Source organism: Rhizobium sp. SL42 (assembly GCF_021729845.1).
Classification (GTDB): domain Bacteria; phylum Pseudomonadota; class Alphaproteobacteria; order Rhizobiales; family Rhizobiaceae; genus Allorhizobium.
Genome location: NZ_CP063397.1, coordinates 997572 through 1053282, shown reverse-complemented (window position 1 = coordinate 1053282; position 55711 = coordinate 997572). Strand labels below are relative to the sequence as shown.

Sequence of the window (55711 nt, the reverse complement as noted above, 5' to 3'; positions counted from 1 at the left end):
TTGACGATGTTTTCGACATCCCGGTGATAGAGATGCGGATTGCGGGCCGCGACAATCTGCACAAGTTCCGATTTAATCACGCGCGCTCCCCCTGAATTTCTCAAATGTTCCGATCGCCGCTAACGTTGCCAAACCAAAAAAGCCCAGTCAAGGAACAACTTAACCGCAAGATCCAGCAATTGCGAAGGCTATGACAGAAATCACAAATGCAGGCGGACCGCTACCGCCAATTTTGGCTTATGCCTCCATCGGTCGCAAATTGGCCCCATCGCCATGCAAACTTGTAATTGGCGTGTGAAAATCCATATTGGCATTCACGGATTTAAATGCGAAACGTCGGCTCCGGGCGACGTCATCGATACGATGCGCGCTCAATCAGACGGATTTTCCTCATGTTGCAACGGACAGACGATAGTGCGCAGGCCGCCGGGCAGTCGCCTGGGGCGATTGCCTATCGCAAGGCTGCAAGCCATTCGACCCGCGTACGGCGCCTCAAGGTGCTTTTGCCGGTCGGCGCGGCACTGATATCCTTCATGTTCATCGGCGTATCGATCGTCCGCGCCTATCTGCCGGAAAACCTCGAGATCGCTTCGGCCAAGATTGAAAACGGCAAGGTCGTGATGGAAAAGCCCGCCATTTCCGGCCGCAATGCCGATGGCGTCAGCTATTCGATGCGCGCCGAGCGGGCGTTGCAGGACATCAAGAACCCGAACATCATTGCGCTCGAGACGATCGCTGCTGCTGTGCCGGTGAATGAGAAGATCATTGCCCGTGTCGAGGCAATCGGCGGCATCTTCGACCGCGGTTCCGAATTCTTGAACCTCGACAAGCCATTTACGCTAAACCTCAACAGCGGCCTCGATGCCCAGTTCCAGTCGGCACGCCTGAATATCAAGGGCGGCACGATGGAAACCTCGGATCCCGTCGCAATCCAGACCAAGGGCGCTTCGATTGTTGCGAAGTCGCTCAATATAACGGATAAGGGGCGAACAATCACATTCGCAGGCGATGTACGGGTCAATATTGAGCCGTCGGCGCTGCGTAAAAACGGGTCAATGGAAGCCGCCAAACCATGATTTCTAGCCGCTCCCCGAAGCTTTTCATCGCCGGCCACGTGTTGCTGCTCGGCCTTATGTCCTGCGTATCGACTTCGGCCTTCGCTCAGGCAAAGAGCAGCCAGATGGACGGCATGAAGCTTTCCAATGACCAGCCAATCCAGATCGAAAGCGACGCGCTGGAAATTCGCGAGCAGGAAAAGAAGGCTTTCTTCACCGGCAATGTCAAAGTCGTGCAGGGCGCGACCACATTGCAGGCAGGCGCGATGACGGTCTTTTATCGCGGCGAAGGCGCAAGCGTTACCCAGGGCAATGCCGACATCGAAAAGATCGATGTGATGGAGAAGGTCTTCCTGTCGTCCGGCACCCAGCAGGCAACGGCGGACAAGGGCTTCTTCGACATGACGAAGCAGGTGTTCGTGCTGGAAGGCGACCGTGTTGTACTCTCGGAAGGCCAGAACGTATTCGTGGGCTGCAAGCTGACCGTCCAGATGACATCCGGCCAAGCCAAGCTCGACAGCTGTGGTGGACGGGTACAGATCCAGCTCGACCCTAAATCGCAGAAAAAGCAGTGACGGGATCGGTCTGAACGTGCAAATCCCATTTCTTTCCAAGAAGGCCGGCAGCCCGGCGGACACGGCTGCGGCTGCGGCCAGCCCCGCCCTGAAGGGCGACAAGTCGCGCTACGAGGGCACGTTGATTGCCCATGGCCTGACCAAGACCTACAATACGCGCCGCGTCGTCAATGGTGCATCGCTTGTGGTTCGCCGGGGTGAGGCCGTCGGCCTGCTCGGTCCGAACGGGGCCGGCAAGACCACGTGCTTCTACATGATCACCGGCCTGGTCCCGGTCGATGCCGGTACGATCACGATCAATGGCAATGATGTCACCTCCATGCCGATGTATCGGCGCGCGCGCCTTGGCGTCGGCTATCTGCCACAGGAAGCGTCGATCTTTCGCGGATTGTCGGTCGAGGACAATATCCGCGCCGTGCTCGAAGTCCACGAAAGCGATCGGCGCAAGCGCGAAGCCAAGCTCGACGAACTGCTGCACGAATTCCATATCGAAAAACTGCGCAAATCGGCAGCGGTCGCCCTTTCCGGCGGCGAACGCCGTCGCCTTGAAATCGCACGCGCCCTGGCCACCGATCCGACCTTCATGCTGCTCGACGAGCCGTTTGCCGGCGTCGATCCCATTTCCGTCTCCGACATTCAAAATCTGGTCCGGCACTTGACGGCACGCGGCATTGGCGTTCTGATCACAGACCACAATGTCCGCGAAACGCTGGGGCTGATCGATCGTGCCTATATCATTCACGCCGGCGAGGTGCTGACCCACGGACGGGCGAATGATATTGTCAACAATGCGGATGTCCGTCGCCTCTATCTCGGCGACAAGTTCAGCCTTTAAAAGCCTTCGAAGCAAGAAAACGCCTCCGCCTCTCCTCCTGCGACTTGACCAAACTAAAATAAAAAGCAATTTTTGGGCCAAGTGGATTTTGCTCGTCATGATGGCGGGAATTATCGGGAGATGTAGGGGAGTCTAGCGTCGATCATGGCCTTATCCGCCAATCTTTTCCTGCGACAAAGCCAGTCTTTGGTGATGACACCGCAGCTGATGCAATCCATCCAGCTGCTGCAGATGACGCATATCGAACTGATGCAGTTCATCTCCCAGGAAATCGAACGCAACCCGCTGCTTGAAATGGTGGCAGATGATGGCGATTTGGGCGGTGACAGTGCCGATCCGACGGACAGGCCACCGCCGATCTCCGCAGATACGCATCAGACCAATGACGACGCAGGCGCTGCGCCCTCGCTCGACAGTGACTGGTATGAAGAGAATGACAATGCCAGCCTGAATGACCGGCTGGACGCCAATTTCGACACTGCGTTTGCCGACGAAGGCTCCGCGATGCGACCGGACGCGCCGGAACTCCTCAGCCAATGGAAATCGATGCCGGGCAATTCCGGCGAAACCGGCGAGGGTTTCGACCTTGATGATTTCGTCGCCGGGCAAATCAGCCTGCGCGATCATCTCAACCAGCAAATTCCCTTTGCGCTCAACAACGATACCGACCGATTGATCGCAGCCATCCTGGTCGATCACCTCGATGAGGCCGGCTATCTACGCGCCGATCTCGGCGAAGTATCCTCGCGACTGGGACGCGACCGGCATGCGATCGAGCAGGTACTGGAAACGCTTCAGACGCTGGAGCCAGCCGGTGTCTTTGCTCGGACGCTCAGCGAATGCCTGGCCATACAGCTTCGCCAACGCGATCGATACGATCCGGCGATGGCAGGCCTGGTCGAGAACCTGGAGCTTCTGGCGAAACGCGACTTCAATACGCTAAAGAAGATCTGCGGCGTGGATGAGGAGGATCTCATCGACATGCTGGCCGAGATCCGCAAGCTCAATCCCAAGCCCGGCAGCAATTTCGAGCACAGCGCAACGGAATCGGTGACGCCGGACATCGTGGTTAGACCCGATCCGCTTGGCGGCTGGAAGGTCGAGCTCAATCCGGATGCCCTACCGCGGGTTCTGGTCAACCAGAACTACATGGCAGCCGTCGGGCGGCAGGGCGGCAGCAAGGATAGCGGCGACCAAGCCTTCATGTCGGAATGCCTGCAAAGCGCCAACTGGCTGACGCGCAGCCTCGACCAGCGCGCCAAGACCATCATGAAGGTTGCCGTGGAGATCGTTCGGCAGCAGTCGGCCTTTCTCGAGGAAGGCGTCGACCATCTCAGGCCGCTCAACCTGAAGATCGTTGCCGATGCAATCAAGATGCATGAATCGACGGTAAGCCGCGTCACGACCAACAAATACATGATGACGCCACGCGGCCTGTTCGAGCTGAAATATTTCTTCAGCGTGTCGATCGCATCCGCCGAGGGTGGCGATACGCACTCCGCCGAAGCCGTACGCCATCGCATCCGCATGATGATCGCGCAGGAAAGCACCGACGCCGTCCTGTCCGATGACGATATTGTGCACACCCTGAAATCCAGCGGTGTCGACCTCGCGCGAAGAACCGTGGCCAAATACCGGGAGTCGATGAATATTCCCTCCTCCGTGCAGCGGCGCAGAGAGAAGCGCGCCATGGCAAAAGTGCCTGCAATCTAGGGTTTTCAACGCGCGAAACTTACCTGAATCTTAACGGTGCATTGACTTTCGGCGGGATGAAAGCTAGAAGCCCGCCGCAATCGAACGCGCATACTCTTGCTTGAAACTTATCCCCAGCACACGCCCATCGAACGAGGCAACAGATTCATTGGTTCGCTCGAAAAGCTTGGACGCGGACGTGGCTTGGCGTAAAATGGTCTTTGCAAACCGACGATTGGTTTGCACACCAACGATAAGAAGGGAAACTCCATGAGTGTGCGTGTATCCGGCAAGCAAATGGAAATCGGCGAGTCGTTCCGTCAGCGGATCGAACAGCGGATCGAAGATGCGGTGACCAAATACTTCGACGGAGGGTATTCGAGCCAGATCGTCGTGACGAAGTCGCAATCGCGGTATGCCGCAGATTGCCTCGTTCATCTCGACGCAGGCGCCAACCTTCATGCTGCTGGCGAGGCGAATGATCCTCAACTGGCTTTCGATACGGCGTTCGAGCGCATTGAAAAGCGCCTTAGACGCTATAAGCGCAGACTGAAGGATCACCATGCGGTCGGCGTTGCTGGCACATCGATTGAAGTTGCCTATACCGTCATGGATTCATTTCCGGACGAACACGAAGACGAGGTGCCGGACGATTATGCACCCACGATCGTGGCAGAAAGCACCAAAAAGCTGAGGACGATGTCTGTCGCCTCGGCCGTTATGGCGCTGGACATGACTGACGAGCCTGTTCTCTTGTTCAGAAGTCCGGGAACAGAAGAAGTAAACATCGTATACCGTCGCAATGATGGTAATATCGGGTGGATCGATTCCGCCAACATCAAAGGCTGAAGAAGCACAACGGCGGGCGAATTCCATTCTGGCAGTCGCCCGCCGCTCGTCTCTCCAGCATGAAGGAAGTTGATATGGCCTTGGCAGATTTGCTGCAACAGGATGCTGTCGTACCCGCCCTCAGGGTGAACTCGAAGAAGCAACTGCTTCAGGAACTTGCGGCAAAAGCCTCGAAGTTGACCAATATTCCCGAACGGGAAATATTCGATGTCATCTTGCAGCGCGAACGCCTCGGATCCACCGGGGTCGGCAATGGAATTGCAATTCCCCACGGCAAGCTCAACCGCATCACACAAATCACCGGCGTCTTCGCAAGGCTCGAAACGCCGGTCGATTTCGAGGCGCTGGACGACCAGCCCGTGGATTTGGTGTTCCTGCTGCTCGCCCCTGAAGGTGCAGGCGCGGATCATCTCAAGGCTTTGTCACGCATTGCCCGCGTTCTACGCGATCAGGATCTCGTGGCCAAGCTGCGTGCGACCGATTCCGCCTCGGCAATCTTCACCTTTCTCAATCAGGAACATGCTTCCAACGCTGCCTGAAGCCATCCGTCAAAGACATAAAAAAAGCGCCCCGAAGGGCGCTTTTTTTGTTTCATGCATGATGTGAGGTTTAGGCCTTGCCGGCGGTATCGGCCGTCGCGTCGATCTTCGGACCGCCCTTGGCAACACCAACCATGGCCGGACGCAGCACCCGCTCGCCGATGGCGTAACCCGCCTGCACGACCTGGACGACGGTGCTGTTGGGCACATCCGGGTTCGGCACCTCAAACATTGCCTGATGGAAATTGGGGTCGAACTTCTGACCCACCGGCTCGATCTTGCGGATGCCATGACGTTCCATGGTCGCCAGCATGCCTCGCTCGGTCATCTCGACACCCTCGATCAGAGCGGCAAGACCAGCATCTGCGTTTGTGCGCGCTTCCTCCGGCAGGGCTTCAATCGCCCGGCGCAGATTATCCGAAACCGACAGCATGTCGCGTGCAAAGCCGGTAACCGCATAGGACTTGGCATCCTTGATCTCGCGATCCGTGCGGCGGCGAAGATTGTCCATTTCAGCGGCCAGCCGCAGGAAACGGTCCCGCAGATCCGCATTCTCTGCTTTCAGAGCTTCCAGCGGATCCACGTCCGTTTCGCTTTCGACCATGATCTGCTCTTCCGCTGCTTCGGGCATGGTAGCCTCGGCAGCCGCCGTGTCAGGTCCGTTCTTGTTGGTCTCATCGGTCATGACGATCTCCGAATTATTGTCATTGTTCGAATTCTGAGTTTCGAATTTGAGCCCGATATCAGGGTTTGTCGTGAAAAAATCAAGGCGTGGAGGGGAAAGAAGCGCTCAACGGCCTGAACGCGCCAGGCGAGCCATGAGCTGGGCGGTGTAGTCGACCATCGGCACGATGCGGGAATAGTTGAGCCGTGTCGGACCAATCACACCCACGGCACCAACGATGCGGTCTTCGCCATCGCGGTAGGGCGCTACAATCAGCGATGAGCCGGACAATGAGAAGAGCTTGTTTTCCGAGCCGATGAAGATACGCACACCTGGCCCGGTTTCGGCAAGGTCGAGGATCTCGATCAGGCTTTCCTTGCGCTCCAGATCATCAAAAAGCAGGCGAAGCCGGTCCACGTCTTCGGAACCCGCAAGCCCCTCGAGCAGGTTGGCCCGGCCGCGCACGATCAATCGGGTCGGCTTCTGATCTCCAAGACCGCCGGACCAGACGGCCAGTCCGCGCTCGACCAGATCCTGCGACAAGGCGTCGAGTTCGCCGGCAACCTGGGTCTTTAGCTTTTCCAGCTGACCACGCAGTTCTGACAGGGTCTGGCCGGCGAGATTGGCATTGAGGAAATTCGCCGCTTCGGTCAACTGGGAGGCGGTAATGCCGGCTGGAAGCTCGATGATACGGTTCTCGACCTGGTTCTGCTCACCGACCAGAACGGCAAGCGCCTTGGTCGGCTCCAGCCGAATGAACTCGACATGTTTCAGGACGGGATCATTCTTCGACGAGATTACCAGACCCGCGCCACGCGACAGGCCCGACAGCATGCGGCTCGCCTCGGTCAACATCGCTTCCATCGGCTGATCGGCGCTGGGTGGCCGGATCTGGCGCTCGATCGTGCCACGCTCTTCCTCGGAAAGATCGCCCACCTGCATGAATGCATCGACGAAGAAGCGCAGGCCAAGCTGAGTCGGCAGGCGACCGGCGCTGATATGCGGCGCATAGATCAGACCGAGACCTTCAAGATCGCTCATCACATTGCGCACCGAGGCCGGCGACAGCGACATCGGCAGCAAGCGCGACAGGTTGCGCGAGCCGAGTGGATCGCCGGAGTCGAGATAGGTTTCTACGATACGCCGAAAGACCTCTCTGGAGCGATCATCCAGCGAGGCGGAAACGTCGGCGACTGTATTCGTCGGTGCAACCATTATCGGAGCAAGCACTGTGTGCAGTGTTTCATGGAAAGAAATATAGTCATTCTGACCTCGATCACAAAGGCCAAATTCCACGGGCCAACGCGGCTTTTACGCACGCCCCAGGTTTTTCACTGCGAAAGCCCGGGGCAAAAACCCGAGCCACCCGGAACCAGGCGACAGAACTGTTTCCATTTGGCCCGGAAAGGCTCTAGAAGGCGTCAGACAATCTAGGAGATCGCAATGCGGCCATCAGGCAGAAAAACCGACCAAATGCGCAAGGTTTCGTTCGAGCGCAACTTTTCCAAGCATGCGGAGGGTTCCTGCCTCGTCAAGTTCGGCGACACCCATGTGCTGTGCACGGCAAGCCTCGAGGAAAAGACCCCGCCGTGGCTGCGCAACTCCGGCAAGGGCTGGGTCACCGCAGAATACGGCATGCTGCCGCGCGCCACCGGCGACCGGATGAAGCGCGAGGCAGCATCGGGCAAGCAGAGTGGCCGCACCCAGGAAATCCAACGGCTGATCGGGCGGTCGCTGCGCGCCATCGTCGATCTCGAAGCGCTGGGCGAACGCCAGATCTCGATCGACTGCGATGTCATCCAAGCCGATGGCGGCACACGCACCGCGTCGATCACCGGTGCTTTCATCGCTTTGCATGACTGCCTGAAGTGGATGGAAACGCGCAACATGATCAAACTCGAGAAGGTCCTGAAGGACCATATCGCAGCGATTTCATGCGGAATCTTCGCCAACCAGCCGGTGATCGATCTCGACTATCTGGAAGATTCGGCTGCGGAAACCGATGCCAATTTCGTCATGACGGGTTCCGGCGGTATCGTCGAGATACAGGGCACCGCCGAAGGCAAGCCGTTCAGCCAGGATGAATTCCTCACCCTGCTCGGCCTTGCCCGCAATGGCATCGATGAACTGGTCGCTCTACAAAAGCAGGCTCTCGCTTAAGCGGTAGGACAGGAAAGGTTCGACAGGTGTCTCAACTCTTGCAAGGTGTGCTGGAAACGGCGCTGTATGCCGACGACCTCGACGCCGCCGAGCATTTCTACGAAACCGTCCTGGGGCTCGAAAAAATCGCGCGCCAGGGCGATCGCCACATCTTCTTTCGCTGTGGCCAGACGATACTGCTGATCTTCAATCCGACGGAAACGCTGCAGCCGGCGCCTGCCGGTTCGCTTCCGGTTCCGAGCCATGGAGCCCAGGGCGCGGGGCACCTGTGCTTCAAGGTGTCCGGCGAAGAGATTGCCAGCGTCCTGGCGCGTTTGCAGCAGGCTGGCGTTAAGATCGAATCCGACTTCCGCTGGCCAAATGGCGCCCGTTCGATCTATTTCCGCGACCCAGCGGGCAATAGCCTGGAATGTGCCGAACCGAAACTCTGGACTCTGGACTGACCTTTCATGCGCAAGCTCGACACCCGTACCATCGTCGTGGCCAGCCACAATGCCGGCAAGATCGCGGAAATCGCCGATCTGATCGGCCCGCTCGGATTTTCCGCCAAGTCTGCAGCCGAACTGAAATTTGCGGAACCCGACGAGACGGGCACGACGTTCGAGGAAAATGCAGCGATCAAGGCACTGGCTTCGGCCAAGGCTTCCGGCCTGCCGTCGCTGTCGGATGATAGCGGCTTGGTCATCGACGCGCTCGATGGCGCACCCGGCGTCTACACGGCCAACTGGGCCGAGCGCGATGACGGCAGCCGCGATTTCGCAATGGCCATGCAGAAGGTCGAGACAGCTTTGTCCGAACGCGGCGCCACTGATCCGTCGCAACGCGGTGGCCGCTTTGTCTCCGTGCTCTGCCTTGCCTGGCCGGACGGCCATACCGAGTTCTTCCGCGGCGAGATCGAGGGTATCGTTGCCTGGCCTCCGCGTGGGACGGCCGGGTTCGGTTACGACCCGATTTTCCAGCCGGAAGGCCACGAGCGCACCTTCGGCGAAATGTCGTCGGACGAAAAACACGGCTGGAAGCCGGGCGATCCGCAGGCGCTGTCGCACCGCGCGCGCGCCTTCAAGCTTTTCGTTGAAACCTGCCTGGAGGCCTGATCCGCTCATGACCGAAGCCTTCACGCTTCTGCCCGACACCGGCGAACCGGGCTTCGGCATCTATGTGCATTGGCCATTCTGCGCGGCCAAATGCCCGTATTGTGACTTCAACAGCCATGTCCGGCATCAACCCGTGGATCAAGCCCGTTTCGTCTCGGCATTCCTCCAGGAGATGAAGGCGATGCGCGAACTCTCCGGTCCGAAAACGGTCACCAGTATCTTCATGGGCGGCGGCACGCCATCGCTGATGGATCCTTCAACCGTGGCCGCGATCCTGGACGGTATTGCCGGGGCCTGGCATGTGCCCAACGGCATCGAAGTGACGATGGAGGCCAATCCCTCCAGCGTCGAGGCAACACGTTTCCGCGGTTACCGCGCAGCCGGCGTCAACCGCGTGTCTCTCGGCGTCCAGGCGCTGAATGATGCAGACCTGAAATTTCTCGGCCGGTTACATGATGTCGAGGATGCGCTACGGGCCATCCGGCTCGCCCGCGAGATCTTCCCACGCATGTCCTTCGACCTGATCTATGCTCGGCCAAAGCAGACGGTCGAGGCTTGGGAACGCGAACTGAAGGAAGCGATGTCCTATGCCGTCGATCATCTTTCGCTCTACCAGCTGACCATTGAGGAAGGCACGGCCTTTTTCGGCCTGCACAGGGCCGGCAAGCTGATCGTTCCGGACGAAGAACACGCGGCCATCCTCTATGAGGCGACGCAGGAAATCACCGAGCGCGAAGGCATGCCGGCCTATGAAGTGTCGAACCATGCCCGTCCGGGCGCCGAAAGCCGCCACAACCTGACCTACTGGCGCTACGGCGACTATGCCGGCATTGGCCCCGGCGCACACGGTCGCCTGACCCGCGGGCGCTCGAAAATCGCAACGGCGACCGAAAAACACCCGGAAACCTGGCTCATCGCGGTCGAACAGCGTGGTCATGGCATGATCGACCAGGAACTGCTCGACAACGAGGCGCAGGCTGACGAATTGCTGCTGATGGGCCTGCGGCTGCGCGAAGGGGTCGATCTCGCCCGGTGGCAGCAACTCTCCGGACGCGATCCCGATCCGGCGCGCGAGCAGTTTTTACTGGAACAGGGCTTTATCGAACGGCTTGGCAATTCGCGGCTGCGCTGTACGCCGCCGGGCATGCTGATCCTTGATGCCGTAGTGGCAGATCTGGCCTGTTGATTGCAAATCGATCAGCAGACTAGAATTCGGTCTTTCTAGCCCGGATCGCGGATGGCACCTGACCTTGCATTTGCAGACTACGACTTTGCTCGCTTCTATGACGACTTCAATCGTCATGGGCCCGACCGCGACTTTTATCTCGGACTGGCGGCCGCACCCTCTTCCATTCTTGATCTCGGCTGCGGCACTGGGTCAGTGGCCTTGCAGCTCGCGCAGCTCGGCCACGGGGTCACGGGGCTCGACCCCGCGCCCGGCATGCTGCGGGTGGCGCGAGAAAAGGATCACGAGCGGTTGGTGGAGTGGATAGACGGCGATGCACGCGACTTCGATCTTGGTCGCCACTTCGACCTGATCATCATGACCGGCCACGTGTTCCAGGTATTTCTCGATGACGCGGAGACGTATGCCGTTTTGTCTTCCGCCCGGCGGCACCTCACCGCCAACGGTCGGCTGGTGTTCGAAAGCCGGAACCCGTTGGCCGAGGCATGGAGGGATTGGACGGAGGGCGCAACCCGCGAGGTCGCCTGCATCCGCGACGTTGGGCTTGTCGCAGTCCACTACCAGCTGACGGGTCAGCGGGATGATCTTGTGCATTTTGATACCGTGTTCACCCTGATCGACACGGGGGAGCGCAGAATCAGCCCAAGCATCCTGCGCTTCACATCACGGGAGAAGATTGCAGCGCTGCTGACTGACAGCGGTTTTGACACTGTGCGCTGGCATGGAGACTGGGAGAAATCCGCTTTCAGCCAAGACAGTTGCGAAATCATCGTGATCGCCAGCCGCTGACGATCGTCCAAAAAAGAGGCCGGCATTTGCGCCGGCCTTGGTTCCTCATGCATTATTCTCATTGATGAGCCGCTTCAGCAGCTCGATCTCGTGGCTCAGCTTGGTGTCTTCGCTGACCAGATCCTCGATCTTGCGCACGGCATGCAATACGGTCGTATGATCGCGTCCACCGAAGCGGCGGCCGATTTCCGGGAAGGACCGCGGCGTCAGGGTCTTGGACAGATACATGGCAATCTGACGCGGCTTGACGATGACGCGGGTCCGGCGGTTCGACACCAGTTCCTGGCGCGAGACATTGTAATGACGCGCGACAATGCGCTGGATGTCTTCGATACGGACGCGCTTCTGTTCGCCAGCGCCAACGAGGTGGGCCAGTAGTTCATCGACACGCTCGATCGACAGGTTTGGCTCGAAGGAGCGACGGAACACCAGCTGGTTGAAGGCGCCTTCCAGATCGCGGCCGCTGCTGGTGATGTTGCGTGCAACATGCTCAAGGAGGTCTGCGGGAATTTCCAGCGCGCCATCATCCTTGCGGGCTGCATCCAGGCGGCTTTTCAGCATATCCAGGCGCATGTCGTAGTCGGGCGCTTCCATCTCGATGGCGACGCCGCCCTGAAGACGCGAACGCACCCGCGGGTCCAGCGATTCCAGTTCCCACGGAGCACGGTCAGCTGCCACGACGACCTGCTTGGCGCTGTCGAGCAGCATGTTGAGCAGATGGCAGAATTCGTGCTGGATCATCTTTCCCTGCAGGAACTGCATGTCGTCGATGATCAGGAGATCGATGTTGCGCAGCGAGTCCTTCAGCGTCAGCGCGTCGTTGTCACGGATCGCGGTGGCGAAGCGCCACATGAAGTATTCGGCCGTCAGGTAGACAACGCGCGGCGCACGCGGGCTATGCACGGCGGCATTGGCAATCGCCTGCAGCAGATGGGTCTTGCCGAGGCCAACGGAGGAATGGATGAAGAGCGGATTGAAACGCACGGCGCCCGCACCCGCTTCGGCAATCGTCTTGGCCGCGGCAAGGGCCACGCGGTTCGATGCACCTTCGACAAAGCCGTCAAAGGTATAGCGCGAGTCGAGCGGCGAGCCGAACAGCGGCGTTGCGGTGCTGGAGCGCGCGGAATTGGAAGCCGGAGCCTGAGACGCGGCGATCTGGCCGACCGACTGCGGGCCGGACTTGCGGCCGGTGGCCGGCTGGGCGGTATCGGCGGGGACCTCGCGCTCATCGACGATCGGGCCACGGGTGGCGCGGCTTGCGCTGCGCACCATGATTTCCACCTTGAGAATGTTCGGATCTTCAGCCTGGAAAATCGAGCTGATCAGATCGAGATAGCGGTTGTTGATCCAGGACTTCAGGAAAGTAGTCGGCACGGTCAACCGCACGACGCTTTTCGATGCCGAATGGAGTTTGAGGCGCCCAAACCAGCTCGCATAGACATCAGGTCCAACCTGAGCCTTGAGACGGAGGCTGAAACGCTCGAAAAGAGCATTGTGCTTCATTTCGGCATTGTCTCCCGCACCATCGGAGCACGCGGCGCTGAGTGCCGAATGTGCATGGTCCCCATTTACCAACGCACCGGCCGTCATTGAATTAATATGCATTTTGCCGCCTTCCAAAATCATTTCAGGTACCGGGCGTCTTATCATCGTCCGGCAGCCGCTTTATCTCGCGCCGAGACGCAACCGTCCCGACAATCCCCGTGTAGCGCCGGAACCCAGGCCAGAAGCCATGCTCCGACAAAACGCCGCCCCCTCAAACAGCGTTCCCAATTTCCCGGCGTGCCTTTCATCCTCGACATGAAAAGCCAGCCAGCATTCGCTCGTCCTGAAGCCACTCAAGACGCAAAACGGTAGGGCGCGGAAACGATGCCGTTTCCGATGCAATACCGATCAGTTTATGGGATAACGGAATAGGTCCATCCCGCTCCAGCAAGGGCTGGTAAATCGTCGCAGCTTTTGCTGTTCCGATTGCCCTTCCGGGCTCGTCCCAAGCCCCTTGCTTGACCTCATTAAGGCAGGATCAAATGGCAATATCAACCGTGAATTTTCCGCAAAAATGAACGCCGGCCATTGACTCTGCGTCCATCGTTTTTGCGTCACATTCATCCGCAAAAGAATCGCTTTTGAATCAAGGGGATTCGAAAACGGCCCTGTGTTTGAGCGTTTGATGAGCCCAAAAATAAAAATTCGCTTGACTCAGATTGGGCCCAACCTACCCCTGGGTAAAGTGCCGGGCCGGCCGAGCACCTCCAGCAAGTGGCTGAAATTATTGATCTATTTCTGTCACTCGACTGATACACTTCCGTCAAGTAGCAACCTCTAAATCAATAGGCGTCATTTAGAAAAAGCGCAAACACAAAAAGCCCGGCGCAATGCCAGGCTCTTCGAAATTCGTCTAAAATATGTCTGAACTTAGGCCGACAGGGCCTTAACACGCGAGGCAAGACGCGAGATCTTGCGCGATGCGGTGTTGGCGTGAACAACGCCCTTGGTGGCTGCGCGCTGCAGTTCCGGCTGAGCCGCCTGAAGGGCATCCTTGGCCAGAGTTGCGTCGCCCGATGCGATCGCTTCTTCGACCTTGCGGATGAAACCACGGACCCGCGAACGGCGAGCCTTGTTGACTGCAGTTTGGCGAGCGATCTTGCGGGTCGCCTTCTTCGCCGAAGTTGTATTGGCCATGATGCCTCTCTTCGAATTCAAACCAAACCCCACCCTCGCCGCGTCGGGTCATTGCGACCTGCCAATTCAGCAAATGGGGAGCTATTTCGGAAAAGCCCAGCGGCTTTCCCAACCGTGGGCGGGCATATAGCGGGAAAGCGCGATTGCGTCAACGCGGATTCTGAATGAATCGCGCCTGCCCTTCATCTTGTTAGCGATTCCGGAAGCCCGGTTTGCGCTTCTCGACAAATGCTGCCATGCCTTCCTTCTGGTCTTCGGTGGCGAAGAGCGAATGAAACAGGCGTCGCTCAAAGCGCAAACCCTCGCCAAGCGGCTGCTCGAAAGCCCGATTGACCGCCTCCTTGGCCATCATGACCGCCGGCAGCGAAAAGGACGCGATCCTGGCCGCAGCCTCGATCGCCTCGTCCAGGAGCCGCTCAGGCTCGACGATCCGGGCAACGAGGCCGGCGCTCTCCGCTTCCGTGGCATCCATCATGCGACCGGTCAGGCAAAGGTCCATCGCCTTGGCCTTGCCGACGGCACGGGTCAGGCGCTGGGAGCCTCCCATGCCCGGTATGATGCCGAGCGTGATCTCGGGCTGGCCGAACTTCGCCGTCTTCGAGGCGATGATGAAATCGCACATCATGGCAAGCTCGCAACCGCCGCCCAGAGCAAAGCCCGACACGGCCGCGATCAACGGCTTGCGGAAACCGGCAATATCGTCCCAGGTACCGATGAAATCACCCGTATAGGCGTCGACGAAAGAGAGAGACTGCATCTCCTTGATATCGGCGCCGGCGGCAAACGCCTTTTCCGAGCCGGTCAGGACAACGGCGCCAATCTCTGCATCGGCCTGCAATTGCTCGAAAACCTGACACAATTCCCGCGCGACAGTGGAGTTGAGTGCATTCAGCGCCTGCGGCCGGTTCAATGTGACGATCGCCACGCGATCACGCCGCTCGATCAATATGGTCTCGAAGGACATCGCTCACTCCCTTGATGTTGTTTGGTGGCCTTACTTCTGGCAGCGCTGACAATAGAATGTCGAGCGGCCGGATTGAACTATCCTTTCGACGGTACCGCCGCAGCCTTCCGTCAGGCAGGCGTGGCCTTCGCGATCATAGGCACGGAAGCTGTGCTGGAAATAACCGAGCGTGCCATCCGTCTGGATATGGTCGCGCAATGACGAACCACCGGCCAGGATGGCATCGGCGATCACCTCGCGAATGCTGTCGGCCAGCAGCTGCAATTCGGGTTTCGGCTTGCCAGCCGTGGTGACCAGTGTCGATACCTTTCGCGTGGGCGAGAGATGCGACCGCCACAGGGCTTCGCAGACATAGATATTGCCGAGACCTGCTATTACCTTCTGATCGAGCAGGGCACTCTTCAGTGGCTGGCTGCGACCATTGAATCGGCCGGCAAGATAGTCGGCCGACAGGAGATTGCCGACCGGCTCAGGCCCCAGGTCACGAAAGGCGGGGTAAACATCGAGTTGTGCGCGTGTTGCCATGTCCATGAAGCCGAAACGGCGCGGATCATTGTAGATGACGCGCACCGGGCCTTCCTGTCGTTGCAGGTGAAAGATGACATGGTCATGCTTTTCATCCTTGCTTCTCTCATGGTGAAAGACGCCCGGCGCGCCTTCGACTGCGCCCGCCTCGATGCGGAACGAGCCGGACATCCCGAGATGGGCGATCACGGTTGCGCCATCCTCCATGTCGATCAGCAGATATTTTGCCCGGCGCGACAAGGCGGTAATGCGCCGGCCCTCGACCCTTGCGGCGAAATCACGCGGCAAGGGAAAGCGCAGATCGGGCCTTCTGAGCTCCAGGCGCTGCAAAAGCGCGCCTTCCATGGTGGGACTGAGGCCCCGCCTAACGGTTTCTACCTCTGGCAATTCCGGCATTAGCGCCCATCTTTCTGTTTGAACCGCATTCTTTAAGGTCTATAGACCAGCCTATGGGGCTGACATAGCGCAGATAGCGCTCGGCAGCCGTTTTCGCTATGGTCCAGCGACCTGTCGCCAAGTGGAGTGAACCGATGACTGCAAGCCGCATTTCCGCCGATGGCGGCATGGAAACCTCCTATGGTTTCCGCCAGGTCGACGAGCAGGAAAAGCAGGGCCTGGTCAACGAGGTCTTCCACAAGGTCGCCAAGCGCTACGACATCATGAACGACGTCATGTCGGCCGGGCTGCACCGGGTCTGGAAAGACGCGATGATCGCGGCGTTGAACCCGCGCAAGAGCGCCGACTACAAAGTGCTCGATGTTGCCGGCGGCACGGGCGATATCGCATTCCGGATCGTCGAGGCTTCCAACCGGATGGCGCATGCCACCGTGCTCGACATCAACGGCTCGATGCTGGGCGTCGGTGCGGAACGGGCGCAGAAAAAAGGCCTGTCCGACAATCTAACCTTCGTCGAGGCCAATGCCGAAAGCCTGCCTTTCGACGACAACACGTTCGATGCCTATACGATCGCGTTTGGCATCCGCAACGTGCCGCGCATCGATGTGGCGCTGTCGGAAGCCTTTCGCGTCTTGAAACGCGGCGGGCGGCTCTTGGTGCTGGAGTTCTCCGAGGTCGACCTGCCACTGCTCGACCGCGTCTATGATGCCTGGTCGTTCAACGCGATCCCGAAATTCGGCAAGATGATCACCGGCGACGCCGAACCCTATCAATATCTCGTCGAATCCATCCGGAAGTTCCCCAACCAGGGCGATTTCGCCAAGATGGTCAGCGCGGCCGGCTTCTCGAACGTCAAGTTCACCAACTATACCGGCGGCATTGCCGCGCTGCATTCCGGCTGGAAAATCTGACATTCATGAGCACGATCGGCGCATATTTCCGCCTTGCGCGGGTTGGCTGGGTGCTTGTGCGCGAAGGCGTCGTTGCTGCCCTTCCGTCTGATGGCCTCCCTCCCCTCGTTGGTTTCGGCAAGGCACTTGTCGGGCCGCTTGCACGACGTCGCGCCAAGCAGGCGGAGCGTTCCGACCGGCTCGCCCAGGCGGTCGCACGACTTGGCCCATCCTATGTGAAGATCGGACAGTTCCTGGCGACTCGACCGGACGTGGTGGGCGCCGACTTTGCTGACGATCTTGCCGGCCTTCAGGACAGGATGGATTTCTTCCCGACCGAGGACGCGAAATCAACCATCAGGGATTCCCTCGGTCGTACGATCGACGATCTCTATCTTCGCTTCGACGCGCCGATCGCTGCCGCCTCGATCGCACAGGTGCATCCGGCTGAAGTCATGACCCCGGACGGCCCGCGCAAGGTTGCCGTCAAGGTGATCCGGCCAGGCGTGCGCAAGCGGTTCGCGGCCGACCTCGAGGCGATGTATCTCGTGTCGAGCCTGCAGGAACGGTTCCTGCCGCATACGCGGCGGCTTCGCCCCGTCGAGGTGACGCGGACGCTCGAGCAGACGACCAAAGTCGAGATGGACCTCCGGCTTGAAGCGGCGGCATTGTCGGAGATCGCCGACAATACGCGCAAGGACCCCGGCTTTCGGGTACCCAAGGTCGACTGGGAGCGCACCGGTCGCGACGTGGTCACGATGGAGTGGATCGACGGCATCAAGATGTCGGACGTGGCGGCATTGCAGGCATCGGGGCTCGATCTCAACCTGCTGGCCGATACCCTGATCCAGTCCTTCCTCCGCCACACGCTGCGCGACGGCTTTTTCCACGCCGACATGCATCCCGGCAATCTGTTCGTCGATGAGAACGGCATGATCGTCGCCGTTGACATGGGCATTGCCGGACGTCTCGGAAAGAAGGAGCGCCGGTTCCTTGCGGAAATTCTCTACGGCTTCATAACAAGGGACTATTTGCGCGTCGCGGAAGTCCATTTCGAGGCGGGATATGTGCCCTCCCACCACAATGTCGCAAGCTTCGCCCAGGCGATCCGGGCCATCGGCGAGCCGATCCACGGGCAGCCGGCCGAAACCATTTCGATGGGCAAGCTATTGACCCTGCTGTTCGAGATCACCGAGATCTTCGACATGGAAACTCGCCCCGAATTGGTCATGCTGCAGAAGACCATGGTGGTGGTGGAAGGCGTTGCGCGTATCCTCAATCCGCAGTTCAACATGTGGAAGGCGGCCGACCCGGTGGTCTCGCAGTGGATCCGCGACAATCTCGGACCCAAGCGCATCGCCACGGACCTCAAGGATGGGGCCAAGGCTGCCATGCGGCTTGCCGAAGCATTACCCGAAATCGCTGCAAAGACCGAGAAATTCCATGCCGACATCATGCGCATGAGCGAGCAGGGCCTGCGCTTTGATCCCGAGACCGCCGAGGCAATCGGCAAATCGGAGGCAAGGCATACGCGCCATGGACGCCTTGCCTTGTGGGTGATTGCTGCGTCGCTCGTTGCGATCGCAGTTCAGCTTTCCTGAACATTTATAAATCCATCGCGTTTTTTTGTTTAGTCGATGGAACATGCGGCGTGCCGGCGCGTTACAACCATACTTAAGCATAGTTGTTCCCTCAGGAGTTTCATGTCCGCCACCCAATCCAGCTTCGTCCGGTCAACCATTCTCTTCATGTTGATCGGAACCGGCATCCTGCTTGGCATCGTCGTTGCCACGTTTGGCCTGGTTGAGAAAACCAGCGCGACTTTCGACTACATCATCGTCGAACGCGATATCCGTCGAACTGCAGCGGATTTGATCCAGAACCTGACAGATGCGGAAACCGGGCAGCGCGGCTATCTGCTGACACAGGACGAGAGCTTCTTGGCGCCGTATCACAAGGCTCTGAGCTCGATAAGCAGCAATCTCGAATTGTTGTCACAACGGGTGAGTGGACGCGCGATCAAGCAGGTACGCATGCCGGAACTGCGGCAACTGGTTCAGGCCAAGCTTTCGGAAATGGCGCGGACCATCGACCTCGTCAAAGACGGTCGGCGCGATGAGGCCGTCAGTCTGGTGCAGACCGAGGTCGGGCGCGAGGTGATGGACCAGATCCGGGCGATCATCGACGATTTCAAGCAGAAGTCGGACAGCAATGTCGACCGTGGCGCGAGCGAACAGGTTGAGGCGACCGAACAGCTGCAGTGGATTACCGTGGGTGGCGGCATCGCCATCCTCGCGGTCATGAGCGGCGCGATGCTGATCGTCTACCAGCATGTGCGCGAGCTTCTGAAGGCCCGCCAGGAAGTCGAGCACCTGAATGCCGGACTGGAGGCCCGCGTTGCCGAGCGCACCGAGGATCTGATGCAGGCGAACCAGGAAATCCAGCGTTTTGCCTATATCGTTACCCACGACCTCCGGGCGCCGCTGGTCAATATCATGGGCTTTACAGCCGAGCTCGATACATCACTCAAATCGCTGCAGGCCTATGTGCTGGCCGACGGGGGCGCCGTGTCTGAAGAGATGATCCGGGAGGCGCGGCTTGCGGCATCGGAAGACCTGCCGGAAGCCATCGGCTTCATTCGCTCCTCGACGAAGAAGATGGACGGCCTGATCAATGCGATCCTGAAGATCTCACGCGATGGCCGCAGGCAGCTGAAGCCGGAACCGGTCGAACTCAAGCCTCTGCTGGAAACGATCGCGGCCAGCCTTCACCATCAGATCAGCGAAAGCGACGGCCAGACATCGCTCGACACCAAAGCGACAGCATTGGTGACCGACCGCCTTTCGCTCGAACAGATTCTTGGTAACCTTTTCGACAATGCCATCAAGTATAAGCATCCGGATAGGCCGCTTGAACTTGCGGTCCGCACTGCGCCGGAAGGCCGGCACATGGTGCGGATCGAAGTGCAGGATAACGGCCGTGGCATCGCAGAGCAGGATCAGGAACGCGTCTTCGAACTTTTTCGTCGCGCAGGCCAACAGGACAAGACCGGTGAAGGCATCGGTCTTGCCCATGTCCGATCTCTGGCCCGGAACCTCGGCGGGGAAATCAGTGTTTCCTCCCGCTTGGGTGAAGGGTCGACTTTTGTTCTGCGGCTGCCATCCGATCTGTCACGCTTAGTACGGAGTTGACGATGAAAGCTGTGGGCAAAGAAGTCACGATTGTGATGGTTGAAGACGACGAGGGGCACGCCCGTCTGATCGAAAAGAATGTGCGCCGTGCCGGCGTCAACAACGAGATCGTGCCGTTTACCAATGGCACCGATGCACTCGACTTCATCCTCGGACAAGACCGCAGCGGAAAAGTCTCGCAAGACCGCTATCTGCTGATCCTGCTCGATCTGAACCTGCCTGACATGTCGGGCACCGACATCCTGGAAAAAGTAAAATCCAACCCGCATACGCGACGGTTGCCGGTCGTCATCCTGACCACGACGGATGACGAACGCGAAATACAGCGGTGCTACGACCTTGGGGCCAATGTCTATATCACCAAACCTGTCGACTACGACAACTTCGCCAATGCTATCCGCCAACTCGGACTTTTCTTCTCCGTTATGCAGATCCCCTGAACCCGGCTTGGTGACGATGAGCTTCCGCGTCCTCTATATCGACGACGACGCCGCCATCGTCCGGCTGGTGCAAAGATCCCTTGGCCGCATGGGACACGAGGTCGCGCATGCGGAAACCACGCATGACGCCCTTTCATTGCTGCAGGGCGGCAATTTCGACGTGGTTGTCCTCGATCACTACCTGCGCCAGACCACCGGTCATGAAGTGATGGCGGACCTTCGCGCGCAGGGTTTCCACATGCCGGTCGTCTATGTCACCGGCTCCAACGAGGCCCAGATCGCGATCGAGGCCATCAAGGCGGGCGCTGCCGACTATGTGATCAAATCGGTCAGCGACGATTTCCTGCCGCTGCTTGCCAGCGCCATAGAACAATCCGTGTCGAACGCCCAGTTGCGTGCCGCCAAGGAGCGGGCAGACGAGGAAATCCGTCTGGGCAAGGAGCGCGCGGAAGCCCTGCTCGCCGAGGTCAACCATCGGGTGGCAAACTCGCTGGCCCTCGTCGCGAGCCTGCTCAGGCTGCAGATCTCCAGCGCAAAGAGCGACGAGGTCAAGGCCGAACTGGCCGAAACCCAGGCGCGCATCTCGGCGATCGCCGGCATGCATCGCAGTCTCTACACTTCCGAGGATGTCAGCCGGGTGGAACTGGATCGATATCTCGGCCGGCTGACGGCCGAGCTGTTCAACTCCTTGCACAGTGCCGAAAGACCGGTCCGGCTTCTGCTTGATGCCGACCCTATTTCAATGACCGCCGACAAGGCCGTTTCGGTCGGGATGATCGTTACGGAGCTCGTGACCAACGCCTTCAAATACGCTTATCCCAATCTCGGCGGTGGAGGTGATATTCGCGTGAAACTGAAGCGCCTGTCCGACACGGAGGCGCTGCTGCGGGTCGAGGATGACGGCATCGGCATTGATCCCGGCAAAGGCCCGACGGGCACAGGCCTCGGCAGCCGGATCGTCAAATCCATGGCATCTACGCTCGGGGCGGGGCTGCATTATCTCGAAGATGTCGGCGGCACGGTGGCCGAGGTTCCGCTTCAGCTTGGCCCGGCCAGCTGATACTCGTCGCACATTTACCACAACTGTCTCCCGACATTGCCTCTCGCCTGAATTGCGATAGGGTCGCGCTGACAGAAAGGGCCTTATCCATGACCTTGGGCGGCAAGCGCATTCTCCTGATCATTGCTGGCGGCATTGCCGCCTACAAGAGCCTCGACCTGATCCGTCGGCTGCGCGAACGCGGCGCCGTGGTCCGGCCGATCATGACGAAGGCAGCCCAGGAGTTCGTCACACCGCTCGCTGTCGGCGCGCTTTCTGCCAGCCATGTGTATACCGACCTGTTTTCCCGCGAGGACGAGCAGGATGTCGGCCACATCCGGCTGGCGCGGGAATGCGATCTTGTCGTCGTTGCTCCGGCCACCGCAGACCTGATGGCGAAAATGGCGCATGGCCTGGCCGATGATCTGGCCTCCGCCGTGCTGCTCGCCAGCGACCGCCCGATCCTGATCGCGCCGGCAATGAACCCGAAGATGTGGACTGCGTCCGCGACGCAGCGAAATCTGGCGACCTTGCAGAAGGACGGCATCCAGTTTGTCGGACCGATGGAAGGCGAAATGGCGGAAAGTGGCGAACGCGGCCTTGGCCGCATGGCCGAACCGCTCGACATCGTCGCCGCCGTGGAACAGCAGCTGTCGGGACCAAAACCGCTTGCCGGCATGAAGGCCGTGGTGACATCCGGCCCAACCCATGAACCCATTGATCCGGTGCGCTATATCGCCAACCGCTCCTCCGGCAAACAGGGCCATGCGATTGCCACTGCCCTTGCAAAGCTCGGTGCGGAGGTGACACTGGTTTCGGGGCCCGTGACAATTTCCGATCCCACCGGCGTCAGGACAGTTCATGTCGAACGGGCGGAAGAGATGCGGGACGCTGTGCTGGCAAACCTTCCGGTCGACATCGCGGTCATGGTCGCGGCTGTCGCCGATTGGCGCGTGGCGAGTTCGGCCGATCAGAAAATCAAGAAGCTCCCGGGGGAAGCTCCCGCGCCGCTACAGCTGACGGAGAACCCGGATATCCTCAAGACCGTGGGCCATCATGCCCAGAGGCCGCGGCTGGTGGTCGGATTTGCGGCTGAAACGCAGAATATCGATGAAAACGGCCGCAGCAAGCTGGAGCGCAAAGGCGCTGACCTGATCGTCGCCAATGATGTTTCTGCGGGAACCGGCGCGATGGGCGGCGACCGCAACAGCGTGCGGCTGATTACCAAGACCGGCGTCGAGGCATGGCCGGACCTTTCGAAGACCGAGGTTGCGGAACGGCTGGCGCTGTGGATCGCAACTCATGTCAGCGGAACATCGAGATGAGCCTGTTCAGCCGCACGGGGTTCCAACAATTTGTCGAGGCGCTCCCCGGCACGTCTCTTGCCGATCAATGGGAATCCTCCGTCGCCAAGGTCGGAGACAAGGTATTCGGCCTTATCACCGATGCTGAGAACCGGCTGACGTTCAAGGTGAGCGAAGAGAGCTTCGAGATTCTGACCGCGATCGAAGGGATTGACCAGGCACCCTATTTCGCCAAACGCAAATGGGTCTCCGTTTCACCGACATCAGCCTTGAACGCGGATGAGGCCGAGGAATATCTGCGTCGGTCCTATGGTCTTGTCAGCGCCGGCCTGACACGCAAGCTGCGAATCGACCTCGGCATTCCGCTCTAATTCAGGAACCCGATCAGAGTGCCATTGCCGGCTTACGTGCCGGCTCCGGCATACGGGCATCATCGGCGGCCGGGCGGAATTCGACCGCGTCCAGTCCCTTTTCGCTCAGGATGACAGCGCTGCTGGCCGGGATCTCGACCCATTTGTCGGTCTCGTCGGTGAGCGGTTCGGAAACCAGACAGTAACCGCCCTTGTCGCCCATCGGGGCAGCATAGAGCGTCGGCGCGAATGCATCGGTCGAATAGCGCACGGCATACAGCGCCCGACCGTCGGAGAAGGCCGCCGTGAAGCGTACACGCGCTTCACCGGTCATGTGCATACTCATGCGCTCGACGAAGCCCACGGCCTCGCTCATGGCGGCAATAGGCCTTTCCTTGAGGCCGAATTGCAGGGCCAGCAGGAACAGCAGCTCGGAATCCGTGGTGCCGACACGTGCATGGAAATGCTCGTCGTCGAGCATCGTTTCCATCGGCCGGCGGATGCGGTCGAAATGATCGATCTGGCCGTTATGCATGAAGGACCAGTTGCCGTTGACGAAAGGATGGCAGTTGTCGCGGCGGGTCGAGCCATGGGTGGCTGCGCGGACATGTGCAAGAAACAGCGAGGAGCGGATCTGGCTGGCAAGGCTTTTCAGGTTGCAGTCAGACCATGCGGGCAGCACATCGCGGAAACGGCCAGGTTCCGGGCGATCGCCGTACCAGGCAATGCCAAAGCCATCCGCGTTGGTCGCTGTCTTGGCGCGGGTGGCGCAGTGGGATTGCTCTATCAGCGAATGGGCCGGCGAGGTCACCAGTTCTTCCAGATAGATCGCTTCGCCGCGATAGGCTGCCCAACGACACATGCGTTTTCACAACTCCGACAAGCTACCGGTCCGTCGCCGGCGCACTTTGAGACAGTTTTCAACCGAATGGCTAACGATACGTAAACGTCGTGACATTGATGACAGAATTTTGACGAATGCTGCAATCACTTTCTGCACCGCACAATCGCGTTTTTTGACTGAGGGCCTGTTTTCCAAACACGGGCGGGCTTTGTGAACACTGCGTTCCCGGCGTCTCTCTTCGGCTGCGGCGAAATTCGGCTATATTGGCGGCAATCACGCAAAAGGAGCATTCCATGTCGATCCGCCCCGTCAAGCATGAAAGCCGCGCCACGCCAACCATGGAAGGCGCCGGCGTCAAGCTGCACCGAGTGTTCGGCTTCGGCGATCCGTCGATGACCGACCCCTTCCTGATGATGGATGATTTCCGCAACGATACCCCGTCCGACTATATTCGCGGCTTCCCCTGGCACCCGCATCGCGGCATCGAGACCATTACCTATGTGCTGGCCGGCACGGTCGAGCACGGCGACAGCCTCGGCAATCGCGGGCTGCTCGGCGCCGGTGATCTCCAGTGGATGACCGCCGGGAGCGGCATCATGCATCAGGAAATGCCCAAGGGCGATTTCGCGGGCCGCATGCACGGCTTCCAGCTTTGGGCCAACCTGCCCTCGTCGCTGAAGATGACCGCGCCGCGTTATCAGGACATCAAGTCCGCCGATATTCCCGTCGTGGTCGATGACGACGGCACCGCGGTCAGGGTGATCTCCGGCGCTTTCTGGGGCAAGGCAGGTCCCGTCGACGGGATTGCAGCGGAGCCGGTCTATCTCGACATTTCGGTGCCGCCCGGCAAGCGCAAGACCATTCCGGTCGACACCTATCGTTCCGCTTTTGCCTATATCTTCGCAGGATCCGGCAGCTTCCGCGACGCTTCCACGCCATTCGGCGTAAAGGTCGAAAAGGAATACAGGGGCGAAGAGCTGAATATCCGCGACCTTTCCGGCAACAGGACGCTGGTCGTCTTCGACACCGGCGACGAGATTACCGTGCAGGCCGGCGAACAAGGCATCCGCTTTCTGCTGGTCACCGGCAAGCCGATCAAGGAACCGGTCGCCTGGCACGGCCCGATCGTGATGAATACACGCGAAGAGCTGATGCAGGCGATGAACGAATTGCAGAATGGAACTTTTATCAAGGTCGATCATTAAACAAGCAGCCGCAAGGCTGTGACAGTCAAGTTCCCCTTGCCCGGCGGCCCCCCTCCGCCGGGTTTTCTTTTTTGGGAGGCTGAACATGCATATCTCCGGCGGCTGCCATTGCGGCGCTATCCGCTTCGAAGCCGAAGTCGACCCGCAGGAGGTCGGCATCTGCCATTGCACCGATTGCCAGCGACTGACCGGATGCGCTTACCGGGTCAGCGTCGGTGCGGAACCCATGGATTTCCGCGTTGTGGCGGGCACGGCGCGCCGATACCGCAAGTTCGGCGCCAGCGGCAGGCCGAGTGACCAGTACTTCTGTGATATCTGTGGTTCGCCACTCTGGCGGGTCGATGCCACCGGCGCCAGCATCGCCATACGCCTCGGAACGATCGATCAGCGGCAGGCGCTCACGCCACGCCATCAGAGCTGGACCGGCTCTGCCCTGAGATGGGTGAGCGACATACGGGACATTCCCGCATCTGCCGGCGAATAGACCAGGGGATTATCTCCAAAGGGCGTGGAAATGATGCACGGGCCCATGTCCCGAACCCACGGCCAAAGCCCCCGACGTCGCGACCGCGCTAGCCAGCCAGCTCTTGGCCGCTGCAACGGCGTCAACTGTTGTCAGCCCCTTTGCAAGTTCGGCGGCAATCGCACTCGACAGCGCGCAGCCCGTCCCGTGGGTGTTCTTCGTGGCAATCCGCGGCGCTTCGAACCAACGAAAGCGCCCGCCTGAAACCAGCAGGTCCGGGCTGTCGGCGGCGGCGAGATGCCCGCCCTTCAACAACACAGCCTTGGGCCCCTGTAACATCAGACGGGCGCCCTGCGATTCCATCACCTCCCGGCGGGCCGCCTCCGGCTCGCCGAGCAGGACAGCGGCTTCGGGAAGATTGGGGGTGAGAAGCGTTGCGAGGGGCAGAAGCTCATCGCGGAGCACGGCAACCGCTTCGGGGTCCAGCAGCGCGGCACCGCCCTTGGCGATCATGACGGGATCCAGGACGATTGGAATGGCGCGATATGGCTTCAGCGCTTCGGCAACCGCGCGGGCAATATCGGCATTGGCAATCATGCCGATCTTGACGGCATCGACGTGCAGGTCGGCGAAAATCATCCGGATCTGCTCCGCGACGAAGTCAGGGTCGATAGCCTGTACCGACGAAACGCCCCGGGTGTTCTGTGCCGTCAGCGCCGTGATCGCCGCCATGCCGTAGCATCCGCGTGCAGAGAACGTCTTCAGATCGGCCTGGATCCCGGCCCCACCGGACGGATCGGATCCGGCAATCGACAGCACATTGGCAATGAAACTGGACATGGATTTCACGGGCGCCCCTTCTCCAGCGGGGTAGCCGACGGGAAGGGCCACGATATGCGCGGAGGCTTCCCAAGCGACTCCCTCCGCCAGCATTATCTGGTTCAGGTTCAAAGGGTGCTTCTCAGCCCATCTTTCGATGAACGCCCCTGTCTCTGGAGCCTAGTCTTAGAGCAGAGCGGCGCTGCTGTCATGCAAAATGGCATAGGCACAGCCCCGAACCATTTGCGACAAAAGTCAAAAATGGCTAGTTGCGTAGTCAGCCTATCGTCCCAGCTCAAGGAATTCGCGATTGCCCTTCGCCCAGAACACCGTCTTCGACAAGCGTTACAATGGCTTTCTGTTCGACATGGACGGTACGCTGCTCAACTCCATCGCGGCCGCAGAGCGCGTGTGGGGCAAATGGGCCGCACGCCACGGGCTCGATGTCGAGGCCTTCCTGCCAACGATGCATGGCAAACGTGGCATCGACACGATCAGCGGACTTGGCCTGCCGGGTGTCGACGTTCAGGCGGAAGCGCTGGAAATCGAGCGCGGTGAAATCGAAGACGTCGAGGGTGTGGTCGCCATTCCCGGCGCGATAGACTTTCTGAACGGCCTGCCCTCGGCGCGCTGGGCGATCGTCACATCGGCCCCTGTGCTCCTCGCAAGGGCCCGCATCGAGGCCGCGGGCCTGCCGCAGCCGCCAAAAATCGTCACCGCCGAAGACGTGAAGATCGGAAAACCAAATCCTGCGGGTTATCTGCTCGGGGCAAGCCATCTCGGTGTCGATCCGGCCCGCTGCCTGGTGTTCGAAGACGTGATGGCCGGCGTGCTGGCCGGCGAAGCTGCGGGCTCGGATGTCATGGTGGTCACCGCCACCCACAGCCATCCACTTGAGACCCGGCATCCGGCAATTGCGAGCTATATCGGGCTTAAGGTGCATGTCGACGGCGATGGCGGCATGCAGATCGTCCGGGCCGGCTGACCTTTTCCAAGGTCAGCCCGGGAATGGCACGCCCGCGCCTCTGGTGCGCGGGCTGACCGACATCGCATGGAAAACGATCAAGCCGCCTTGGCGACGTGATATTCCTTGATCGCCACCATCTTGATCGCGGGAAACCGCTCCGACTCGTAGCGCAGCGAAAATGCATCCTGCGCCATGAAGACCGGATCGCCGTCCAGATCCCGGCAGATATCGCCGCGGCGCTGGGTCATGAACTTGTCGAGTTCGGCGGGCTGATCGGATGAAATCCAGCGGCAGACCGAAAAACGCGACATTTCGAACGAGACCGGCAGCGTATATTCACCCGACAGTCGTTCCTTCAGAACGTCGAGCTGCAGAGCGCCGACAACACCGACGATCGCCGGCGAGCCGTCTTCCGGGGAAAAGAGCTGCACGACGCCTTCTTCGGCCATCTGCTGCAGCGCTTCCTTGAGCTTCTTCGCCTTCATCGCATCCTCGAGGCGTACACGACGCAGGATTTCCGGCGAGAAGTTCGGAACGCCCTGAAAGACGAGGTTTTCGCCTTCGGTCAAGGTGTCCCCGATACGAAGCGTGCCGTGGTTCGGGATGCCGACCACGTCGCCGGCATAGGCCGTATCGGCCAACTGGCGCTGCGAAGCGAAGAAGAACTGCGGTGCCGTCAGGCCCATCTGCTTGCCGGTGCGGGCCAAACGCGCCTTCATGCCGCGCTCCAGCTTGCCGGAGCAGATGCGGGCAAAGGCGATGCGGTCGCGGTGGTTCGGATCCATATTGGCCTGAATCTTGAACACAAAAGCGGTCATCTTGTCTTCGGATGCATGAACCTTGCGGATATCGGCCACCTGGTCGCGCGGCGGCGGGGCAAAATCCCCCAGCGCGTTGATCAGGTCGCGCACGCCGAAATTCTTCAAAGCCGAGCCGAAGAAGACCGGTGTCATATGGCCCTCGAGGAAGGCCTGCTTGTCAAACGGGCGGCAGGCTTCGCGCGCCAGATCCAGCTCTTCGATAAAAGCTTCACGCTCGTTTTCCGGCAGCTGTTCGGCGACATTTGCCGGGCTGTTCACAGGCAGGCCTTCGACCTGCTTGTCGGAACCGCGGAAGGTGTTTTCCGCGAGATTGTAGGATCCGCTGAATGTCTTCGACCGGCCGACCGGCCAGGTGATCGGCGCTGTGTCGAGCGCCAGCTTTTCCTCGACTTCATCGAGGATTTCGAAGGGATCGCGGCTTTCGCGGTCCATCTTGTTGATGAAGGTGATGATCGGGATGTCGCGCATGCGGCAGACTTCGAACAGCTTCAGCGTGCGCGGCTCGATACCCTTGGCGGCATCGATAACCATGACCGCGGCGTCGACGGCCGTCAGCGTACGGTAGGTATCGTCAGCAAAGTCTTCGTGACCCGGCGTGTCGAGGATGTTGAAAACCTTGTCATTGTATTCGAAGGTCATCACCGAGGTCACGACCGAAATGCCGCGCTCGCGCTCGATCTTCATCCAGTCTGAACGGGTTTGGATACGATCCTTCTTGGCCTTGACCTCACCGGCGAGCTGGATCGCACCCCCGAAGAGCAGCAGCTTTTCGGTGAGCGTCGTCTTGCCGGCGTCCGGGTGAGCGATAATAGCGAAGGTGCGGCGGCGGGAGACCGCCTCTGCGAGCGTTTCGGCCATGTCGTGAATCCTGTGGAATTGCGGGCTATCTAGCGATTAAAGGCCGGCATTGCAATTGACCTTGACCAAGTGAGGGCAAAGTAATGGCTAATGACCATCCACACAGACATCACGCCGACCCTGAACCTGGTCCGGCTGCAGCATGGGCACGGCCTTGACCTGCCCGCATACGAGACATCCGGTGCGGCCGGCATGGACCTGCGCGCCGCCGTCGATACCGACCAACCGCTGGTGCTTGCCCCCGGCAAGAGGGCCCTTGTGCCGACGGGCTTCATCTTCGAGATCCCGCAAGGGTTCGAAGCACAGATCCGCCCGCGTTCCGGCCTTGCCTTCAAGAACGGCATCACCTGCCTCAACACACCCGGCACGATCGACAGCGACTATCGCGGCGAGGTGAAGGTCTTGCTGATCAATCTCGGCGACGAAGACTTTGCCATCACACGCGACATGCGCATTGCCCAGATGGTGATTGCTCCGGTCACCCAGGCGCGGGTTGCCGAAGTGACCGTGACGTCTGAAACCGTGCGCGGCGCCGGCGGCTTCGGCTCGACCGGCGTGTGAGGGCCGCCCCAGATCTGTTGACCTGACCTAACCGACGATCGGCGGCAGACGGCGCTTCAGGGGCGTCGACTTGACCATGGACGTATTGGTCTGGGCCTTTTCGATGATGCGATCATGAACGCGGTCGAGATCGGCCATGCTGCGCACCGCGACCCGGCAGATGAAGCAGTCGTCGCCCGTGACCTTGTCGCATTCGATGATTTCCGGCGTCTCCAGAATGATTTTCTCGACGATATACAGCATGCCCGGCAGCGGACGGACGCGCACGATCGCCTGCAACGGATAGCCCAGCGCCTCCAGCGCAACCTCGGCCGCATAGCCCTGTAGAACCCCACGATCCTCGAGACGACGCAACCGCTCCGAACATGCCGGCGATGAAAGGCCGGCCCGTGCCGCAAGTTCCTTCAAAGACAGGCGCGCATCGGCGGCCAATGCCTCGACAATGCTGCGGTCGACGCTGTCGAGCAGCTGAACAAGATGCATATTCATCGCCATTTCTCCTCACATTATTTCGACGATTCCATCGTACACCTAATTTCCAGAAAGCAAATCGCCAGAAAAGACGGATAGAATCCGCACATCACCGGAGGCGACCATGAACCCTATCATCAAGCGCGGCATCATCGACATGACCATTGCCATGGTCACATCCGGCACAATCGGCTGGTTCGTCATGCAATCAGGCCAGACACCCTATAATGTGGTTTTCTTTCGCTGCCTGATCGGCGCTCCGATACTGGCCCTGCTCTGCCACCGATTCGGCGCCTTTTCGGATCCCGCCTTCAATCTGAAGCGGTTTGCCATGGCGGTCGCGGGCGGCATTGCGCTGGTCCTGAACTGGCTCGCCTTGTTTTCAGCCTATCCGCTCGCGTCCATTTCGGTGACGACCATCGTCTACAATGTCCAGCCCTTCATGCTGGTCGGCCTCGGCATGGTTTTCCTCCGAGAGCGCGTCAGCGGCGCCAAACTCGGCTGGATGGGGCTGGCCTTTGCCGGCATGCTGGCCATGACGCTGACGGGGGAGCCCATCGGCGGCGTCACGCCGGATGGCTATCTGATCGGCATCCTGCTCTCCCTGCTTGCGGCGTTCTGCTATGCGATCGCGGCTTTCGTCACCAAACATCTGAAGGGGACGTCGCCCTATCTGATCGCACTGATCCAGGTCACCACCGGTATCGTCATGCTATTGCCGCTCGCCGATTTCGACCGGCTACCGGCCTCGCCGCAAAACTGGATGATGGTCGCGATCATCGGTGTCGTGCATACGGGCGCAATGTATGCCTTCCTCTACTCCGCAATCCAGAAACTGCCGGTGGTCCTGACAGGGACCCTGTCCTTCCTCTATCCCGTCGTCGCGATCGCGGTCGACATGCTGGCCTATGGCCACGTGCTGACGCCCGGGCAGGCCGCAGGTGGTGCGGCAATCCTGCTTGCCGCCGTCGCAACGACGCTGAACCTGTCACCCACGACATTCGTCCCGTTCAAAAGAAAGGCCTGAACTCCATGATAACCTGCAGCCTGCGCTACGTGATCGATCCCTACAAGCTGGCCGAGTTCGAACACTATGCAGCACTCTGGATCCCGCTGGTCAACCGGCTGGGGGGCACTCATCACGGCTATTTCCTGCCGCATGAAGGGGCGAACAATATCGCGCTGGCATTGTTCAGCTTCCCCTCGCTCGCCGACTACGAGGTCTACCGCCAGCAGATGGCGGCGGATGCCGAATGTCAGGCGGCATTTGCCTATGCGGAGGAAACTCGCTGCATCATAAGCTACGAACGCAGCTTCATGCGGCCGATGTTCTGAGCGTCAGCGCTGCGCTTCGGTCGCCATCCTGACTGCAAGCGCGGTGAGCACCGTGCCCATCAACCAGCGCTGGACGACCATCCAGAACGGCCGGCCAGCGAGAAAAACAGCAATCGAGCCGGCCATCAACGCGATCATCGCGTTGACCGAAACGCTGATCACGATCTGGGTCGCGCCGAGGGCGACCGACTGGAGAAACACGCTGCCACGCGCCGGATCGAGAAATTGCGGCAGCAGGGACAAATACAGCACCGCGACCTTCGGGTTGAGCAGGCTGGTCACAAGCCCCATGGCGAACAGGCGGCGCGGACTGTCCTTCGGCAGGTCGCGCACCTGGAAGGGCGAACGTCCGCCCGGGCGGACGGCCTGCCATGCCATCCAGACGAGATAGGCAGCGCCCGTGAACTTCAGCACATCATAAGCGAAGGGAATAGCCATCAGCAGGACGGTAATACCGAGCGCCGACATCAGCATGTAGAACAGAAATCCCAAGGCAACACCCCCGAGGGAGACGAGACCGGCTGCCGGTCCCTGGCAGATCGAGCGCGAGACCAGATAGATCATGTTCGGACCCGGCGTCAGCACCATGCCAAGGCAGATCAGCGCGAAGGCAAGAAGGGTCGGCAGGGTCGGCATGATGCGGCTCCGAAATGATCGTTCGTTGTCTTAGGCCTGGTCGCGCGGCGACTGCAACGACGTATCGTGTCACCATTGCAAGTCAGGTATTGTGGCACAATAGCCATTCGTCCTTGAATGGAGGCAGATCTGCCGGAGCGGGCTTCCGTTTGGGCAGGTGCAATCGGCCAGCACGGCCACCTGGCTCGGCTGCGACAAGTCGAGGCCGGTCGACTACCGCCTCCGCCTGAGCCATCGGACCGGTTCCGGTAAAAATGAATGGCTCCGGTGGTCGGGATCCTATATCTGAACCCGCCGGCCTCGTCCTCGCGATCAATTTCTCGAATTCGTTCGCGCGGAAACCGCCCATATCCGGAGGACTGCGAATGACGCTGACGACCGTACTTGCCTATTGCGGCGCACTTTTCATAGCTGCAGCCATTCCGGGACCCGGCATGACGGCGATTGTCGCACGCGCCCTCGGCTCGGGCTTCCGCCCGACCTTCTTCATGGGACTGGGCTTGATCCTCGGCGATCTTGTCTATCTGACTGCGGTCATTCTCGGCCTCGCCCTGGTCGCCAAGACCTTTGCCACCGCGTTTCTGGTCATCAAGTTCGCCGGCGCCATGTATCTGATCTTCATTGCCTGGAAGCTCTGGACTGCCGGCCTGCTGCCGCAATCGATCGAGGCTCAACGCTCGACACATGCCGGACTTTCCTTCCTGTCCGGACTTCTGGTAACCCTCGGAAACCCGAAAACCATGCTGTTCTACATCGCGCTGGTGCCGACGCTGCTCCCCCTCGAGGCGATCGGCATGGCAGACTACGCGCTGCTGGTCGGATTGACATTCGCCGTGCTGATGGCAGTTCTCATTCCGTATATCCTGCTCGCGTCACAGGCCCGCACTCTGCTGAAGCGACCATCGGCGCTGAAAACGCTCAATCGCTCGGCGGCAGGCATCCTTGCCGGGACGGCGGCCTATATCGCCACGCGCGGCGCCTGACACAGAGATGTCGCAACGGCAGCAAAAGCGACTGCTTTTTTCTCCGCACTGACCACGACATGAACTGGAGGTTCTGGCGGCGCATGCCGTTTGGGCCTATCCTCGCCGCCAACAAAACGCATAGCAGGGAGAGATACATGACCAATGTCAGGAAACCGGGCCGCGGCCGCGTCTACAACTCGATTACCGATACGATCGGCGACACACCGATCGTCCGGCTCGACAAGCTGGCACGGGAAAAGGGCGTGAAGGCCAACCTTCTGGGCAAGCTCGAATTTTTCAACCCGATCGCCTCCGTCAAGGATCGCATCGGGGTCGCAATGATCGAAAGCCTGGAAGCGCAGGGCAAAATTGCCCCCGGCAAGACAACCCTGATCGAACCGACATCCGGCAATACCGGCATTGCGCTGGCCTTTGCCGCAGCCGCCAAGGGCTATCGGCTCATCCTGACCATGCCCGAGACCATGTCGATCGAACGCCGCAAGATGCTGGCATTGCTCGGCGCCGAACTGGTGCTGACCGAGGGATCGAAGGGCATGAAGGGCGCCATCGCCAAGGCGCAGGAACTGGCGGAGACAACGCCCGCTTCGGTCATTCCACAGCAGTTCGAAAATCCGGCCAATCCGGAAATCCACCGCAAGACGACGGCTGAGGAAATCTGGAACGACACCGACGGTGCCATCGACATCCTTGTATCCGGCATCGGTACCGGCGGCACGATCACCGGCGCCGGCCAGGTGCTGAAGGCAAAGAAGCCGAGCGTGACTGTCGTCGCCGTCGAACCGGCCGACAGTCCGGTGCTGTCCGGCGGCGCACCCGGTCCGCACAAGATCCAGGGCATCGGGGCCGGTTTCGCCCCCGCCATCCTCGACACCAAGATCTATGACGAAATCATCACCGTCACCAATGACGAGTCCTTCGAGACTGCCCGTCTTGTCGCCCGTCTCGAAGGTGTTCCGGTCGGCATCTCCTCCGGCGCTGCATTGGCCGCTGCGATCAAGGTCGGCAGCCGCGATGAAAATGCCGGCAAGACGATCGTGGTGATCATCCCCTCTTTCGCCGAACGTTATCTCTCCACAGCGCTGTTTGCCGGCCTCGGCGAATGATGCCGACCTGATGTCTCTGCGCCTCTGGCAGGCGCCGAGACAAACACCCGTCACCACTGCCCGTCTATGCCGCCGCCGGCGATGCCAGTCGCTCCGACGCGATGCGATAGGAAATCGCCTCGGCGAGATGAATACGGCCGAGCATGGTTGCACCATCGAGATCGGCCAGCGTGCGTGCCACCTTCAACACCCGATGATAGCCACGGGCAGAAAATCGGAACTTGTCGGCCGCATCCCGCAACAATTGCAGGGCGGCCGGATCCGGTTCGGCCAATGTCTCAATCAAGGCTGTCGAGCAACGGGCGTTGGTGCAGGTCGGCAGGCCGAGATCGCTGAAACGCTGCCGCTGGCGATCCCTTGCTGCGGCGACACGTTTTGCGACATCGGCACTGCTCTCGGCCGGACGCGGGCGAATGAGGTCGGTGGCAGCCACGGCCGGCACGTCGATGCGGATATCGATGCGATCCATCAGCGGACCGGAGATCCGGCCCTGGTAGTCGCTCTGACAGCGCGGCCCACGGGCGCAACTGTGTCCGGGTTCGCCGGCCATGCCGCAGCGGCACGGGTTCATCGCCGCAACGAGCTGGAAATCCGACGGATAGGTTACCCGGTGATTGGCGCGCGCGATGATGCACTCGCCGGTCTCCAGCGGCTGGCGCAGGGCATCGAGGACCGGCGGCGCAAATTCCGGCAGTTCGTCCAGAAAGAGCACGCCATGATGGGCAAGCGAGGCCTCCCCGGGACGGGCGCGCATCCCGCCGCCGACCAGTGCCGCCATGGTGGCGGAATGATGCGGTGTGCGGAACGGACGGCGATCCGACAGCTTGCCCCCCGAAAGCTGGCCGGCAATCGAATGGATCATCGAGACCTCAAGCAGTTCTGCAGCCGACAGCGGTGGCAGGATCGAGGGAAGGCGCGCCGCCAGCATCGACTTTCCCGACCCTGGCGGACCAACCATCAGCACGTTATGTACAAAGGACCCCTACCCTCCGTTTTTAGAACATGGTATGCGCCTGACATGCACAAGCCTGATACCCCAAGACCCAAAGCCTACAGCTACATACGGTTCTCCACACCCGAACAGGAGCGAGGTGATAGCCTCAGACGTCAGACGGAGGCAGCGGCAAGATACGCTGCTTTGCATGGCCTGGAACTCGACGACAAACTGACTTTTCGCGATCTGGGGGTCTCAGCTTACACCGGTGCGAATGAGGAGACTGGCAGACTGGGCGAGTTCCTTGCAGCCGTTCACCACGGCGACATCGCGCGAGGCTCATCTCTGCTGGTAGAAAGTCTTGACCGCCTCAGCCGTCAAAAGCCTAGGAAGGCTGTAAAGGTTCTCGAGCGCATCTGTGAGGCGGGCATCGCAGTAGTCACACTGGATGATGGACGGGCCTACACAGAGGAGACGCTAGACGGCGATCCGATGGCATTGCTCGTCGCGTTGTTGGTCGCCTCTCGGGCTCACGAGGAAAGCGCGAAGAAAGCGCGAAGGCTCAGCGCGTCGTGGGACAACAAACGGAAGATTGCAACAGAACATAAAACGCCAATCACATCCGTTTGTCCGGGGTGGTTGAGGGTCAACACCACTCGTGATGGCTTTGAAATCATCCCCGAGCGAGCGGAATTGGTGCGTAGGATTTTCGATCAGACGCTCAAGGGTGTCGGACAGCACAGCCTCGCCCACGCACTTAATACAGAGGGCGTTTCAGTTTTTGGGCGCGGCAAGATGTGGCACCGCTCATACATCAATAAAATGCTCGCGGATGAAAATGTCATTGGAAGGTTCACTCCGCACCGAGTGGAGAGAGTGGACGGCAAGAAGGTCCGCATTCCGACGGAGACGATTGACGACTATTATCCTGCCGTCATCGAGCGCGAAGCATTTGAGCGTGTTGCTGCGATGATTGGCGGAAGGCCTCGATCAAGCCGAGCGCCAATCGCGAATGTCTTGGCGGGGATCGCCCGCTGTCCACTGTGCGATGCGACCATGACACGTGTGAACAAGGGCGCAGGACCCAAACAAGGCAAGCCTTATCTAGTTTGCACACGAGCGAAGGTGGGCGCGGGTTGTGATTACAAGCAGGTGCGGCTGGAGGATATCGAGCACGCTATCTCTTATCATGTCGAAGAACTTTGGAGAGGGCTGCCCTCTCCGAACGCCGCGCTCCAAGCGCAGTGGGAAGAGTTGCTTCTGCAGCAGGATGTGTTGTCTGATGAGATCGACAGGCTTGTCGAAGCCGTGGCACTATCAGGTCAGTCGAGAGCATTACTGGACCGACTTCACAATACGGAAGTTCAGCGCGACGAGATCAGCGCGCAGCTGGAGAAGATAGAGGACCAGATAGCTGATAGCCTCACGAACCGTGTGCAGGATACTGTCCGAGATCTAGTTACAAGAGTGCAGGAAGAGAACGCGGAACCGGCTAGGATCAACGCCATCTTGCGACAGCTGTTCACCAAGGTCGTGGTGGATTATCGCGACGGGCAACTGGGCTTCCAGTGGAGACATGCCGAGGATGAATGGACAGACATTGTCTACGCCATGCCTCTTATGATCGCATGATCTGCCGTCTACCAAATGCCGACTTCAGTTGTAGGCTCCTGAAGCCAGTTTGAACTGGTATCTAATTACCCCTCCCTTAAGGAAGAACAGGCGATTGGTACCAGCAGGTTGCCGTCGAAGGCTCTCCAATTACCCCCCACTTAGGGAAAAGAACCCCGGTCCATCCGTCCCCGACATCCAGGAGATGGGCTACTCCTCTGGGGTTCCTGCTGCCCCCCTCGGTCGGTCCTCACTGCTCCAGTTCGCTGGCGCTCGGGGGCTGCCGGGGGAGCTTTTTTGACGGTTAGCCCCCCTTCGACAAGTGGGTGATCACAAGCCCACTTAACCGTCAGTGACCGACAGCGGCCCGTAAGCTGCTCTCTCACGACTCGCCCTTCTCGTCCCCCTCCAGTCCTTGTCCCTCGCTGCACCGCCCGCACCTTCCATGTTCGTGAAGGTCCATGGTGGTCGCTGGCGTGTGCGCGTGTGTCCATTTCACAGGCCCCGGCAGCGGACGGGAGGGGCGGGTTCTGAGAGCGCAGGACGCTCTGAAACGCAACCAACCATGAGACCTTCACATGCATAACCCGATTAATACAAAACGCCCCATCCGCTTCTCCGAAGACGGCCTGACAGTCTTCGTCACCCTCAAATGCGGTTCCTCGGTCATGATCGACCGGGATGATTTCGACCGTCTCGTGACTGAAGGCCTGTCCCTGAATTGGTCCCTCAGCGGCGACGGTCACGGAAACTACTATGTCTGCCTTGCTCACCCGCGCTTGAGAAACATCGTCCCGGTCGCCCGTGAGATCATGCGGGCAGGACGAGGACAGGTCATCCGCTACCGCAGCCGTGATCGCCTCGACCTCCGCAAGCCCAACCTTTTGAGGTGCCAGGGCCCAGCAAAGAGGTCGCTCCGTGGCTGACTTTACAGCGTGGATCGCTGCCCAGAGAGAAGCCGCGATTGCCCGTGGGGGGAAACCCCTGCGGAACATTCCGCGTGGAAATCGTGATCCGTTCCCCCGCGCTTCCAATCGAAAGCGTGGCGAGATTATCAATCCTGTCACGGGTGAGATCGTCACAGGCTGCTTGACCATCTCGAAACTCTCGGACCAACTAGGTCTGTCGTCCCAGAAGGTGACCAACGCGCTGGAGCAGATCGGAGCCGTGGTCCGTGCCCTGACGACCAAGGACGTCCCGATGATCTGCGCACCGGAGGTGACCAAGCCCCGGTACGAGCGCGTTCCTCAGGCAACCCGTGAGGGGTTGGAGGGTGGCCTCGTTGTCCCAATCACCTTCGACCACGGGGGCCGGAAGACTCAATGCGTCCTCATCACGCCGGAAGGACAGGCTGCTGTCTGGGCTGCTCTAAAGGACGAGGTGAAGACCAGTGGTCCAAGGCCCAGGAAGGTGGAGACGAAGACTCAGGTCATTCGTGAGCTCCTGGCTGCTGGTCATTCCCAAGGCTCGGTAGTGAGGCAGACGGGATGGCCGAAGCAGACGGTCTCACGACTGGTCAAGACGATGGAGCAGAGGACGGGATGAGAGTCCCATTTTCTCTTCCATACCCATAGTTAGACTAGCAAACGACACCTGGAGCGAGAATAAAGTTGGGCTTCGAGGAGGGCATGAGGATCGACCATCCATGTTCATTCCCTCCTCAATCCATCGTCACGTCCAGTCTCTGGGTTCTCAGGTCTTACGACCTTCGAAAACCCTGACCAGAAAGAGCGTTACCACACACCTGATATTTCGACCATGCCCTTCATCACCGGGGACAACGACCATGGAGAAGATGGTGATGATCATTGCGACCACGACCGACAAGACCAATCGTCGGCGATAATAATCATCTGGTCTTCCATCCACCGATAACTGAGGATTTTGCACGCTGACCATTCAAATTAAGCTCAGAGACTATGGATCGATCCTTGGTCTGTTCCATCGTGGTCGTGATGAACCTCTGGGTGATCATCAACGTGTGTGATGGAGCTGAAGAAGATGAACATCATCGACGGGGTCTGCATTCCTTTCCCGTGCAAAATCGATCTATACCCACCCCGGAATGTTCTTCAGAAAATTGTCTGAGCCCAAGATCATATATCAGGATTGGCGAGTCCCCCCCGTCCCCTGCGTTCGCAGATTTGAGCTCAGGCTTCTCCAATGATCCTGTCGAGGACGGTCCTCATCCCTTCGGGTTCGAGACCCATATCCCGCATCCGTGCAAGCATAAGGTTTCTGAGCACGTTGTAACCGGCCCCACCTCCATGCTTGTCTGCGATCCTTTTCAGGATGGCGCGCCCCCGAAACGTTTTCTTCCAGTTGCCATTAGCGAGGTCGTCCTCGTACTCCTGCTTCCTCTTGTTCGCGATCACCTCCAACTCGGCAAGAGACAGCGATCCATTGTGAAGAGCGGATAGTCGGGCCAACGAGTTTTGCAGTGCGGCTGAAACATCTGCGGCTACGCTCATGCTGTTCGCATTAACGCGCAGATTCAGCGCCTGGACACATTGATCGTTGGCCTCAGACTGGACTTTATGCACAACCAGTTGTGACAGTGTATCTTTTGCGGCGGCGTATAAAAAGTTTTCGGCGTCAGCTTCTAAAACGATTGCACCTGGGCCTTTCAGCTCGGCAAGCACTTTGGCGAGGACCCTCGCTTCGAGTAAGTAGTTTTCGATGTGATAGCGATCCCAACTGAGTTCATTTGCTCCGACGATCCCCGGATGATCGGCATCAGCATCAGTTACAGCGTAAACCTTCACATGGATCGCTCCGCTCTGGGTCATTCGCTCTAATGCGTCGTAGAGGCCCTTAACTCTGTTCTTGTTCGTGCCCGAAATGCAGTTCACCTGCGCAGCGAACTTGGGGAAAAGTTCCGCCGTCATCCTCACGTCGAACTCCGAGTCCTCCGATCCCTCAAATACAACTAGCTTCGCACCCGGCTTGTACGCTGCAAGATCTCCGACCAAATCGACAACTGCAGCTTCAAACTCTTTCGCGGCCGCAATAGGTTTCGCTTGGTTTTCGCCCTCTGCACGAAATGCGCTCGGTGCCATGTGAAAGACGGAATAGTCTGAGTTACCAACGCTTTCGCGGAGCATCGCATCCGAGTGCGTTATGAGCCATACCTGGTTATCTTGAGACACTGCCAAGTGTCGGTTGTAAAAGTCAGGCAGTCGGCGGGCAAGCCCCGGATTGAGGTGGAGTTCTGGCTCATCGAGCAGGATGATCGAGTGCTTCGGTGCAGAGTTTCGCAGCCTAAGGTATCCGTACAATATCTCCTTCTCGCCGCTGCTCAATTCATCGAGATCGTGCTCCTCCCGGCCTCCGACCTTAACTGGAAACACCAATCCGCCGTCAGCTGTCGGACGAGGCCCCAGAAATTCCTTATCTGGAAAGAACGTTTGAAATAGCTCCTGAAGGGTCTGCGTGACACTCTCGTTCTCAGTAAATGTAGCTCCTGCTTGCTTTGCAAGTGCCTCACGAACGTATAATGCCGCCATTTCGCTCTTCACGTTTGAGTACTTTGCGTTGTAATTGTAAATGCTGCTCTGTTTTCTTTGCTCTTTTATAGCGTTTAGATCGACGTTGATGTTAGCAAGATGCTCCCTGCCAAATAATCGGTGCGGTCCATGGTAGTCTATTAATCCGATTTTTCCCGGATAGAAGACGCTGAAGGCGATCTCCAATAGCTTGCTGTTTTCGAAGGTAGGAGCTGAGCCGGGCGTCATATTCATGACCGCCTTCGCATAATTTTGCTCAAGCTGCTCGATAACCATTGCGCTTTCTTCCTGCGCACGCTTTTGAACTTCCTCGTTCTGTGCCCGGAATTGTGCAGCTAGTGGCGCGGCTAGGAGGTTCGACCAACCAATCTCTGGAGCAACCTGTCGCCAAATAGATTGTGTGACCAATTCCAGCAGATTATCACGAATGAAGCCCTTTTCCGCATCATCCAGCTCGATTTGAACCTCCAAATGCATCGGCTTCGACTTATCGTTCAGCAGCCTTTCGAAGCTCTTTGGATCAGCAGAGAAGTTAATTTGAAACTCGCCGAACCAGTGATGATACTCGTTCTGCTGGTATCCTCCATAAACGCTTTTAAGTAATCTAAACGCGTCCAATATGCATGATTTCCCCGACCCGTTCGCCCCCGCGATAACAACTAAAGACTTCAGGTCCGACAGTTGGGCGTTTCTGATGCCACGGAAGTTGGCAATGTTGACATACCTAATCTTCATGCTGATCAGCTCCTCAGGCCAGATGCATTGAGTATTGCACGAGCATGATCACTTCATCTCAACTTTTTTGATACGATCCCCGACTGTGGCCTCGATGAAAATGCGCCGAACTGTGCGATCATGGCCAACTTGATATGATATCCGGCGAGCACCTGAGGTATCCAATGATTGTCCGATAGGGCATGCCTCAGCGGACATCTGAATATTGCACTAGTTTTTGTCCGTTAGGGTTGACGTGAGGCTTTCGGTCAGTCATCCATGTGTACATCATCCTATCGGACATGGAGTAGCTCATGGCAACGTTCCTTTACACCCGCGTCTCGACCAGCGAGCAGTCCGTCGATCACCAGCGAGCACACGCTGAAAATGCTGGCTTCACCTTCGACCACGTCATTGCAGATCATGGTGTATCTGGTGTCTCGGTGCTGATGGAGGATCGACCGGAAGGGAAGCGGCTCTTCGACATGCTCCGGGCCGGTGATGTGCTGGTCGTGCGCTGGGTGGATCGCCTGGGCAGAAACTATGCTGACGTGACAGACACCATCCGTGAGTTCATCCGCCGGGGCGTTATCATCCGGACCATCATCAACAACATGACCTTCGACGGATCGACCACAGACCCCGTCCAGATGGCCGTCAGAGACTCGCTGATCGCCTTCATGGCTGCGACAGCACAGGCACAAGTCGAAGCCACCAAGGAAGCTCAGCGGGTCGCTATTGCCCAACTGAAAGCCAAAGATGACGGCAGCTACAAAGGCCGCAAGCCGAGCTACACCCGCGATCAGTTCTCTCAGGTCGTGGACATGGACAGCAAGGGTGCTTCGGTGTCGGAGATCGCCAAGACCACTGGGCTGTCACGTCAGACTGTCTACCGGATCAAAGAGGACACAGTAGCGACTGAAAAAGCGTTAGCTCTTTGGGGGCTGTGACCGGAGGGACGATAATGTGTTTTCGAGGATTGACCAATTTACTGCTCGATCCCAGCAACCTATAGCCTGTATCAGGGCACAAGGATTCACGGTAGGCATGTACATATCCATTACTTTCCCGGTTGCAGACTTCCGCCACTTTCACCCTAGCCAGGCCGGGAGGCTTGGGGTGCCAGCGTGGGGAAGCTCTGATCCTCGTGCAAAATTCGCGAGAGGCTTTGGTGCTATTCACACGCGAACCAAATCCGGTGATGGATTTCTCGGCGAGAATTATTATGCCGACTGCCAAAACTTCATTCGCTATCCGGAGCTAAAATTCGTTGAGCCCCTATCTCAACGGCAACGCCGCGTTTTGACTTATCCGATATATCGCAGATTCTTTTTTGATGGCCTTTTCTCTGGGCGATTTGAGCTTGGCTTCCGCCTCAATGAAGAGAGCATCTGGGAAATTGAAGCGATATCGAAGTACCGGGGCGAAGAGGTTCTGTACGACATCGCTGCCATCGCCAAGCAGATGCTCCAATCCACGCTTTCGCTTCACTTGCTAGATGAGCGCGTCCAAACCTCTGCAGTTTTGAAGGCGCCGAACCATCTGCGTGATGGCTATCTGCTAAGCAGCACAAAGACTGGCGCGCTAAGCGAATACGATCTAACTACAGTCGGATCAAGATATGTGGGCGTAGGCACACCGTTTCTGGTTGTAAGGGTTGGGAACGAAACGCCTCTAGTGCAGCAGAAGCGGGCGCGCACGCTGCTCGATGACAACGGAGTACAAGCGTTCACCATATCTTCCGGGGCAACGCAGCAAGGCTTCGACACATTCGTTATCAACTCTCCGAATTCTCTAAATGAAGAAAGCCCAAAAGAGCGGTTAGTCCGCCTGTTTTACACACAAATTCGAACCATCCTTTTCGCCCATAGCTATTATCTAGATGGTTACGACAAAGGAACATTTCCGAAGTTCATCAAAATCCACGACGCCGTTTCAGCATTGGTAACGAGACTTGAGTCACTGCCGCCGATTGAGGACGACAAAAATGATGCCGAGACCTGTAGGATCATGTCCGACATCCTGAAGAAATCAGACGTCGACATTACCATGCTGACAGGCGAAATTACCAAACATCTAAAGCCGAGTTGGCTTCAAAGGAAGGCGAGAGCGTTCTTCAAAATTATGGATAGGAAGAGCGATGTGGCCATTGAAGCCGCAGCTACAGCCGCCACCCAGAGGCTTCTAGGCGGCAACTGAATATATTGGGCAGCACCGAATGCTTAGCCCGTCTATTTCGTTGGGAATTTTCCCTCACCCATCCAATAGCCGTTTACTGAACGGTTGGCAACCAAGCTCAGGTTTTTCGCCTCTTTGGGGCCAGATCGCCAAAATGAGACCTTAGCGTTCTTCAATCAACTCAACATCGCTGACCTTAGGAATTACAGTCGCTGGATATAGACTGAGGGCCCATGCTGCTTCAGAAATCGTCACATGCCCCGCTTCCACAAGCTTTGCTGGGTCTTGGATGATTTCTATCGTGGCTTTGCCGTGCATCGCATTCGTGACTACATATACGTGGTAGCTGGCACCATACTTGACTGCCGCTTGCCACTCGTTTGCGGTCACAATCAGGCCGGAGACAGCGCTCCCAACGCTGGACTTCACTTCGATGAAGATTTTCTCCCCGGCTTGATTCATAGAGGTTATGTCCCAACCAGGTGTCTCGCCTTCACGTGCCAGCCAACGAACCTCGTTTACATCGAGCCCCCACGACGCCAATTTTTCACGCTCATAGTTGAAAACGATATCTTCTCCACGATCGCCAACCTTTTTAGATACCTTAGATCGTCGAGTATCGCGCTTTCCGCCGGCACCTTTCCGTTTCTCAATCGCCTCGCGAACGGCGAATGGCTTGACCTCTGGAGCGGTTTGCTGCTCAGGTTCAACCACCGCCTCAAAGAGCTGTTGGAGATCGGGCAGAAGTGGATGCCGCACCAAGTGACGATACAGTTCCAGCATATAGGCGTAGTCAGCGATCAGCTCGCCATCCCCTGGCAAGTCATTCAGATCGTACTCGATCGCGGCAATATTCGATTGCTCGTAGTCTGCGTGAAGGCGGTCACCTTTCTTAGCAGAAAGATCCAGAGCATCCAGGAAAACTGGCCGAGGATATTTAAGCAGAGCTTGCAGATGTCGAGCAGATTCGCGAAGCTTCCTGTGACGCTCGGACAACTTAAAGTACCCGAATTGGGTAGTGCCGAATGCGAGAGACAAATACAATCTCTGCATATCAACAGAAAATAGATATACTACATAAAATCCCTCAGTTGCATGTTTTGTTATTGCAGGGTCAAATGTAGCTATCCATGGCGCTTTTGTGATATTCCCGGCGCCAGTACTTCCTTTGAATATCAAAGATCTTCCAGATTTTACACTGGAACTCAGGATTTCTGGGAAAATTTCAACAACGAGCTTATAGACCTCATTGTCCTTCGCAGTTTTGATTTTTTCTCGATAGCCGTCCCAGTTATGGCGGACACTTAAAATTGTTTCTCTCAGGGTCACAAGGCGCCTCCATTTTCGGACACGCATAACATGTATCTCTATGTCAATTGTTAACGCTGGGATGTAGGCGCGCTGAAGTCTTGCGACTGGATAATGGAGTTGCGAAAGTCAGCGACAGATGAACTACAAAAGCTAAATATGGGCATCGCGACACTGCCATGGATAGGGTCTTTTGTTCATGACAGAAGAAGGTTGTGGCCTCCGGCAGCTGCCACTTCCAGCGCCCGCTTGGCGCTTTCCTGGCCCTTGATATCGGCGAGGTCCGGCAGATTGGCGGGCAGGCTGCGGATCGCAGGTTCCGGCCGGGTCAGGATCTGGTTGCCGCGAAAATGATTGGCAAGCGCGATCAGGCTGCGCGGCGCCAGGATATCAATTTCGCTGCCGGCCCAGGCGGCCTCTCCGCCGCTTTCGGACGGGCAGATCAATCCCTTTCCAAGTGCATTGGCGCTGATCGCCGCCGGCAGGGCGCCGGCAATCGGCGCAATCGTCCCATCGAGATTGAGTTCGCCTATGACGAGATAGCCGGACAGCGCATCACCCGGGATCGCGCCCAGCGCCGCCATAAGTCCAAGCGCAATGGGCAGGTCGAAGTGCGAGCCTTCCTTTGGCAAATCGGCGGGCGCCAGATTGACCGTCACCCTCTTCGGCGGCAGGGCAAGACCCGAGGCATGCAGGGCGGCCTGCACCCGCTCCCTGCTTTCGGCAACGGCCTTGTCCGGAAGGCCGACAATCTGCATGCCCATCTTTCCAGGCGCCACCATCACCTGAACATCGACGGGCACGCCTTCTATGCCATGAAATGCAACCGTACTGACACGCGCCACCATTGCCCGCCCTCACTGTTCCGACTGATTGCCTGCCAGCACAACCACAACTTCATGCTGCGTGTATCGACGGGAACAATCTCGCATAAGAGGTAGCAAAAGACAAGAACATTTGCGGAACATGCGCTCGCATTGGTAGGCGTGCGGTTGCATCCGGTTGAGTGACAAGAACGAAGAATGAACTACCGGCGCGATTCCAGAGACTTATGCCCGCTTCTTCTCGATGGCGTCCCACAGCAGCGCGGCGATATCCGCACCCCCGAAACGCTTGACCTCGCGAATGCCGGTCGGCGACGTGACGTTGATCTCCGTCATGTAGTCGCCGATCACATCGATGCCGACCAGGAGGAAACCGCGCTCGCGCAAGGCGGGACCGATGCGCGCGCAGATCTCCCGCTCGCGGGCCGTGAGCTCGGTCGGCTCGGGCTTGCCGCCGGCATGCATGTTGGAGCGGGCGTCATGTTCGGCCGGAACGCGGTTGATCGCGCCGGCCGGCTCGCCATCGACGAGAATGATGCGCTTGTCACCCTTGCGCACCGCCGGCAGGTAGCCCTGGGCGATGAAGGGCTCGCGGAACATCTGGCCGAACATTTCCATCAGCGAGGAGAAATTGCGGTCGTCGCGGGTCGAGTGGAATACGCCGGCACCGCCATTGCCGTAGAGCGGCTTCAGGATGATATCGCCCATCTCGGCACGGAAGCGGGCAATCTCGTCCGGATCACGGGTGATCAGGGTTGGCGGCATCAGGTCGGCGAATTCGGTGACGAAGATCTTTTCCGGCGAATTGCGCACCCAGGCAGGATCGTTCACCACCAGCGTCTTCGGATGCAGCCGCTCGAGAAGATGAGTCGAGGTGATGTAGGCCATGTCGAAGGGCGGATCCTGGCGCAGCAGGATGACGTCCATGGTCGAAAGATCGACGCGTTCCCGCTCGCCGAGGCTGAAATGGTCGCCCTTGACGTCGCGCAGTTCCATCGGCTCGACGGCGGCGAAAATCTTGCCGTCGCGCATGCTGAGACGATCCGGTGTATAGTGGAACAGCTTGTAGCCGCGGGCCTGAGCCTCGAGGCTCATGGCGAAGGTCGAGTCGCCGGCGATCCCTATCCCCGAAACATGGTCCATCTGAACCGCGACATTGGTGATTTTCGCCATGACTGCATCCCCGTTGAAAAGCATGGCAGATTTAGGCTGTGCCGGGCACGATGGCAACGGCGCAGCGCTTGAATTTTGCTCAACGCAGGATCAGCTCAAAGAGCCCAGTACTTGCCGGATCGCAGCGCATTGCGCAGACGGTAGAGGATGGCGAGCGGTTCCGGAAACGGCTTGCGCAGGAAGGCGATCTTGCGCACATAGCTGTCGACACGCCAGGTCGCCCAGGTGCCACCGCGGAAATAGGCGATGTCTCCGACCTTCAGCGTCCGGGTCGAACCGTCGGCGCCCGTGACATGAACCTCGCCTTCCTGGATCACGACCGTTTCGTCCCAGCTGAAGAACCAGCGGAATTCGCCGGCGGTGCAGTCCCAGACCGCCGTCGAGCTGGCCTCATCGGCACTGGTCGAATGCTGCCCGACACGGGCGATCGGCGCGCCTTCGATGATCCAGTCCGGATTGATCGGCGACAGATTCAGCTCCAGATAGTCGCCGTGGGCGGCGACGACCGGCGGTGCGTCCTCAGACTCACGACGCGGCGCCGCGAGCATGACGGCGGCCATTCCGGCTATCACGAGTTTCAAAGGCATTGTTATCCCCCAATAAATTCGGGGGACCTTAGGACCAGCGTCTCTAAGATTGAGTTCCGACGATCGCTCAAATTTTAGCGATTATCGGATTTTGGATCATGCCATCACATGCGCAGCTGCTGAATGAGCGGAAACCGGGCGCGCTTCACCCATTGCCGGCAACAGGCGCTTGCCGTTTTCGGCCGAGAAAAAATGCAGTTTGGATGGAGCGATGGTCAAAGGCAGACGGTCGGACAAACGTGCATGCGAGGCAACGACCGCGGTCAATGACTGACCGCCGACCAGGCCATGCACAAGCCGTTGCGCGCCCAGTTCCTCGACATAGTCGACGACGAGCGACAGGGTCGCCTCGCCGTCACCCGCCTCGGTCAGATCCTCTGCGCGCATGCCGATGCGCACTGGTCCATCGGCTAACCCCTGTGGTTCGGTCGGCAATTCAACATCGCCGATATGCAGACGTCCGCCGTCGATCAGACCGTCGACGAGGTTCATTGCGGGGGAGCCGATGAAGCTGGCGACAAAGGTCGAGGCCGGGCGGTTGTAGACCTCCAGCGGCGTACCGATCTGCTCGATGATGCCGCCATTCAGCACGACGAGACGGTCGGCCAGGGTCATGGCCTCGAGCTGGTCATGGGTGACGTAGATCGCCGTGGTCTTCAGCCGGCGCTGCAGCTTGCGGATTTCGCCGCGCATCGAGACGCGAAGCTTGGCGTCCAGATTGGACAGCGGCTCATCGAAGAGAAAGACGGCCGGCTTGCGGACGATCGCCCGGCCCATGGCAACACGCTGGCGCTGGCCGCCGGAAAGCGCACGGGGTTTCCGGGTGAGATAAGGCTCGATCTCCAGCATGCGGGCGGCTTCCGCGACGCGCGCGGCGATCTCGGTTTTTGGCGTGCCGCGGTTCTTCAGGCCGTAGGCGAGATTGTCATAGACAGTCATATGCGGATAAAGCGCGTAGTTCTGGAAGACCATGGCAATGTCGCGGTCAGCGGGCTCGATCTGGTTGACGACACGGTCACCGATCGAGACTGTTCCTTCCGAGATCTCCTCGAGGCCGGCGACCATGCGCAGGAGCGTCGACTTGCCACAACCGGAGGGGCCGACGAGCACGATGAATTCGCCGTCCTCGATCTGGATGTCGACACCGTTCACCGCCTTGGCGCCGCCGTCGTAGATTTTCGAGACCTGATGGATATCGATGGAAGCCATTGGGCAATCCTCTCTTACTTGTCTGTTTCGGTGAGGCCCTTGATGAACCAGCTCTGGAACACCACCACCACAAGCACGGGCGGCAGCATGGCGAGCACGGCCATGGCAAAGGCTTCGTTATAGTCGGGAATCTGCGAGCCGACCCAGACCTGCAGGATCTGCTTGATACCGCGCATCAGGGTGTAGAAGCCCTCGTCGGTGGTCATCAGCATCGGCCAGAGATACTGGTTCCAGCCATAGACGAACATGATGATGAAGACGGCGGCAATCATCGTGCGCGACAGCGGCACCAGAACGTCGATGAAGAACTTCACCGGGCCGGCGCCATCGATGCGGGCCGCCTCCAGCAATTCGTCGGGCACCGACTTGAAGAACTGGCGGAAAAAGAACGTCCCCGTGGCCGATGCCAGAAGCGGCAGGATCAAGCCCTGATAGCTGTTGAGCAGGCCGAGATCGCTCATCACCTTATAGGACGGCATGATGCGGACCTCGAGCGGCAGCAGGAGCGTGGTGAAGATCAGCCAGAAGGCAAAGGTTGCAAAGCGGAAGCGGAAATAGACGATGGCATAGGCCGCCAGCATCGACAGCACGATCTTGCCGATGGCGAAGCCTAAGCCGAGGATCAGCGAGTTCATCGCCATGGTCAGTCCCGTCACCTCGCCGGTGAAACCACCGGACTTGAACAGGACCTTGTCATAGGTCGCGGTGAAATCATCGCCAATGTTGAGCATCAGGCCGTTGGAATGGATTTCGGCGGCCGAATGGGTCGAGGTGGTGAAGGCAACAACCAGCGGCCCGAGCATGAAGATCACGCCGCAGATGAGAATGAGATGATCGAAGAACCGGGTGCGATACATGATGTGATCCTCAACCGTAGTGAACGCGACGTTCGATGAAGCGGAACTGGATCAGCGTCAGCACAAGTACGATGACCATCAGGATGACCGACTGGGCCGAGGACGAACCGAGGTCGTTGCCGCGGAAGCCATCGAGATAGACCTTGTAGACCAGCGTGATCGGATTGTTCGCCGGCTTGTCCTTCACGATGACATCGATGATGCCAAAGGTGTCGAAAAGCGAGTAGGTCATGTTGATGACCAACAGGAAGAAGGCCGTCGGCGTCAGCAGCGGGAGGATGACCGTCCAGAAGCGGCGGGTCCCCGACTTGCAGTCGATGGCTGCCGCCTCGCGGATCGAGGCGGGAATGCCCTGCAAGCCGGAGAGAAAGAAGATGAAATTATACGGGATCTGGTTCCACACGGCGACCACGATCATTGCAAACGCGGTGTCATAATAATTGATGCCGACCTTCATGTCCCAGCCGAACAGCGCCACGAAACGCACGAACGGACCAATGTGCTGATCGAACATCATCATGCCGATCAGACCAGCCACCGGCGGAGCGATGGCATAAACGGCAATGAGCAGCGTCTTGTAGGAGGACTGGCCGCGGATCACGGCGTCTGCCTTCAGTGCCAGGAGCAGACCGAAGGACAGGGCGAGGAACGTGACGATCAGGCTGAAGCCCACGGTGAAGCGGGCAATCTTCTGGTATTCGGGCGAGCCCAGCGCATCGGTATAGTTCGACAGGCCGACAAAGCTCGATCCGAAACCGAAGGGATCTTCGATGTAGAACGACGACTGGATCGCCTGGGCCGACGGCCAGTAGAAGAAGATGGAAATGATCACGAACTGCGGTAGCAGCAGGAGATACGGCAGATACCGCGAGTTAAACTGGACGCGCTTCATCGGAGCCCTTTCAATGCAATTCCCGGGGGCTCATCACCCCCGGGTACTCATTCATGCGACAGTGATGATCAGCCGGCCGTCTTGGCGAAGCGGGCGAGCAGTTCGTCGGCTTCCTTCTTGATGGTTTCCATGGCTTCCTTCGGCGTGGTTTCGCCGGCGAAGATGCGGTTGTATTCGCGTTCCATCACGGAGCGGATCTGCGGGTAGAAACCGAGGCGATAGCCCTTGTCCCACTCGGCGCCCGGCAGCGACAGCTGCTGGATGCCAACTTCGGCAGCCGGCTTTTCCTTGTAGTAGCCTTCAGACTTGGCAAGCTCGTAGGCTGCCTTGGTGATGGCAACGTAGCCGGTGGCCTGGTGGTAGAATTTCTGGACATCGGTCGAGGTCAGGAAGTTGAAGAAGGAAGCCGTGCACTTGTTCTCGGCATCGGACTTGCCGGCCATCGCGAACAGGGCTGCGCCGCCGATGAAGGAGTGAACGCCGGCGCCCTTGATCGAACCCCAATACGGCAGGAAGGTTGCAGAGAACGGCATGGTGGCGGTCTTCTGCAGGCCGCCGAAGGAACCGGACGAACCGATCCAGAAAGCGGCCTTGCCTTCTTCGAAGACCTTCTGGTTGTCGTTCCAGGCCGCACCGTAGTAGCCGAACAGGCCCTGGTCGTACCAGGCCTTCAGCTTCTCATACATCATGACGTGGTTTTCGTCGGTGACGTTGATCGTCGTGTCGACGACGCTGTCGTAGCCGTTGTTGTTGGAGGCGAACTGGATGTTGTTGCGCGAGAAGAAGTTCTCGGTGAACTGCCAGGTCAGCTGCGACTGGACGAGCGGCAGGTAGCCGGCTTCCTTCAGCTTGGGCGCGATGGCTTCGAATTCTTCCCAGGTCTTCGGGGCTTCAACGCCGGCCTTCTTCAGGGCTTCGTCGTTGATATACATGATCGGCGCCGAGGAGTTGAACGGCATGCCGACGAACTTGCCGTCCGAGTCGGCGTAGAAGTAGCGAACACCCTCGATGAAGGCTTCGCGATCGAAGGCAAAGCCGTTGTCCTTGAGGAGATCTTCCGCCGGAATGGTTGCGCCCTTGGCGTTGATGATGGTCGCAGCGCCGGCATCAAAAACCTGCAGGATGTTCGGCTGTTCGCCGGAACGGAACGCGGCGATGCCGGAAGCAAGTGCTTCTTCATAGGAACCCTTGGATACCGGGGTCAGAGCGCACTCGGCCTGGGCTGCGTTGAACTTCTGGGCAATTTCATTGATGACTTCGCCGTTGCGGCCACCCATGCCGTGCCACCAGGTGATGTCAGTTGCGGCAAGCGTCGTCGACGCGGACATGGATACGGCCAGTGCGGCCAGGCAAATCTTCTTGATCATGGGTCAGATCCTCTCCACCGGTTGATTGGGGTGAGGCCTGCATTAGGCGCGCTCCGTGACACGCCCTTGAAGCTTTCGTGACAGAGTTGTCACAATCGGCGGGTTTCGCTCTTCTCATGTCGAAAGCAAAACGAAGCTAAAACGAATCCGGGAAATGGCGCGGCCAGTGCCATGGCCGCACCACGACGATATCATATCTATATGACAGGCGTGCCGCGTCGGGCTGGCGCCGCAGCCATTGATCACCGGCGGCGCGAATGCGCTTCTGGCTGGCGAATCCCACGGCATCGACACCGGCCATCAGGTCGCGGCGTGCCTTCACTTCGACAAAGGCGACGAGGTCTCCCCGTCGCACCACGATGTCAATTTCGCCCACTTTCGTTCGATAGCGAAAGGCCAAGATCCGGTAGCCATGCGTCAACAGAAACAGGGCGGCGAGATATTCGGAAAAACGGCCATGCCGTTCGGCGCGGATCCGGCTGGCGTCTCCGCGACCGGATTTCACGCAGCCCCCCGAAGCTCGAGCAAGCGCTGGTACAGTTCCTTGCGCGGCAGGCCGGTCAGCTTTGCGGCCTCGGTTGCTGCCTTGGCGGTCGGCATGGTGCTCGAAAGCTCCGCAAGCAGGCTGTCCACGTCGGCGGCATCAGGCGCCGCGTCGGGTGCCGGCGGACCGATCACCAGAACGATCTCACCCTTGACCGTACGGTCGGCAAATTCCTTTGCGAGTTCGCCAAGCGGGGCGCGGCGGAATTCCTCGAATGTCTTGGTCAGCTCGCGGCAGACCGAGGCCGGTCGCGCCTCACCCAGTTCTTCAGCCGCCGCGGCGAGCGTGTCCCCGATGCGATGGGGGGATTCGAAGAAGATCAGCGTTGCCGGAATCTTGGCCAATGCGTTCAGCCGGTCCCGGCGCGCCTTGTCCTTGGTCGGCAGGAAGCCTGCGAAGAGGAAGGCATCGTTGGGAAGCCCCGACCCGACCAATGCCGCCAGGGGAGCGGAGGCCCCTGGAATCGGCACGACACGGTGGCCAGCCTCGATCGCGAGCTGCCCCAGCCGATAGCCGGGATCGGAGACCAGCGGCGTGCCTGCATCGGAGACCAGCGCCACGGACTTGCCGGCCTCAAGTGCGGCCAGAAGACGCGCGCCTGCCTCGTCGGCGTTGTACTCATGATATGCATAGGGCCGATTTTCGATGCCATAGCGATCGAGCAGAACCCGCGTGACGCGCGTATCCTCGCAGGCGAGCACATCAGCACCGGCCAGCGTTTCCAGCGCCCTCAGGGTGATGTCGCTCAGGTTGCCGATCGGCGTTGCGACCAGGTAAAGTGCGGGCTCCAGCGGCCTGGCGTTCACCAGCGTATCGTTGACGCGGTAGCGCTTTGCGGCGGCAATCTGGGCGGTGGAATTGTCATGGCTTGTCATGGCGCCTTTATCCTCCAGCCACGCTTTGTGAGCAAGGGCAGCGGCAACCACGGCGGCAATAAACCATTCCGGCATTTCGTTTGCCCTTGCCCAAGTGGAAAACTGCCAAGCCTCTTGCTTTTGTGGTTCTTTTCCTGCCATTTTGCCCGTCCACATCGCCCGGCCCGGGGTCCGGCCGGCCTCAATTCGATCCGGGCAACCGGATGACGACATGTCGAAAGCGGTAGCGTCCATGCGTATTACACTTGAACGGTCCAATCTCCTGAAATCGCTGAACCATGTGCATCGCGTGGTCGAGCGTCGCAACACGATCCCGATCCTGTCGAACGTGCTCCTGAAGGCCGAGGGTGCCGCCCTCGACATGAAGGCCACGGACCTTGATCTGGAAATCACCGAAGGTACGCCGGCGATGGTCGAGCAGGCTGGTGCGACCACGGTCCCGGCGCACCTCCTCTACGACATCGTCCGCAAGCTGCCGGACGGGTCCGAGGTTCTGTTGGCGACCAATCCGGATGGCTCGACCATGACGGTTGCCTCCGGTCGCTCGAAATTCTCGCTGCAGTGCCTGCCGCAATCCGACTTCCCGGATCTGACTGCCGGCAGCTTCAGCCACGCCTTCAAGATCAAGGCATCCGACTTCAAGATGCTGATAGACCGGACCCAGTTTGCGATCTCGACCGAAGAGACCCGCTACTACCTGAACGGCATCTTCCTGCACACGATCGAAGCGGGCGGCGCCCTCAAGCTGCGCGCCGTCGCGACCGACGGTCACCGCCTGGCGCGTGCCGATGTCGATGCGCCTTCAGGTTCCGAAGGCATGCCGGGCATCATCATTCCGCGCAAGACCGTCGGCGAGTTGCAGAAGCTGATGGACAATCCCGATCTGATCATCGCGATCGAGATCTCGGATTCGAAAATTCGCCTGACGATCGGCTCCATCGTTCTGACTTCCAAGCTGATCGATGGCACCTTCCCCGACTATCAGCGGGTCATTCCGACGGCCAACGACAAGGAAATGCGCATCGACTGCCAGAGCTTTGCCCAGGCTGTCGACCGCGTCTCGACGATTTCGTCGGAACGCGGCCGCGCGGTGAAGCTCGCACTGTCGGATGGCCAGCTTCTGTTGACCGTCAACAACCCGGATTCCGGCAGCGCGACCGAGGAAGTGGCCGTCGGCTATGACAATGATGCGATGGAGATCGGGTTCAATGCCAAGTATCTTCTCGATATCACCGCGCAATTGTCAGGCGACGATGCGATCTTCCTCCTGGCGGATGCGGGCTCTCCGACGCTGATCCGCGACACGGCCGGCGTCGACGCGCTGTATGTGCTGATGCCGATGCGCGTTTAGCCTAACCTCGGAAATTTTGCCTGAGGGCGGCATCTGACCTTGTATTTGCGACAGTTTGCTCCGAAATTGCTGCTCAGCGATTTGCATGATGTGAATTGAGAACAGGGATACGGCGATGGCTTTGCGTTTGAAGCAGCGGTTCGAGAAGAAATTCAACGAAGAGATTCGTTTCTTCAAAGGCATGATGCAGGGTCCGAAGCAGGTTGGCGCCATCGTGCCAACCTCATCCATTACAGCCCGCAAGATGGCCAGCATCGTCAATCCGCATTCCGGCCTGCCAGTTCTGGAGCTTGGCCCTGGTACCGGAGTGATCACCAAGGCGATCCTTGCGCGCGGCGTTGCGCCGGAAAAACTTGTTTCCGTCGAATATTCCGAAGACTTCTTCCATCATCTGGTTCAGGGCTATCCGGGGGTGAATTTCGTCCAGGGCGACGCCTTCGACCTGAAAACGACCCTCGGTGATCTCGCCGACCAGAAGTTCGACAGCGTCGTGTCTGCCGTACCGCTTTTGAACTTCCCGATGGAGGCGCGCATTCGCCTGCTGGAAGACCTGCTCGATCGCATCCCGGCGGGTCGGCCGGTCGTGCAGATTTCCTACGGCCCGATGTCTCCGATCGTCGCCAAGCCGCACAGCTATCACATCCAGCATTTCGATTTCATCGTGCGCAACATCCCCCCGGCGCAGCTCTGGATCTACCGCCGGGGCTGAGACCCATGTTCGGCCTGTACCTCACCCATCCGCAGGTGAAGATCGATCCTCTGGTCCCCGTTCCGCAATGGGGACTGTCCGATGTGGGTCGCAAGAGGGCCGAGCAGACGGCGCGCCGCCCATGGATCCGCTCACTCAAGCGCATCGTTGCCAGCAATGAAGTGAAGGCGGTCGAGACGGCGGAAATCCTGGCCACCGGCGCGGGCATCGGTTTCGAGCGCGTCGAGGCCATGCACGAAAACGACCGATCGGCGACCGGTTTTCTGGAACCGACCGCGTTTGAAGCGGCAGCCGACCGGTTCTTTGCCCATCCCGAGGAAAGCTTTCACGGCTGGGAGCGTGCCATCGATGCACAGAAGCGGATCGTCGAAGCAGTCTCCAGGATCCTTTCCAGTCACGATCCTCGCCAGCCGATCGCCTTTGTCGGACATGGCGGCGTCGGAACTCTGCTGAAATGTCATCTGTCCGGCGTGCCGATTGCGCGAAGCTCCGACCAACCTGGCGGCGGCGGCTATCTCTTTGCCTTCGCGCTCGATGATCGACGCCCCACCTGTAGCTGGACCGCCATGGAACACTGGCAGCCGTAGGCTAGCGGCCCATTCCGGCCCGCCTATTCGCAGAGATCGCGGAGAGCATGTCCGCGCCGGATCTCGACGGTCCGGGCATTGGGGAGATTGATGTAGCCTTCCTGGCGCAGCTTGGCGAAGGCTCTAGAAACGGTCTCGATCGTCATGCCTAGGTAGTCGGCGATGTCGATACGCGACATCGGAAGCTCCGTATGTTC

57 protein-coding genes, 2 pseudogenes and 1 riboswitch (2 of these 60 only partly in view) are annotated in these 55711 nt (G+C 59.1%); of the genes and pseudogenes, 34 read left to right on the top strand and 25 right to left on the bottom strand.

All coding sequences use genetic code 11. The features are described 5' to 3' along the window. Positions 1–80: the beginning of an integration host factor subunit beta gene (locus IM739_RS04885; RefSeq protein ID WP_113143069.1), read on the bottom strand. The gene continues 223 nt to the left of window position 1, outside the view; the window shows 80 of its 303 coding nt (coding positions 1–80); it begins with the start codon at positions 78–80; its stop codon lies off the left edge, out of view. 312 nt (positions 81–392) lie between these two features. Here IM739_RS04885 and lptC point away from each other — a divergent pair, with 312 nt between their 5' ends. The 6 genes from lptC to ptsN all read left to right on the top strand — a co-directional run bounded on the left by lptC (position 393) and on the right by ptsN (position 5545). After that, positions 393–1076, top strand: a complete 684-nt coding sequence (gene lptC, locus IM739_RS04880) for an LPS export ABC transporter periplasmic protein LptC (protein ID WP_237370090.1) — start codon at positions 393–395, stop codon at positions 1074–1076. Next, positions 1076–1630: an LptA/OstA family protein gene (locus tag IM739_RS04875; protein ID WP_442981121.1), complete on the top strand. Its 555-nt coding sequence runs from the start codon at positions 1076–1078 to the stop codon at positions 1628–1630. Before lptC ends, IM739_RS04875 begins: the two co-directional genes overlap by 1 nt. A 16-nt stretch (positions 1631–1646) precedes the next feature. Further along, positions 1647–2465 (top strand): LPS export ABC transporter ATP-binding protein, encoded by an 819-nt coding sequence (lptB, locus tag IM739_RS04870; RefSeq protein ID WP_442981093.1) that lies wholly within the window; start codon positions 1647–1649, stop codon positions 2463–2465. A gap of 144 nt (positions 2466–2609) precedes the next feature. Further along, positions 2610–4178: an RNA polymerase factor sigma-54 gene (rpoN, locus tag IM739_RS04865; RefSeq protein ID WP_237370088.1), complete on the top strand. Its 1569-nt coding sequence runs from the start codon at positions 2610–2612 to the stop codon at positions 4176–4178. A 249-nt stretch (positions 4179–4427) separates the two neighbouring features. Further along, on the top strand, positions 4428–5006 hold the full coding sequence (gene hpf, locus IM739_RS04860; protein ID WP_237370087.1) for a ribosome hibernation-promoting factor, HPF/YfiA family: 579 nt from the start codon (positions 4428–4430) through the stop codon (positions 5004–5006). Positions 5007–5080: 74 nt separating this feature from the next. After that, positions 5081–5545 carry a PTS IIA-like nitrogen regulatory protein PtsN gene (ptsN, locus tag IM739_RS04855; protein WP_007602443.1) on the top strand — a complete coding sequence of 155 codons (465 nt, stop codon included), beginning with the start codon at positions 5081–5083 and terminating at the stop codon, positions 5543–5545. A gap of 70 nt (positions 5546–5615) precedes the next feature. Here ptsN and grpE read toward each other — a convergent pair whose 3' ends face one another. Together grpE and hrcA are read right to left on the bottom strand one after the other, a co-directional pair. Then, a complete protein-coding gene (grpE, locus tag IM739_RS04850) occupies positions 5616–6287 on the bottom strand; it encodes a nucleotide exchange factor GrpE (RefSeq protein ID WP_272911339.1) in 672 nt (223 codons plus the stop codon). A 48-nt stretch (positions 6288–6335) separates the two neighbouring features. Further along, positions 6336–7424, bottom strand: coding sequence for a heat-inducible transcriptional repressor HrcA (gene hrcA, locus IM739_RS04845; RefSeq protein WP_237370978.1), 1089 nt, complete (start codon positions 7422–7424; stop codon positions 6336–6338). Positions 7425–7652: 228 nt separating this feature from the next. On the opposite strand from hrcA, the gene rph reads away from it, so the two are divergent. Genes rph through IM739_RS04820 form a run of 5 tightly spaced genes read left to right on the top strand, consistent with a single transcriptional unit; the run spans position 7653 to position 11438 of the window. After that, entirely contained in the window at positions 7653–8369 is a 717-nt protein-coding gene (gene rph, locus IM739_RS04840) for a ribonuclease PH (protein ID WP_237370085.1), read from the top strand. A gap of 26 nt (positions 8370–8395) precedes the next feature. Then, on the top strand, positions 8396–8812 hold the full coding sequence (locus tag IM739_RS04835) for a VOC family protein (protein WP_237370084.1): 417 nt from the start codon (positions 8396–8398) through the stop codon (positions 8810–8812). Between the two features lie 6 nt (positions 8813–8818). After that, positions 8819–9463, top strand: a complete 645-nt coding sequence (gene rdgB / locus IM739_RS04830; RefSeq protein WP_237370083.1) for an RdgB/HAM1 family non-canonical purine NTP pyrophosphatase — start codon at positions 8819–8821, stop codon at positions 9461–9463. A 7-nt stretch (positions 9464–9470) separates the two neighbouring features. Further along, positions 9471–10649, top strand: a complete 1179-nt coding sequence (gene hemW, locus IM739_RS04825) for a radical SAM family heme chaperone HemW (RefSeq protein ID WP_237370082.1) — start codon at positions 9471–9473, stop codon at positions 10647–10649. A 51-nt stretch (positions 10650–10700) separates the two neighbouring features. Then, positions 10701–11438, top strand: a complete 738-nt coding sequence (locus IM739_RS04820; protein WP_237370081.1) for a class I SAM-dependent methyltransferase — start codon at positions 10701–10703, stop codon at positions 11436–11438. 45 nt (positions 11439–11483) lie between these two features. Here the strand turns inward: IM739_RS04820 and dnaA are convergent, their stop codons facing one another. The 4 genes from dnaA to mutM form a co-directional block, all read right to left on the bottom strand. Continuing rightward, the gene (dnaA, locus tag IM739_RS04815) at positions 11484–13043 is read right to left on the bottom strand and encodes a chromosomal replication initiator protein DnaA (RefSeq protein ID WP_237370080.1); all 1560 of its coding nucleotides are present in this window, start codon (positions 13041–13043) and stop codon (positions 11484–11486) included. Between the two features lie 810 nt (positions 13044–13853). Continuing rightward, the gene (gene rpsT / locus IM739_RS04810; protein WP_007602428.1) at positions 13854–14120 is read right to left on the bottom strand and encodes a 30S ribosomal protein S20; all 267 of its coding nucleotides are present in this window, start codon (positions 14118–14120) and stop codon (positions 13854–13856) included. 190 nt (positions 14121–14310) lie between these two features. Then, positions 14311–15084 (bottom strand): enoyl-CoA hydratase, encoded by a 774-nt coding sequence (locus tag IM739_RS04805; protein ID WP_237370079.1) that lies wholly within the window; start codon positions 15082–15084, stop codon positions 14311–14313. A gap of 30 nt (positions 15085–15114) precedes the next feature. Next, complete coding sequence (gene mutM, locus IM739_RS04800; RefSeq protein WP_237370078.1) at positions 15115–16005, bottom strand: bifunctional DNA-formamidopyrimidine glycosylase/DNA-(apurinic or apyrimidinic site) lyase; 891 nt, start codon at positions 16003–16005, stop codon at positions 15115–15117. A gap of 134 nt (positions 16006–16139) precedes the next feature. Between mutM and ubiE the strand changes: the two genes are divergently transcribed. The 7 genes from ubiE (at position 16140) to IM739_RS04765 (ending at position 23240) form a co-directional block, all read left to right on the top strand. Beyond that, on the top strand, positions 16140–16916 hold the full coding sequence (gene ubiE, locus IM739_RS04795) for a bifunctional demethylmenaquinone methyltransferase/2-methoxy-6-polyprenyl-1,4-benzoquinol methylase UbiE (protein WP_237370077.1): 777 nt from the start codon (positions 16140–16142) through the stop codon (positions 16914–16916). Between the two features lie 5 nt (positions 16917–16921). Next, on the top strand, positions 16922–18496 hold the full coding sequence (ubiB, locus tag IM739_RS04790; RefSeq protein WP_237370076.1) for a 2-polyprenylphenol 6-hydroxylase: 1575 nt from the start codon (positions 16922–16924) through the stop codon (positions 18494–18496). A 102-nt stretch (positions 18497–18598) separates the two neighbouring features. Then, the gene (locus tag IM739_RS04785; RefSeq protein ID WP_237370075.1) at positions 18599–20086 is read left to right on the top strand and encodes a sensor histidine kinase; all 1488 of its coding nucleotides are present in this window, start codon (positions 18599–18601) and stop codon (positions 20084–20086) included. A 2-nt stretch (positions 20087–20088) separates the two neighbouring features. Beyond that, positions 20089–20526: a response regulator gene (locus tag IM739_RS04780; RefSeq protein WP_237370074.1), complete on the top strand. Its 438-nt coding sequence runs from the start codon at positions 20089–20091 to the stop codon at positions 20524–20526. 16 nt (positions 20527–20542) lie between these two features. Beyond that, entirely contained in the window at positions 20543–21586 is a 1044-nt protein-coding gene (locus IM739_RS04775) for a sensor histidine kinase (RefSeq protein ID WP_237370073.1), read from the top strand. A gap of 89 nt (positions 21587–21675) precedes the next feature. Beyond that, positions 21676–22890 (top strand): bifunctional phosphopantothenoylcysteine decarboxylase/phosphopantothenate--cysteine ligase CoaBC, encoded by a 1215-nt coding sequence (gene coaBC, locus IM739_RS04770; RefSeq protein WP_237370072.1) that lies wholly within the window; start codon positions 21676–21678, stop codon positions 22888–22890. Beyond that, entirely contained in the window at positions 22887–23240 is a 354-nt protein-coding gene (locus tag IM739_RS04765) for an MmcQ/YjbR family DNA-binding protein (protein WP_237370071.1), read from the top strand. Before coaBC ends, IM739_RS04765 begins: the two co-directional genes overlap by 4 nt. Before the next feature lie 13 nt (positions 23241–23253). On the opposite strand, the gene IM739_RS04760 is transcribed toward IM739_RS04765, so the two are convergent. Next, positions 23254–24081, bottom strand: coding sequence for a class II glutamine amidotransferase (locus IM739_RS04760; RefSeq protein ID WP_237370070.1), 828 nt, complete (start codon positions 24079–24081; stop codon positions 23254–23256). Positions 24082–24356: 275 nt separating this feature from the next. Between IM739_RS04760 and IM739_RS04755 the strand changes: the two genes are divergently transcribed. Together IM739_RS04755 and IM739_RS04750 are read left to right on the top strand one after the other, a co-directional pair. Then, entirely contained in the window at positions 24357–25268 is a 912-nt protein-coding gene (locus IM739_RS04755) for a pirin family protein (protein WP_237370069.1), read from the top strand. Positions 25269–25353: 85 nt separating this feature from the next. Beyond that, positions 25354–25752: a GFA family protein gene (locus IM739_RS04750; RefSeq protein WP_237370068.1), complete on the top strand. Its 399-nt coding sequence runs from the start codon at positions 25354–25356 to the stop codon at positions 25750–25752. A gap of 9 nt (positions 25753–25761) precedes the next feature. Here the strand turns inward: IM739_RS04750 and thiD are convergent, their stop codons facing one another. Further along, a complete protein-coding gene (thiD, locus tag IM739_RS04745) occupies positions 25762–26571 on the bottom strand; it encodes a bifunctional hydroxymethylpyrimidine kinase/phosphomethylpyrimidine kinase (protein ID WP_237370067.1) in 810 nt (269 codons plus the stop codon). A gap of 61 nt (positions 26572–26632) precedes the next feature. Further along, positions 26633–26729: riboswitch (TPP riboswitch) on the bottom strand. Positions 26730–26860: 131 nt separating this feature from the next. Here thiD and IM739_RS04740 point away from each other — a divergent pair. Next, positions 26861–27535 carry an HAD family hydrolase gene (locus IM739_RS04740; protein WP_237370066.1) on the top strand — a complete coding sequence of 225 codons (675 nt, stop codon included), beginning with the start codon at positions 26861–26863 and terminating at the stop codon, positions 27533–27535. A 77-nt stretch (positions 27536–27612) separates the two neighbouring features. Here IM739_RS04740 and IM739_RS04735 read toward each other — a convergent pair whose 3' ends face one another. After that, a complete protein-coding gene (locus tag IM739_RS04735) occupies positions 27613–29196 on the bottom strand; it encodes a peptide chain release factor 3 (RefSeq protein WP_237370065.1) in 1584 nt (527 codons plus the stop codon). Positions 29197–29286: 90 nt separating this feature from the next. Between IM739_RS04735 and dut the strand changes: the two genes are divergently transcribed. After that, the gene (gene dut / locus IM739_RS04730) at positions 29287–29757 is read left to right on the top strand and encodes a dUTP diphosphatase (protein WP_237370064.1); all 471 of its coding nucleotides are present in this window, start codon (positions 29287–29289) and stop codon (positions 29755–29757) included. Positions 29758–29784: 27 nt separating this feature from the next. Here the strand turns inward: dut and IM739_RS04725 are convergent, their stop codons facing one another. Then, a complete protein-coding gene (locus tag IM739_RS04725) occupies positions 29785–30246 on the bottom strand; it encodes an Lrp/AsnC family transcriptional regulator (RefSeq protein ID WP_442981092.1) in 462 nt (153 codons plus the stop codon). A gap of 106 nt (positions 30247–30352) precedes the next feature. Between IM739_RS04725 and IM739_RS04720 the strand changes: the two genes are divergently transcribed. Next, positions 30353–31255, top strand: coding sequence for a DMT family transporter (locus IM739_RS04720; protein ID WP_237370062.1), 903 nt, complete (start codon positions 30353–30355; stop codon positions 31253–31255). A gap of 5 nt (positions 31256–31260) precedes the next feature. Next, the gene (locus tag IM739_RS04715) at positions 31261–31563 is read left to right on the top strand and encodes an NIPSNAP family protein (protein ID WP_237370061.1); all 303 of its coding nucleotides are present in this window, start codon (positions 31261–31263) and stop codon (positions 31561–31563) included. A gap of 3 nt (positions 31564–31566) precedes the next feature. Here IM739_RS04715 and IM739_RS04710 read toward each other — a convergent pair whose 3' ends face one another. Next, positions 31567–32199 carry a LysE family translocator gene (locus tag IM739_RS04710; protein WP_237370060.1) on the bottom strand — a complete coding sequence of 211 codons (633 nt, stop codon included), beginning with the start codon at positions 32197–32199 and terminating at the stop codon, positions 31567–31569. 365 nt (positions 32200–32564) lie between these two features. Between IM739_RS04710 and IM739_RS04705 the strand changes: the two genes are divergently transcribed. Next, the gene (locus IM739_RS04705; protein ID WP_237370059.1) at positions 32565–33182 is read left to right on the top strand and encodes a LysE family translocator; all 618 of its coding nucleotides are present in this window, start codon (positions 32565–32567) and stop codon (positions 33180–33182) included. Positions 33183–33319: 137 nt separating this feature from the next. Next, positions 33320–34288 (top strand): cysteine synthase A, encoded by a 969-nt coding sequence (cysK, locus tag IM739_RS04700; RefSeq protein WP_237370058.1) that lies wholly within the window; start codon positions 33320–33322, stop codon positions 34286–34288. 64 nt (positions 34289–34352) lie between these two features. Here the strand turns inward: cysK and IM739_RS04695 are convergent. Further along, a pseudogene (locus IM739_RS04695) lies at positions 34353–35258 on the bottom strand (YifB family Mg chelatase-like AAA ATPase); the annotation flags it as partial. A gap of 48 nt (positions 35259–35306) precedes the next feature. Between IM739_RS04695 and IM739_RS04690 the strand changes: the two are divergent. The 3 genes from IM739_RS04690 to IM739_RS04680 all read left to right on the top strand — a co-directional run bounded on the left by IM739_RS04690 (position 35307) and on the right by IM739_RS04680 (position 38378). Next, positions 35307–36854 carry a recombinase family protein gene (locus tag IM739_RS04690; RefSeq protein ID WP_237370057.1) on the top strand — a complete coding sequence of 516 codons (1548 nt, stop codon included), beginning with the start codon at positions 35307–35309 and terminating at the stop codon, positions 36852–36854. Between the two features lie 557 nt (positions 36855–37411). Then, positions 37412–37759 carry a hypothetical protein gene (locus IM739_RS04685; RefSeq protein ID WP_237370056.1) on the top strand — a complete coding sequence of 116 codons (348 nt, stop codon included), beginning with the start codon at positions 37412–37414 and terminating at the stop codon, positions 37757–37759. Then, a complete protein-coding gene (locus IM739_RS04680) occupies positions 37752–38378 on the top strand; it encodes a hypothetical protein (RefSeq protein ID WP_237370055.1) in 627 nt (208 codons plus the stop codon). The genes IM739_RS04685 and IM739_RS04680 overlap by 8 nt, the downstream gene beginning before the upstream one ends. A 605-nt stretch (positions 38379–38983) precedes the next feature. Here IM739_RS04680 and IM739_RS04675 read toward each other — a convergent pair. Beyond that, a complete protein-coding gene (locus IM739_RS04675; RefSeq protein WP_237370054.1) occupies positions 38984–41074 on the bottom strand; it encodes an AAA family ATPase in 2091 nt (696 codons plus the stop codon). A 293-nt stretch (positions 41075–41367) separates the two neighbouring features. Between IM739_RS04675 and IM739_RS04670 the strand changes: the two genes are divergently transcribed. Then, entirely contained in the window at positions 41368–42003 is a 636-nt protein-coding gene (locus IM739_RS04670) for a recombinase family protein (RefSeq protein ID WP_237370053.1), read from the top strand. Positions 42004–42100: 97 nt separating this feature from the next. Beyond that, positions 42101–43252: a hypothetical protein gene (locus tag IM739_RS04665; protein WP_237370052.1), complete on the top strand. Its 1152-nt coding sequence runs from the start codon at positions 42101–42103 to the stop codon at positions 43250–43252. Between the two features lie 141 nt (positions 43253–43393). Here IM739_RS04665 and IM739_RS04660 read toward each other — a convergent pair whose 3' ends face one another. The 10 genes and pseudogenes from IM739_RS04660 to rsmI form a co-directional block, all read right to left on the bottom strand. Beyond that, complete coding sequence (locus IM739_RS04660; RefSeq protein ID WP_237370051.1) at positions 43394–44560, bottom strand: MrcB family domain-containing protein; 1167 nt, start codon at positions 44558–44560, stop codon at positions 43394–43396. A 182-nt stretch (positions 44561–44742) separates the two neighbouring features. Continuing rightward, positions 44743–45387: pseudogene (locus tag IM739_RS04655) on the bottom strand (magnesium chelatase domain-containing protein); the annotation flags it as partial. Between the two features lie 201 nt (positions 45388–45588). Then, positions 45589–46536: a glutathione synthase gene (gshB, locus tag IM739_RS04650; protein ID WP_237370050.1), complete on the bottom strand. Its 948-nt coding sequence runs from the start codon at positions 46534–46536 to the stop codon at positions 45589–45591. Positions 46537–46631: 95 nt separating this feature from the next. Beyond that, entirely contained in the window at positions 46632–47084 is a 453-nt protein-coding gene (locus IM739_RS04645; protein ID WP_442981120.1) for a cupin domain-containing protein, read from the bottom strand. A gap of 135 nt (positions 47085–47219) precedes the next feature. Next, complete coding sequence (locus IM739_RS04640; RefSeq protein WP_237370048.1) at positions 47220–48332, bottom strand: sn-glycerol-3-phosphate import ATP-binding protein UgpC; 1113 nt, start codon at positions 48330–48332, stop codon at positions 47220–47222. 14 nt (positions 48333–48346) lie between these two features. Beyond that, positions 48347–49189 (bottom strand): ABC transporter permease subunit, encoded by an 843-nt coding sequence (locus IM739_RS04635; protein ID WP_237370047.1) that lies wholly within the window; start codon positions 49187–49189, stop codon positions 48347–48349. A 10-nt stretch (positions 49190–49199) separates the two neighbouring features. After that, a complete protein-coding gene (locus IM739_RS04630; RefSeq protein ID WP_237370046.1) occupies positions 49200–50081 on the bottom strand; it encodes an ABC transporter permease subunit in 882 nt (293 codons plus the stop codon). Positions 50082–50149: 68 nt separating this feature from the next. After that, positions 50150–51448, bottom strand: a complete 1299-nt coding sequence (locus tag IM739_RS04625; RefSeq protein ID WP_237370045.1) for an extracellular solute-binding protein — start codon at positions 51446–51448, stop codon at positions 50150–50152. Between the two features lie 136 nt (positions 51449–51584). Continuing rightward, positions 51585–51953 carry a YraN family protein gene (locus IM739_RS04620; protein ID WP_237370044.1) on the bottom strand — a complete coding sequence of 123 codons (369 nt, stop codon included), beginning with the start codon at positions 51951–51953 and terminating at the stop codon, positions 51585–51587. Beyond that, positions 51950–52867: a 16S rRNA (cytidine(1402)-2'-O)-methyltransferase gene (rsmI, locus tag IM739_RS04615; RefSeq protein ID WP_237370043.1), complete on the bottom strand. Its 918-nt coding sequence runs from the start codon at positions 52865–52867 to the stop codon at positions 51950–51952. The genes IM739_RS04620 and rsmI overlap by 4 nt, the downstream gene beginning before the upstream one ends. A 232-nt stretch (positions 52868–53099) precedes the next feature. Here rsmI and dnaN point away from each other — a divergent pair, with 232 nt between their 5' ends. The 3 genes from dnaN (at position 53100) to IM739_RS04600 (ending at position 55514) form a co-directional block, all read left to right on the top strand. Continuing rightward, positions 53100–54218 (top strand): DNA polymerase III subunit beta, encoded by a 1119-nt coding sequence (dnaN, locus tag IM739_RS04610; RefSeq protein WP_237370042.1) that lies wholly within the window; start codon positions 53100–53102, stop codon positions 54216–54218. A 115-nt stretch (positions 54219–54333) separates the two neighbouring features. Next, a complete protein-coding gene (pmtA, locus tag IM739_RS04605) occupies positions 54334–54927 on the top strand; it encodes a phospholipid N-methyltransferase PmtA (protein ID WP_237370041.1) in 594 nt (197 codons plus the stop codon). 5 nt (positions 54928–54932) lie between these two features. Then, positions 54933–55514: a histidine phosphatase family protein gene (locus IM739_RS04600; protein WP_237370040.1), complete on the top strand. Its 582-nt coding sequence runs from the start codon at positions 54933–54935 to the stop codon at positions 55512–55514. A gap of 23 nt (positions 55515–55537) precedes the next feature. On the opposite strand, the gene IM739_RS04595 is transcribed toward IM739_RS04600, so the two are convergent. Further along, positions 55538–55711: the 3' portion of a helix-turn-helix domain-containing protein gene (locus IM739_RS04595; RefSeq protein ID WP_237370039.1), read on the bottom strand. 480 nt of this gene lie beyond the right edge of the window; 174 of the gene's 654 nt are visible here — the last part of the coding sequence; its start codon lies off the right edge, out of view; its stop codon occupies positions 55538–55540.

What these genes read in the sequence shown, in the direction of transcription:
- lptC (WP_237370090.1), top strand. Translation starts at nt 393, where the DNA reads ATGTTGCAACGGACAGACGATAGTGCGCAGGCCGCCGGGCAGTCGCCT.
- rpoN (WP_237370088.1), top strand. Translation starts at nt 2,610, where the DNA reads ATGGCCTTATCCGCCAATCTTTTCCTGCGACAAAGCCAGTCTTTGGTG.
- hpf (WP_237370087.1), top strand. Translation starts at nt 4,428, where the DNA reads ATGAGTGTGCGTGTATCCGGCAAGCAAATGGAAATCGGCGAGTCGTTC.
- ptsN (WP_007602443.1), top strand. Translation starts at nt 5,081, where the DNA reads ATGGCCTTGGCAGATTTGCTGCAACAGGATGCTGTCGTACCCGCCCTC.
- hrcA (WP_237370978.1), bottom strand. Translation starts at nt 7,424, where the DNA reads ATGGTTGCACCGACGAATACAGTCGCCGACGTTTCCGCCTCGCTGGAT.
- rph (WP_237370085.1), top strand. Translation starts at nt 7,653, where the DNA reads ATGCGGCCATCAGGCAGAAAAACCGACCAAATGCGCAAGGTTTCGTTC.
- rdgB (WP_237370083.1), top strand. Translation starts at nt 8,819, where the DNA reads ATGCGCAAGCTCGACACCCGTACCATCGTCGTGGCCAGCCACAATGCC.
- hemW (WP_237370082.1), top strand. Translation starts at nt 9,471, where the DNA reads ATGACCGAAGCCTTCACGCTTCTGCCCGACACCGGCGAACCGGGCTTC.
- IM739_RS04820 (WP_237370081.1), top strand. Translation starts at nt 10,701, where the DNA reads ATGGCACCTGACCTTGCATTTGCAGACTACGACTTTGCTCGCTTCTAT.
- dnaA (WP_237370080.1), bottom strand. Translation starts at nt 13,043, where the DNA reads ATGCATATTAATTCAATGACGGCCGGTGCGTTGGTAAATGGGGACCAT.
- rpsT (WP_007602428.1), bottom strand. Translation starts at nt 14,120, where the DNA reads ATGGCCAATACAACTTCGGCGAAGAAGGCGACCCGCAAGATCGCTCGC.
- IM739_RS04805 (WP_237370079.1), bottom strand. Translation starts at nt 15,084, where the DNA reads ATGTCCTTCGAGACCATATTGATCGAGCGGCGTGATCGCGTGGCGATC.
- mutM (WP_237370078.1), bottom strand. Translation starts at nt 16,005, where the DNA reads ATGCCGGAATTGCCAGAGGTAGAAACCGTTAGGCGGGGCCTCAGTCCC.
- ubiE (WP_237370077.1), top strand. Translation starts at nt 16,140, where the DNA reads ATGACTGCAAGCCGCATTTCCGCCGATGGCGGCATGGAAACCTCCTAT.
- ubiB (WP_237370076.1), top strand. Translation starts at nt 16,922, where the DNA reads ATGAGCACGATCGGCGCATATTTCCGCCTTGCGCGGGTTGGCTGGGTG.
- IM739_RS04785 (WP_237370075.1), top strand. Translation starts at nt 18,599, where the DNA reads ATGTCCGCCACCCAATCCAGCTTCGTCCGGTCAACCATTCTCTTCATG.
- IM739_RS04780 (WP_237370074.1), top strand. Translation starts at nt 20,089, where the DNA reads ATGAAAGCTGTGGGCAAAGAAGTCACGATTGTGATGGTTGAAGACGAC.
- IM739_RS04775 (WP_237370073.1), top strand. Translation starts at nt 20,543, where the DNA reads ATGAGCTTCCGCGTCCTCTATATCGACGACGACGCCGCCATCGTCCGG.
- coaBC (WP_237370072.1), top strand. Translation starts at nt 21,676, where the DNA reads ATGACCTTGGGCGGCAAGCGCATTCTCCTGATCATTGCTGGCGGCATT.
- IM739_RS04765 (WP_237370071.1), top strand. Translation starts at nt 22,887, where the DNA reads ATGAGCCTGTTCAGCCGCACGGGGTTCCAACAATTTGTCGAGGCGCTC.
- IM739_RS04760 (WP_237370070.1), bottom strand. Translation starts at nt 24,081, where the DNA reads ATGTGTCGTTGGGCAGCCTATCGCGGCGAAGCGATCTATCTGGAAGAA.
- IM739_RS04755 (WP_237370069.1), top strand. Translation starts at nt 24,357, where the DNA reads ATGTCGATCCGCCCCGTCAAGCATGAAAGCCGCGCCACGCCAACCATG.
- IM739_RS04750 (WP_237370068.1), top strand. Translation starts at nt 25,354, where the DNA reads ATGCATATCTCCGGCGGCTGCCATTGCGGCGCTATCCGCTTCGAAGCC.
- thiD (WP_237370067.1), bottom strand. Translation starts at nt 26,571, where the DNA reads ATGTCCAGTTTCATTGCCAATGTGCTGTCGATTGCCGGATCCGATCCG.
- IM739_RS04735 (WP_237370065.1), bottom strand. Translation starts at nt 29,196, where the DNA reads ATGGCCGAAACGCTCGCAGAGGCGGTCTCCCGCCGCCGCACCTTCGCT.
- dut (WP_237370064.1), top strand. Translation starts at nt 29,287, where the DNA reads ATGACCATCCACACAGACATCACGCCGACCCTGAACCTGGTCCGGCTG.
- IM739_RS04725 (WP_442981092.1), bottom strand. Translation starts at nt 30,246, where the DNA reads ATGAATATGCATCTTGTTCAGCTGCTCGACAGCGTCGACCGCAGCATT.
- IM739_RS04720 (WP_237370062.1), top strand. Translation starts at nt 30,353, where the DNA reads ATGAACCCTATCATCAAGCGCGGCATCATCGACATGACCATTGCCATG.
- IM739_RS04715 (WP_237370061.1), top strand. Translation starts at nt 31,261, where the DNA reads ATGATAACCTGCAGCCTGCGCTACGTGATCGATCCCTACAAGCTGGCC.
- IM739_RS04710 (WP_237370060.1), bottom strand. Translation starts at nt 32,199, where the DNA reads ATGCCGACCCTGCCGACCCTTCTTGCCTTCGCGCTGATCTGCCTTGGC.
- IM739_RS04705 (WP_237370059.1), top strand. Translation starts at nt 32,565, where the DNA reads ATGACGCTGACGACCGTACTTGCCTATTGCGGCGCACTTTTCATAGCT.
- cysK (WP_237370058.1), top strand. Translation starts at nt 33,320, where the DNA reads ATGACCAATGTCAGGAAACCGGGCCGCGGCCGCGTCTACAACTCGATT.
- IM739_RS04690 (WP_237370057.1), top strand. Translation starts at nt 35,307, where the DNA reads ATGCACAAGCCTGATACCCCAAGACCCAAAGCCTACAGCTACATACGG.
- IM739_RS04685 (WP_237370056.1), top strand. Translation starts at nt 37,412, where the DNA reads ATGCATAACCCGATTAATACAAAACGCCCCATCCGCTTCTCCGAAGAC.
- IM739_RS04675 (WP_237370054.1), bottom strand. Translation starts at nt 41,074, where the DNA reads ATGAAGATTAGGTATGTCAACATTGCCAACTTCCGTGGCATCAGAAAC.
- IM739_RS04670 (WP_237370053.1), top strand. Translation starts at nt 41,368, where the DNA reads ATGGCAACGTTCCTTTACACCCGCGTCTCGACCAGCGAGCAGTCCGTC.
- IM739_RS04665 (WP_237370052.1), top strand. Translation starts at nt 42,101, where the DNA reads ATGTACATATCCATTACTTTCCCGGTTGCAGACTTCCGCCACTTTCAC.
- gshB (WP_237370050.1), bottom strand. Translation starts at nt 46,536, where the DNA reads ATGGCGAAAATCACCAATGTCGCGGTTCAGATGGACCATGTTTCGGGG.
- IM739_RS04645 (WP_442981120.1), bottom strand. Translation starts at nt 47,084, where the DNA reads ATGCTCGCGGCGCCGCGTCGTGAGTCTGAGGACGCACCGCCGGTCGTC.
- IM739_RS04640 (WP_237370048.1), bottom strand. Translation starts at nt 48,332, where the DNA reads ATGGCTTCCATCGATATCCATCAGGTCTCGAAAATCTACGACGGCGGC.
- IM739_RS04635 (WP_237370047.1), bottom strand. Translation starts at nt 49,189, where the DNA reads ATGTATCGCACCCGGTTCTTCGATCATCTCATTCTCATCTGCGGCGTG.
- IM739_RS04630 (WP_237370046.1), bottom strand. Translation starts at nt 50,081, where the DNA reads ATGAAGCGCGTCCAGTTTAACTCGCGGTATCTGCCGTATCTCCTGCTG.
- IM739_RS04625 (WP_237370045.1), bottom strand. Translation starts at nt 51,448, where the DNA reads ATGATCAAGAAGATTTGCCTGGCCGCACTGGCCGTATCCATGTCCGCG.
- rsmI (WP_237370043.1), bottom strand. Translation starts at nt 52,867, where the DNA reads ATGACAAGCCATGACAATTCCACCGCCCAGATTGCCGCCGCAAAGCGC.
- dnaN (WP_237370042.1), top strand. Translation starts at nt 53,100, where the DNA reads ATGCGTATTACACTTGAACGGTCCAATCTCCTGAAATCGCTGAACCAT.
- pmtA (WP_237370041.1), top strand. Translation starts at nt 54,334, where the DNA reads ATGGCTTTGCGTTTGAAGCAGCGGTTCGAGAAGAAATTCAACGAAGAG.
- IM739_RS04600 (WP_237370040.1), top strand. Translation starts at nt 54,933, where the DNA reads ATGTTCGGCCTGTACCTCACCCATCCGCAGGTGAAGATCGATCCTCTG.